Raw genomic sequence first — 57,671 nt, 5'->3', positions numbered from 1 at the left:
AAATGTCTACACCTTTCATTTCCATGTAATGAAGTAAATAATTCATTAACGGTCTATATCCCTTTGCATATCCGTAGTTCAATACGATGTCCCCTTCAATGGACATACGAGTAAGAAAAGCTCTTTTGAAATTTTCAACATCAAATAGCTTCTCATCCGGGGCTATACTATTAAAAACAATCATTCCCTTTTCCCAACGAACACCATGTTTCATTAAATCTAATTCGTCCGCTAATGCGGTCACTGTATTAAGTTTATTTTTCCAATCTATTTCAACAGACGAAGTGTTAGATATATCCACCTTCGCAACAAAGTTCCCTTTTCCTTTAACTGCATAAATGAGTCCTTCTTGCTCTAAATCTGCATAAGCAGCGAGTACAGTGTTTCTACTCACACTTAGTAATTCACTTAGTTCCCTTGTTGATGGGATTTTTTGATCCCCGAGCAAATGCCCTTTCATAATCATTTTCTTCAAATAATCTTTCAATTGAATATAAACGGGACGTTCTTTAACAACTTTAAAATCCTTAAACAATTTCTTACCCCCTGCAATCATTTTTGCATATTTATTTCATTCTCAAAAGGTCCACGGCATATGTATTTTTTATAAAGGGCGGTACGGTCTTACAAATCTTTTCGATATAAGTTTATTACATCTTTTAAAGCTGCAGCTGCAGCGCCTCTTGGATTAGAAGCCCCACCAATTGTAGTAACTTGTCCCATCGTATCTGTAAAGAACGTAATTCCTTTTTCGGTTCCATTTACTTTTGCTAACGGATGATCTTTTTCTATTTGGCACGGTTCAACATTTAAATTCACATTGCCCCCCTCATCCTTATATGTTGATGCTATTAATTTAATAATTTTATGTTGTTCCTTAGCATTTCGAATTTGCTGTTTTGTAACGTGCTCGATTCCTTTTATATGTATATCAGTAAGTGTTTTCTCTGTTTCCATTAAGCTGTTTGTCAAAAGTAACAATTTACACGCACTATCTGAACCACTTATATCTAATATAGGGTTTGTCTCAGCAATTCCTTTATTTTGTGCTTCTTTCAGTGCTTCTTCAAATGTCATATCTTCCTCATACATTTTCGTAAGAATATAATTAGTTGTTCCATTTAATATTCCTTCTATTTTTTCAATACTGCAACCAGCTAAACTAAATTGTCCAATATCTAGTGTCGGTAGTGCAGCGGCTGTTGCACCGCTATATCGAATTCGTATATTTGCGCCTTTTGCTGCTTCATTTATTTCTCTCCAGTTTGTAACGAGCGCACCTTTAGAAATTGCTACTATATCCATCTGTTTTTCAATCGCTTGTTTCATATATTGTTTCCCTGGATTTCCATCTTTAAGATTTGTAACTGTTGATTCTACCAATACAGTACCACTTATGCTAGTTGTTGCACGTTCCTTCGGATGATACTCTAAATATTTTTCAATTGCAGCGGTACCGCCACCATACATTAATAAATGATGAAGTGATAAGCCGTCTTCATTATGTATTGCAATATTTCTCCCTAATACGCCGCTTACAACTAATTGAATCCCATATGTTTCATATATATATGAATATTTTTCATTTAATAATTTTATAAACTCTCTACCTACTGTTCCGTATCCTGATAATACAACTTGAATTTTCATAATATCCCCCCATATTTTTCTACCAAATCCCTCTTTCAATATAATATAAAGCGCTCTCGAATTCCATCGAGAGCGCTTTATTATTACCTATTTCGGTAAACGTGATAGCTTTTCAGCAATTGTTCTATAAAACTCTTGAATGCTAGAAAAACCTAACGAGTCTGAAACACTTAACCCTATCATGTCGAGATGGTCCCAATTCGCTTTCGTTTCGATATGATTCCATTTTCCAATCTGTAATGACTCATTATTATTTACAGTAACATTAGAAGATGGTGCAATCATAGAATTTGTATTTACTACACCATCATTTTGCCACCAAGAAGTATCAACTAGTGGACGGTTTTCTTCATATCTCGCATAAGAACCTAAGAAAAATGCATTTCCCATTAACACTTTATTCATCGTTATATGAGGCAAATGTAAACCTGTTATAGGTGCTGCTTGTGATGCATGTCCACTATAGGATAAATAATACACATCTGGTTGCGTCTTTACCCAATTATTTAACTCCTTTGCACCATCTGTACTTAAATCCCATTGACTTATATCTTTTGTATTTTTCCAAAGTGAACTATTTAGAATACGATTACTATATTGGAAAAAGGACTCTCCAGCATTCTTCTTTATACCCCATTGATCCAATTTAAAATCATATAATGATAAATTATTGTTTCCCCCAAAGCTTGCAGCTGTAATGAGTAAATCTTTAACGAACGGCAGTAGAAGACTACCATCCGCAAGTGTTGTACCGTTGTGAGGGGTTGCTAATGTTGTAACACTATGAACATATGATTTTCCGCCTTCAAATAGTGGTGATATTTTGGTGTCTGGGTGATTTTTCACATAATTCTTTTCTTCAAAACTACCTTCTTTTAATAGCTGTACTAATGTTCTAATCGTTTGTCCACCCATGCTATGTCCAACTAAATGAACTTTATTTGTTTCACTCCAATTCGGCGCAAAACCACTATAAGTTCTGCCAAAACGATTATGTCCATGTTTCTCAGCATGTACTGCACCATAGTCTACTGTCCCACCGCTAATTTGTGCATACAATTCACATGCACGATCCCAGTTACTAGAAACAGGTCCAACAGCTGCGGTATGTACCGTATAACCATTTCGTTTCAAATCTTCCTGTATATCATGAACACCACCCCAATATTTTACGCCAAGCATTTCTTCTCTACCCCATCCAGCAAATCCATTCACCAATATGATAGGATAATTATTTTGTTGCCTCTCTTCAGCGTATGATATTTTCGCTGCGAATGAACATACGGTCACTAATGCAAAAAAACATATTTTTAAAAATAACTTCCCCATACTTTCTCCCCCCTAATAAAACGTTTACATTTTTCTTTTTAACTAATTAACAGAATAATTTAACAACTTAAACATAATGTAAAGTATTTTATATACTTTGTATATATAGAAAACATATACAAATGTTGATAAATATTAATTCAAGTAAATATTTACTTTTTACAATACAACTTGTAAATCTATTTATTTAGATTTATAATTAGATATAGTTTCCTCATGTTAAAAAGATTTAAAAACCATAAGAAAACTAATCTCATTGCTTGAAAAGGAGGAAAAATCATGCAAATCGGATCAAATATTCATACATTGTCTCAACCTACTAAAATAACTCCATCTAATCTTGAGCATAATACTATCTCTTCTACTAAACTTGAAAGTAAGAAAATAAATGATCCTATCAAGTTTGATATTCGTTTATCTGAAAAAGAAATGAAACAGCCTGAGCATAAATTTAATGAATTAGATTTATGGAAGATGCTAAAAGATAAAGGTGTTCCTTTATGGATTATACTTGAAATGCTACAAAAGGCTCGTAAAGAAAAAGAAGCACAAAATAATTCAGTTCAAAATTCAAATGCGATTGAAGAAACGAGTGAGACTCGATTAAATGAAGTAATGTAAAGCATAATAATTGATTTGTCTATAAACTAAAAAGAGTTCGAAGCTGATGAAATTTTTATCAACTCCGAACTCTTTTTTAAGGTTTTTCGCCAATCGTTACAAATTGAAAAGATACTTCTCCTTCCAAACCTTTAATTAGCTTTTTTACTTTGACATTTTCATTAACCATTGTATTATCTGTCGACATTTTAGGCCTTTCATCACCTAGAGATTTCTTTAATTGAAGAAGGTGCATTTTCGTTTCATTTGCTTTTATTTCCTTATATACGCTATTTTTTGCTACAATCACATACGATTGCGTTGGATATTTACGAGTGTTTCCTATCCAAGTGTCACTATCGTATGTAACAGGAATCTCATTTCCTTCTATTTTAATACTTTTCATATTCTTTTCGTCTTCATTTGTAAACAATAGTGATCCTTCTTTTGGGAATTTTGGTAACGTATCTAAAATATAATTGGAGCCATTACCTCGTTTATGAAAAATTTTTTCTTTAATCAGTGCTAGTGCTGTAGATTCATTTAAAATTAATACATGTCCATTTCCAACTTCACCTTTTTTCACAGAAAACACTTCATTTTCTTTCGTAATTTCCTTATAACGATTAATAATTGGTGAAATATTATTTTCATCTCCAATAATTAATACACCGTTTGCAGGAAATGAGTTATCCTTTTTAGAGCATGAACTAAAGCTTATTAAAAGTATTATAGTTAACATAAAAATAGTTAAAGTTCTTTTCATCACGGTTCCTTTCATAATTCATATCATTTTTTACATGCTTTTCTGTAATTTTATTAGTTGATATCCTTTATTGCTCCATAGTCTTATAAAGCTTTTGTAGGTAACGCCAACGAGTAATAAAGAAATATAAAACTTGTATACATATAAATGAAATTAAAATAAAAATCGAGCTATTTAAAATAGAAAAACTAACTAATTGTTGCAGTGCCGTATACGCTACTACAGTATGAATCACCGCAACAGCAATCGGTAAGAAGAACATTAATAATAACTGTCTCGTTACAACTTTTTTTAACTCTTGTTTACTTAATCCCATTTTCGAAATCATTTTATATTGTTGTTGATCACGGTCCAAATCAGTGTATAATCGGAAATAAATAAAACTAGCAGCAAATGTAAAGAAAACGATTCCGACTAAAACACTTGCCATAAGTAATAAACCATTCTTTTGCTTTGCCTCCAACAAGTTTAATGTTAAAGCTTCAAAGTAGAAATCACTGTCCCTAAGATCTTTATCGAATATACTTTTTAATTGATTTGAAATCTCTTTCGTTCTTATCCAATCATCTACAACAAATCCGTAAGTACGATGTTGAATATCTTCATCCTCTGGATTACTCGTCAGAGGAATTTCATCATACACATGATCTTGAACAGCAATATAAATACTACTAGAATCATGTGGTAAAACTAAATTCTCTACAGTTTTCTTAACACGAAATGTCTTTGTCCAATCTCCTTGAATGACTTCAATATTTTTTTTGTAGTCACCATTTTTAAATTCTTGCTTTTGTGACACCCTCCCAGGGATTAGTAAAATTTCATCTTCTTTTTCAATCGTTTCATGTTGGTACCCGAGTGCTCTCGTAAGTTCGTTATATTCACTTAATTTCAATACATTTACGTTACTTTCTGTAAATTTACTTGAAGATGAAGCCATTCGATACGGAATATTTGCATCCAAGAGATGTTTTTTTATAATAGAGAGATGTTTATCTACCAATTTGTTGTTTTCAGAGCTTTCATACAGAAATGTATATGGGTTTGTCATCCACACTAAATTTCTATTACCAATAGCAGCTGTTGTACCAATAGCTGTAAATGCAACTGCTGAAATAATAGATACAATAAAAAACATCGTTGCATTATCTTTCATACGGTAAATTAATTCAGAAAACGTTAATATATTTGTTCTTTTTAAAAAGAAAGATTCTCTCCTTTTAGCAAGATGTAATATATAAACGCTACACTGTGTATATAAAAAGTACGTTCCTATAATTACTAGTAAGACACCCATTCCAAGTGTAGTAAAACTGGAACTTGAAATAAAGCGAAATACTGAGAAATATCCATATCCTATACTAATTAAAGAAAGCAGTGATAATAAAATTGAAGATTTCGGTTCAGGTTTTGGTTTTTCCTCTGCTCGAATAAGTTCGACAAGTTCCGTTATTTTTACCATTTTAAATGTAAATAGTGAAACAATGAAAAATAAGAAAAGAAAAGTGATAACTGTTAATAATACAGCCTTCACTGGTGTATAAAAAGGCAAACCATTATTAATCATTAATACACTTGCGCTTATCAATAAAACTAGTTTAGAAAATATGAGTCCAATGAAAATCCCTATACAAATTGAACCAAGTCCAATCAACATATTTTCAATTAATAATAATTTCTTAAACTGTCTCATTGACATACCTTGCATCATTAATATGCCAAATTCTTTCTTACGAGTTTTTAAAAATGAACTAACTGAATATAAAATAAAGAAAAATGAAAATACAAAAATCAAACCTTGCGAAATTGTAAATCCCATCGTACCATATGCACTCATTGTTGCACTTGTTGATTTTAATTCCCCTTGTAAATCAGGATGAAATAATAAAAGAGCATACGTAAAGAAAACCATAATAGAAAATGTACTACTTAAAAAATGGGCAGCATATGTACGCTTATTACGAAAAATATTATTAAATGCGAACTGACGAAAAGTCATGCCTTTTCCCTCCTAACAAAGAAAGAACATCCATAATCTTTTGATAAAAGGCTTGTCTGCTTTCACCACAATAAATTTCGTTATATAGTTGACCATCTTTAATAAATACTACTCTACTGCAAAAACTCGCAGCATACGGATCATGTGTAACTAACATCATCGTTGCTTTTTCTTCTTTATTAAGAGTATCAAGCATCTCCATTACATCATTTGAAGATTTAGAGTCCAAGTTCCCTGTTGGTTCATCTGCAAGTAATAATTGCGGCTTATGAACGATCGCACGAGCGATTGCTGTTCTTTGAGCTTGTCCCCCTGATATTTCAAATGTTCTTTTATTCAAGATATCTGTAATATTTAACTTCTCTGCAATCTCTTCCAATCGCTTGTTCATTTCTTGCACGGAAACACCATCTAAAGTCATCGGCAATACGATGTTTTCTTTTACAGTAAGTGTGCTAAGAAGATTAAATGATTGAAAAACAAACCCTAATTGTTTTCTGCGGAATAACGCTAAATCTTCTGATGATAATTGGAAAGGATTTGTACCATTTATTAAAATTTCTCCCGATGATGGAGAATCAATAGTAGATACCATATTTAATAACGTTGTTTTTCCACTACCAGATGGCCCCATAATCCCTACAAATTCACCTTCTTGAATTGATAAATCAATATCAACTAATGCTTTATAAGGTACTTTCCCTTTATATACTTTACTAATACTTTTTGCATGTAAAATTTCCATGTATATTCTCCCTTCATTTGCACGTCTCATAACAGAGTGTAAATGAATTGTCTTACAGCTCATATTGATTCGTCTTTCATTTATCTTACACGCTTGTAAGATTTCTAAAAAAACTGATAATAAAACTATTTTCAAACTGAAATTAACGCATAACTATCTTATAATAATTGTATAGTAGCAGGAAATACAAAGTATATGAAACCTTTATTATATAAATGAGAAAAGACCGATTGCTTTATCGGTCTTTTACTACCCAACGTTATATTTTTATCCACTCAGATCTTCTCAATATATAATGATTATATATTTGATTTTCTATCCTCTGTTGGCTCTTATAAATAAACCCACATTTTTCAATAACTTTATTTGATGCTACATTGTTAATTAAAGCAATTGCGTTAAGGTGATCTACATTCGTTTTTCCAAACAAATAGTTAATCATTCCTTTAGTTGCTTTCGTTGCATAACCATTATTATGATATTCACTTGAAACTGCATACATAATTTCTCTATTTGGTAAAGGAAGTTCATCTTTAATACCCGTACAGCACCATCCAATAAATTCATTTGTGGTTTTCTTAAATATTCCTAGTCTTAATATGTGATCATCTATGTTAGTCGTAGTTCTCACTGCATGAAGAAACGCTCTATTTTCTGGTATTTCATAATTTACAACCCCATTAACCCTTTGTTCTTTTGTTGATTTCCAGTCTGGTAAAAACTTTTCTATTTCTGGTTGATTGGATATGTTATAAATACTCTCTGCATCTTTGACCGTAAACTCTTGTAGGTATATATCTCCACAATCTATTTTAAATAACTTAGTGAATCTCTCTTCATCCATGTTAATCCCCCTTACTTACATTAAAGCTCCTTAATCTGCTTCGTAAGTTCCATAAACCGTTCATCCAGTGCTTTATATTCTTTGTCGTTAGAAGTTAAAAAGCTTAATTTCCCTAATACTTCTTGTCTCTCTGTTTCTAACGTTAAACGTAGCTCTTCAATATCATCTCTTGTTTTCGTAGGTTCTTCTAGCTGCTTTTGTATCGTATTGTTTGAAAACACGAGTTTTATGTTAGTTGTTTTCTCCAGAAAATATCGATCGTGAGATACAATTACTAATGTTCCGTTATACTCAGCTAATGTATTTTCAAGTTGTTCACGTGAAGGTAGATCCAAGTGATTCGTCGGTTCGTCTAAAATGAGTACATCTTTTTCATCTAAAATATAAGCCATTAGCTTACATTTTACTCTTTCTCCCATACTCATATGCTCAATCGGCTCTTTCCATTGAGAAGCTTGGAACCCTAAATGTTTCATTAAATTTTGGACTTTTCCTCTTTCTTCAAACGTCTCTTTAAAAAATAAATTTTCTGGTGTTTTATCAAGCGGTAAATCAAAAACTTCTTGTGTTAAATAGCCGATGTTCGCAGATGGTGAAATCCATATTTCTCCTTCAGCATTTTCCGTTCCCATAATCATCTTCAGTAATGTTGTTTTTCCACTACCGTTTGGTCCAACAATCGCAACTTTCTCACCGTGCTGAATTGTAAAATTAACGTTTTCAAATAATACTTTCCCATGAAAGTCTTTTTTTAATTGCTTCACTTCTAAAAAACGTTTTCCTACTTTTTTGTTCGCTTGAATAGAAAACTCAACTGAATACTCTTCTTTCACACGTTCTACTTTCGCTTTCTCCAGCTCTTTTTCAAGTCGTTTTCGTTTTGACTTCACTTGTGCATCCATTCGCTTCGCTTTTACACGATAGAATTCTTTCACACCTTCTTGTTTTGTAGACTGCGCGTGTGCCTTTTGTGACCATGAACTCAATTCTTTTATATGTGTTTCTACTTGTTCTATCTTTTTTTGCTGCTTTTCATATTCACGCTGCTGCGACTTTCTTTTTTGCTCACGTGCTTTCATGTAGCTCGTATAATTACCACTATGCTCAATTAATTTTTTGTCCTCAATTGACCATATTTTTGTTGCGACAACATCTAAAAAATATCGATCATGCGATACAACGATAACTGTACCTTTCATGTTTTTTATTTGTTTAATGAGAAATCCCGTACTGATCTCATCTAAATGATTTGTCGGTTCGTCTAATATTAAGACATTAGGATTTTCAGCAAATCCTTTTGCTAATCGAATTTTCAGCTTTTCACCACCACTTAAAGTATGAAAATCGTTCGTTGGCACGCCCCATTTTGCAAGAAGTTCTGCTTCTTTTGCAATTACATCATTACTAATAAAAGATTCTATTTCTTGCTCAACATATGCTGTTGTCATATTCATTTGCATCCATTCAACAGTACCTTTTGAAGGTTCAATCTTCCCATTTATTAATTGAAGTAACGTTGATTTACCAGCACCATTTTTACCGATTAATCCGATAACATCCCCTTGTTTTACTGTCACATTCATTTTCTCTAACAACATATTTTCCTTTATTTCAACATAAACATCATTTAATTTTAATAGTTCTTTCATAAATATCGATCCCTTTCATTAAGGGAGAATAAAAAATCCTCCCAAATAAATTTGGCAGGATTAGTCATTACATTATTTATACCCAAATAAGCTATTACGCAAATCAAATAGCAAAACCGTTGTATGGAAATTGGGCAGACTAATCCTATTTTTTAGAAATTGAAATTTATTGAATTTCAACATTTAAAAATAAGATTAGTTAATCATCGTCCACCCATCATTCCTTTCCATCGTTAGTAACCATATTGTACCATGATAGTACTGTATGAGTAAATGCAATTATTTGTGCTACTAAAAAGATTGATTTATTTTAGGTTTATTTATCATTCCTTAACTTCATGTTGAATAAGCAAAAATTACATTGATTGTAATACGTCCTTTAGATTTCCCCAATAGTAAACTTCTAAGCACTCTCTCTTATATAAAGTGAAACTTTAATCAGTGGGGGTTTTCTTCATCCCCACTGATTATTAGTTGAACCAATCGGACTTTTATGGGCAGCCCGCCCCCCACCTAATTTCTTTGCTTTCGCTGAATTTTGAGGTGGGAGCCTTACTGCCCATTAAAGCGGGATAAATTTTGTATAAAAACAAAATGTTATTCATTATCCAATAATCACTTATTGTTTTTCGATAAATTTTTATTGATTACTCCCTTGTAATAAGCTATTATATCTTTACAGAAAATATTAATGTAAGGATTGAATTTATGGACAGGACATTAAAAATCACAAAGTTAAATATGTTTTTAAGGATTTTTCTCGTCCCGATTATAGTAGGGATAATTGTTGGTATACTAACTAAATTGGGGCAAGGAATACTTCCTGGACATTGGAATTCATTAGCTAATCTAGGAAGCGTTTGGTTAGTTCCATCCTTTTTTGTGGCTAGCTTTAGTTATTCTAAGCGTACAGCTATACTTTCTGGTATCCTTGCACTACTCGGTATGGTATTAGGCTACTATGGTTATGCAATAGTTATTAAAAATGTAGCTCACTCTATTTATTTTATATCCGTATGGATTGTATGTGCATGTATAGGAGGAACTATCTTTGGAGTTGCAGGTTTTCTATGGAAAGATACTACGGATCCACTTCATAAGTTCGGAAGCGCGCTTATTAGTGGCGTTTTTGTAACGGACGGACTTCACATTCTTTTAAATTTTGAAGACTATATTCACATGTTACCTGTTGGATATACCGAAGTCATAGTCGGGATTATCTTGATTCTTGTATTAGAACGCTCTAATGCTAATCGAATTTCTTCTTTCTTAATGATGGTTCCTATCACTATTTTAGGATTAATTGGATATAAATTATTAAGTTTGTTTACTTAATTAAAATTCATGAAGCTAGCTCTTTCAAAGGGCGAGCTTTTTTCTTACAAAAAACTATTTAAATATTAATAAATTATTAAAAACCTCTCATTTAACAGCCTTATTTATTATTGTGTCATTACACATACTTACACGACCTTTTATTAGAATCATACCAGTCTTTTATATCATTTTATTTAATCCATATAAAGTAAGGCTAAAAAACTTATTTCAAAAGTTCTTTAGCCTGAGTCATTTTTACACATTTAAAATTTAATACGTACAACGGTACCTTTACCAACTTCTGAATGGATTTCTACACTATGTCCTAATTGCTTCGTAATTTCATATACGAGATATAGCCCCATTCCAGTTGATTCTTTATAATTTCTACCATTTTCTCCTGTAAAGAACGGTTTAAACACTCTTGGTAAATCTTGCTTCGATATTCCTACACCATTATCAGCAATTTCAAGTATAACATTATTACCTTCCTTACAAGCTTTCACTTTAATCTTCTCTCTACTACCAGATGAATATTTAATCGCATTCGATAGTATTTGTCCAATTAAAAATTGTAACCATTTCGCATCACTTTCTACTGTAATATCCTTATCAATTTCAATATATGGATATACAAAATTCCGGATAAAGAATCGTTTATGCTCATGTACCGAATCATTCACTATTTTATGTAGTTGTACTCTTTCTACATAAAAATCTTGTGTAAATGCTTCTAAACGTGCGACATACAGAGCCATTTCTAATCCCTTTTTTAATCGATCAGTTTCCTCATTTATACTTTCAAAACGTGAATCTACTTCATCCTGTGTAATTAATTCTATTACAGATAAAGGTGTTTTCATTTGATGAATCCACTGATTCATAAAGGTTAAATGGTCATTATTTTTTCTCTCTTGCATTTGCAGCTGATTTTGATAATGTCGATATTGCACCTCAAGTAGTTCTTGAAGAGCAGCCGATACAGCTGCAAAATCAGATTTTTGAACAGATTCATCCAAAGATTGCATCGGGTTTGCTAGGCGCTCATAAAAAGAACGATGTGTAAAATAACGAAACACTAAATAACTTCCCATAAAGAAAACACCTAGAAACATTGCATATAACGCCGTTGTAATATGATTATGCCCATCAAACCAATATACGAGAAATATAGCTAGTAGTTGAATTATGGTAAAACAAATAAGTGGTATATGATCACGTATAAACAACCTTATCATTTTTCTATACCATTATCCCAAGTAATATGAAATCTATATCCAACACTACGAATCGTTTCAATCGCACCTTCTATATGCAACGTTTGTAACTTTTTACGCACACGTGTTGTATTTACACTTAATGTATTATCATCAACATAAGATTCACTATCCCATAATTTATTAAGTAACACTTCTCTACTCACAACACGCGGATAATTTTTCATTAATGTCTCTAATAAAATGGCTTCGTTTCTCGTTATATCAATCTCGTCATTTCTAAGTTTCAATACAAGTCTTTCGGGATATAAACAAAGACCTTGTTGTTCAATCATTCGTTCTTCTAATTTCGGTGCATAATCTCCATATGCACGTCTTAAATGACTACGAATTTTCGCCACTACAACTTCATAATGAAAAGGTTTCGGAATAAAATCATCGCCACCGTTTTCTAACGCCATAACTTGATCCATCGTACCTTCACGGGCCGAAATGAATAGTATCGGACATGTTGAAACTCCGCGAATTTGACGACACCAAAAGTACCCATCAAAACTCGGTAAATTAATATCTAATAAAACTAACTCTGGTTGTTCTTCTAAAAAAATGTTTAATACATTTTGAAAATCCGATACAATAACTCCTTGATAACCATATTTCGCAACATGTGTTGATAATAGTTCTGCAATTTTCATATCGTCTTCTACAATCATAATTTTGGCCATTATTGAACTCCTTTTTAATCCACAATCTCAAATATACTTATATAAAATAAATACTACCTCTTTTCACAAAATCCGTAAATTAAAAAAAGGATGCTTTTATACAAAAGTATCCTTCTTCTATTATTCTTACTTAATATGAAAGTTACTGCAATTAAAACCTAGCTTCTCCACATAATCCATACTTAGTTCCATTCGTGCCGTTTTAAGTGGATCCACAACTTTACAAACTTTCAAATTACTGGCAGCTGATGTGTGCCACATGAAATGCTCTCTTCTTTCGGTGCAGTACCAATTACACAAATTATTTGATTAATCAGAATTTGTAGTTCGTTTGAAAACAAAACATGTTCATTATGTATTAAGACGATTTTTATTGTATTTTCATGTAGATCTTCACCCATTACGCCAAGGTTCACCCCTGTAGTTAAAACACCTTGCTCTACAATTTTTATCTTTTCAATCGTTACAGCTAATATGTCACCAGGTTCTGCACCACTGATATATACAGGTCCAGTCGTCAGATTAATTCGGTTTCAATCAAATTCTTGAAACGCAACATCTTCAGAGTCAATTTGATTCTCAAAGCAATCATATGTTCCAAATATAAGACGACTCCCAATTTCTACTTCCATATGTTGCTTTGAAATAAACTTTGATTAAACATACCTCACAGACTCGTAATTTATGGTAAACAAGAAGAATTCATTTTGAAAAAAGATTGATCAAAATGAATTCTTATCTAACAAATTTAAGTTTCTATACTATAAAAAGTTTGGTCATTTTCTATCTTTATTCTTCAACAAACGCGCCCTTTTCTTAAACAACATGCATCGTATTATAATTCAGACATAAAGACAAAACCCTAAATTACGAAGTGTCTTATAACTCTTTGGTGTGCTCATACACTACCGATTGATACGTTTCCGGATTAATTCTCAAGAATGTCGTGTAACCTCTCAGCAAACTCTTTATGATGCACTGTGTTATAGCCCACATGGTTTCCTGGAAACTCTGCGAATTCTGTTCCGAGGTGTTCTGCCAAGTTGAATGCGCAATGGTAAGGAAAAAATTCTCGTGAAATACTTCCACCGGCTGGACGTACCTGTATCGATGCAGGTTTTAATGAGTGCTTTAATGCATCGATGTTTAAAGTATAGCTGAGAATTCCCGGGATTTCATACTCAGTGAAATAAATCGAATTGCCGAGTAGTCGCTTTGTTAGCATATCCTTCGATAGTCCGGAATTGCTATCATCGATATTTGACAATAACTTCATGACCTCACTTTTATGATTCCCTTTAAGGTCTTCCATGAAATTTATAGCCTGCTTCAACTCATTTTCAGGTAAAAGTTGTAATAAAACCGGTTCGTGTGGGATTAGTAACTGTACCTGCCCAGGATGGCGTATACACAAATCAAGTCCGATGACAGCACCAGAACTACTTCCGAATATATAAGCCGGTTCATTGGTCAAATTGGCTAGCAGCCGGTGAGCGTCTTCACTATGTGTTTGCACATGGTAATCCTCAGTTTTATTGACGAGATTGCTACGGGAATGACCACGACGATCGTAAGTAACAACGGTATACCATTTAGCAAGATGGTCGGCAATATTATGGAACTTGTCGGCATCACCACCCCCACCATGAATCAAAAGAAGAATTGGACCCGAGCCACGCACCTCATAATAGATGCTTGCTCCAATTACTTGCAATGTTCCGTTTTTTACTATACTCATTTGTACATCCTTCCTTTCTTTTGTCATCTCCCTTAACATTACATGATTGGTGAATGATATAAAATGCAGGAAATAACTAAGAAACAAATTCACCATAAGAAAAAGCAATGTGTGGCTTTAAAATAAAGTTTGATTAAAAATATTGTGTTAAACCGTATTCTATGTTGAATAAAAAGAAACCATTTTGAAAAAAGTTTAATCCAAATGGTTTCTTATCCAGCAGGTTTATGTTTCTGTTTTATAAAAAAGTTTGATCATATATTTACAATTCTTTGATTAAAGAGATACAGCATCGCAACTTTATTTCAAAACTACACCATACATGGTTTATTCTCTGATGACATCGCGTAAATAATATGGTCTTTATGAATTCGATACATAATACCTCTCCCTTTTATATTTATCTACTATTACTAATTAGCTTTTTTTATACAAGCTCCTCTTAAAATTAAATGTTATTTTTATGTAAAAAAGCACGCAGATTGTTTTATAACATACACTCTTTACTATAACAGAAAGGTGGTATCACTATGCCCCTTATTCCATACAACGAAAGTGATGTTGATTTACTAGCTCGATTAATTCGTGCTGAAGCTGAAGGCGAAGGTCGCCAAGGTGAGGAGTTAGTTGGATGCGTTGTAGTAAACCGTGTATTTTGTGATTGCTTAGATTTTAAACAACTCCGTACCGTACGAGACGCTGTATATCAAAGCCCCGGCGGATTTGAAGCAGTACAATATGGATATTTTTATCAACGCGCTCGTGAATCAGAAAAAGAAATCGCACGAAAAGTTTTACAAGGTCAATGGCGCTGGCCTGCACGATGGGCTCTTTGGTATTTCCGTCCAGTTGGAGCTTGTCCGTCTGAATGGTATAATCAGCCATTTGTAGGACAGTTTAAAAGCCATTGTTTTTATGAACCAAGTGGTGATGAATGTCCGAAAATGTATTCACGATAGAAAAATTTGCAACGCAAGTACTTAGAAATTTTGGTACTTGCGTTGCTATTAACTGTGTTTTAGAAATCTAATAGTGTGATGAAATTTTCTATGCCTACTACATGTATTAATAATGGTATACGAGGACCATTTGATTGATTCATAATGAGCTTATATATAATAGTGAATAATTGTTTTTGATTTTCTTTCATTATTTTTTTATTTTCATGATGACAAATTGCATATAATTGCTCCATTAAGTTAGAGTAATCTTTATTAGAACGAAGTATTTTACAAACTTCTACTAGCCATTCTTTCTGCCTTTCATCTAATGTGTAGTAAAACTCTGCATTTTTCTCCTCATTTACCGCGATTAATTTTTCAGATTGAAAGTTTCTTATCCAATACTCTGCGCGATTACTTATCGCTCTCATTTCATCTAATGCATAGCTCCTATCTATTTTCTTTAATATCTCCTGTAAAATAGTTGAATCAAAATTTAATAATGGTAACGTTCCTGCTACTTGATTAAATTTCGGATATTCTTTAATCTCACTATCAACTCTAGAGATTTTAATTGCATCAAATAAATCTTCATTTTTGAGCGTTTTATTTTCATAACTATCTTTCAATCGCTCATACTCTGTATAATTACGAATCACATCTTCATCCAACCCAATATGAAAAGCAGCGCCTGGTTTGTATTTTGCAAACATAAAGAGAATTACTTCTGGTATATACACTTTCAATAAATTGCTTGGTGTAATACTATTCCCTGAAGAACTAGACATTTTTTCATGATTCCCTTTAATACCAATAAAATCGTAAGCAACGTAATGAGGCGCTTCTCGATTGAATATTTTCCTTGCAATTTCTTTTGATACATTATAACTACCCGTTTCTGATGAATGATCTCTACCGCCCGGTTCAAAAATAACATCCTCTATCATCCATCTCATCGGCCAATCGATTTTCCAGTTTAGTTTCATTTTATTTGTATTTAATACGGATAACTCTTTTTCATTTCCGCATTCACATTCATACCGGACTGTTTTTAATACTTCATCAAAATGTGTAATAGTTGTTGTATCTTTTCCGCATCTCTCACAATATAATGTAGCTGGATAAAAGCTCTCTCGTTCTTCTTCACTACACTCTCTAGTTTTAAAACCCATTAAAATATCATATATTTCTTTTCGTTTATACAAGGCCTCTAATATATTTTCGTTATACCTTCCGCTTCTATATTCATCATGTTGATAAATAAATTCTACTTCAATTCCAAATGCTTGAAGCGATTTTTCAAACTCTTTTTCAAAATGCTCCGCATACGAGTTATGACATCCATACGGATCTGGAATATCACAGTATGGCATACCAATATACTTTGCAAAAGATGGATCAATATTTTTTGGAACTTTTCTAAACCTATCATAATCATCCCACGAAAATATAAAACGAGTCTTTTTCCCTAAATCTTGAAGTGCTCTTACTACGAAATAAGTCGTTACGATTTCACGAAAGTTCCCAATATGAACAGAACCTGACGGACTAATTCCAGATGCACAAACAAACATTTCTTTATTTGGATGTTTCCTAATTAATTCATGTGCTACTTCATACGCCCAATGCATATATTACTCACCTCAATTATTTTTTGTTTCTCATTTCCAGTTTTATGCAACAAAAAAACTCCCACCCCCAAGATTATTCATCTTGAGGACGAGAGTTGTTAGCTTCGCGGTACCACCTCAGTTTGTTAATATGTCACCATATTAACCTCTTCAGGTACGGCAAAATATGCTTATACCCTATCTCTATAACGGGAGAACCCGTCGCACCATCCCTAAATAAATTAGTTCCTTGCGCAGCTCCAAGTCTTTTTTCATTAAGATGTATACCGCTCTTTCTCAGCTACCAGAGCTCTCTGTACGTATTCTTTCTTAACTACTCTTCTCTTCTATGCCTTAAATATTAGTTTTTTAATATGATAATTTATAACACTTTTATTGTCAAACTTTTCCGAATCGAAATCGTAAAATTATCTAAAAAAATTCTTTATCGCTTCTAATTGAATTTTGTGGCTACACTCATCACAACAATATGCCCCTTTTGGTTTCTCTTTAAATCGCTTATATTTTTCACTGCCTTCGTAAACACGAAATATATTCTTACAAGAAAAGCAAACAATCTCATAAAACATCATATGCATTTTCCTCTCCTTGTTTATACAATTTTTTAATCACTTGAGAAGGTCATTTTTCTACAGTATAAATTTTAATATCCTTTGACTAAAAGGTTTACCTCTATTCTTATCGAATTATATTAATATCTTATAACGCGAGGTGAACATCTTGTTCAGTAATATAGAATTAGTTTTAGATGCTAAAGCAAGTTTAGCTGAAGGACCATGTTGGAATGGAAAAAAGCAACTTTTATATTGGGTTGATATTATGGAGAGAAAATTATGCATATATAATCCTACCGCTAATACGAACCGAGTAATTGTTCTCAATCAACAAATTGGCTGTGTTGTTCCATATTTAGAGGATGTACTACTCTTAGCTATGGAAAACGGCTTTTATTCTATTAATGTAAATACAGAAAAACTGACACATATTTTTGACCCTGAACCACATTTAATAGAAAATCGTTTCAATGATGGAAAATGTGATCCAGCTGGTCGTTTCTGGGCAGGTTCTACAGATACATACGGTATGAATGCTGCAGGTTCCTTGTATTGTTTACATCATAATTTAAGTGTAGAGAAAAAAGTTTCACATGTAAATACATCAAATGGAATTGCTTGGTCACCTGATCATACATACTTTTACTTTATAGATACACCTACTAAAAAAGTGGTTCGCTATCAATATAATATACGTACTGGAGACATTCATAATCCAAGTGATGTAATCAATTTCTCTGAAAATGATGGTCTACCTGATGGTATGACAATTGACGAAGAAGGTTGTTTATGGATTGCACATTGGGGAGGTTCAAAAATAACTAGATGGAATCCCTCTACTGGAGAACAAATATTAAGCATTCCAATTCCCGCGTTATATGTAACATCATGTACATTTGGTGGGCCTAATTTAACAGATTTATATGTTACAACAGCCAGAACAAGAATGAGTGATAACGAATTAAAAGAGTATCCACATGCTGGTGGTATTTTTCGAATTCAAACAAATGTTAAAGGCTGTCCCACCTATTCATTTTGCAATAAAAATATTGGAGCTGAAACAATGTGAACCGTATCGATTACATTAGACAAGAAGAAAAGAAATATCACGACCTTTGCTATGAACAATATAAACTGTTTGAAGCTGGCTCTTGGCTTTTCAAACCAGTTAAAACGGTTATGGACTTGATGAACCACTTTGACGGACAAAACAACTTGCAAGTACTTGACCTTGGCTCTGGCGTTGGGAGAAATAGCATTCCAATTGCAAAAAAAATAAAAAATACTAGCGGCACCGTTACATGTGTTGATTTACTTAATTCCGCTTTAACAAAGCTACAAATTTATAGCAAAGAACATGATGTATTCGAGGTTATAAAAACAGAAGAAGCAGCAATTGAAAACTATCATATTGACTCTAACGCTTATGATTATATCGTTGCAGTATCAAGTTTAGAACATGTCAGATCAGAAGAAGATTTTAAAAATGTACTCCACTCTATGAAAAGAGGTACAAAAAACGACGGTATTAATTGTTTAATTATTAACTCTAACATACAAGAAATTGATTCAATAACGAATGAAGAATTAGAAGCTTTAATTGAAATTAATCTTTCAACCGAAGAAATGATAAGTACTTTAAAAAGCATTTATAAAGAATGGAAAGAACTAAAAGTTGAAATAAAAGAATTAGCTTATGATATTGTTCGAAATGAAAGACACATTCAATTAAAAACAAATGCTATATCGTTTGTAGTTCAGAAATAATCGTATAATAAAGATATGATTATTTCTCTCAGATTTATTTTTATTGCACGAAATTTGCAACTATAAATATTTATGAAACAAAAAATAAAAGAGCACTTGTTTCCGCAAGTGCTCTTTTGGGGATTTTGAGATACCCTATTAACGAAAGTTAAGGTTACTTAAAGTTAAAAGGTATTTATATTATATGCTTGTCCTTTTTATTTGTGCATAATCAATATATAAACATCTTTAATCATTCTTAATAACTTTTAGTTATCGTTCTTTCTTACATTTTATCATTAAGAAATTGATTGAAGGTTTATTTGCCATGTTCTTATTTGGTTCATCAATTTCCGAAACTTGTACTAATCTATATTGATTAAAATCTTTTTTTATAGATTCAGAATCATAAAAGAACATTTTTACACCTTCCATTATCTCATAATAATCTTTATCCAATTGTTTTCCTTTTCCGTACATGGGAGCTTTTTTAGAAACAGTTGTAAAAACCATATATCCGCCTGGTTTTAGCTGATTATAACAATCTTCAATAAATTTCTCTCTTTCCTGTTCATTCAACAAATGAAGAAGTGCATGACTAAATATCCCATCATACAGTTTATTATCAAAAGGCATTTCGTTTACTGAACCGTGATACATACTAACATCTTCTAGTCCGTTTTCTCTTGCTAAATCGATCGCTGTTTTCGAAATTTCAATACCTGTTACATTTATACCATTATCGATAAAAACCTTTGCATTTCTTCCATATCCAATACCCGGAACTAATATATTCTTAACGTTCTTTTCAAGAAAAAAATCTTTTGTCAAAATTGCAGATTCTGTAGGTTCAAATCCCCACATCGTTTGTTTTTCGATAAAACTTGATTCCCAAAATTCCATTATGTATCTATCTCCTTATTTTCAATCCATTTTTAGTATCACATGAAAAACTTATAAATTTTAACGCTGCGTCTACCTATGCCAAATTAGTTTTTTACCACATTCACTATAAGTCCATTGAATATAGCACAATTATAAGCCTATATCTATTATAATGATTGGTTTAAAATCCACCCTATTTTATTAATCCTTACGTTTGTAGAAAAATAAAAAAGCCAATACTTCCGTTATAGTGAAGTGACCCCTAAAAGTTAGACACGGTTATTTCATTAGGCAGCTTGATAAAAATGAGTCCGGTATTGCACCGGGCTCATTTTTAATTTTGCCTTTATCCGTTTTGTATTGTAATAATCTATATATTTTTCTAATTCTATTTTGAAGTGCTCTACACTTTCAAACTCTTTTATGTAGAGAAACTCAGACTTCATGATTCCAAAGAAATTCTCCATTACTGCGTTGTCATAACAGTTGCCTTTACGAGACATACTTTGTACGATACCTCTTTTTTGTAATGCGTGACGGTACTGTTTCATTTGATAATGCCACCCTTGATCTGAATGCATCATTAGTTGGTGATTTTCAGGTAAACCTTCTAATGCTGTCTCTAACATTTCTGAAACAAGTGAATACGTCGGTCTAGAGCCAATTGTATAGGTAATGATTTCACCATTATACAAGTCTAATACAGGTGATAAATAAAGTTTCTCACCGAATAATTTAAATTCTGTAATATCGGTTACCCATTTTTCATTTGGCGTATCTGCCGTAAATTTACGCTCTAAAATATGAGGTGCAATTTTACCAACTGTTCCTTTATAAGATTTATATTTTTTCATACGTACAAGACATTTTAAACCTAACTCTTTCATAATTCGTTGCACTTTTTTATGATTCACTATTTGATTACGATTGGCTAACTCATTACGAATACGACGATATCCATAACGACCTTCGTGTTCATCATAAATCGCTTTAATTTCTACTTTTAAATCGGCATCTGGATCGATTCTATCCATTTGTTTTACATAAAAATAATAGGTGCTTCGAGGGATATCCGCTAACTTTACTAATTCTTTCACTTGAAACTCATGCCTTAATTCATAGACTACTTGTGCCTTGTCTTGTTTGGTGATTTTCCCTTGTTTTGAACTAAGGCATTCAACTTTTTTAAATACGCATTTTCCATACGTAAGCGTTCTAATTCAGCTTGTAACGCTTCAACTGAACCTTCTGCCGGAATCTTTTTAGTATCATGTTTTGTGTTTTTATTTTTCATGGATGGACGCCCCTTTTTCTTTGGTTCAAGGGCATCTAAGCCACCTACTTCAAATTGCTTCTTCCATTGATAAACCGTTGTAAAAGAAGGAACCATGAATATAGCCGCTGTATCCATTAACGATATACCCGATTGAGCCATAAAATTTAGTACGTCTAGTTTAAACTCTGCGGTGTAATTTGTATAGACCTCGTGTAAACCTTCTTCTCCATGGAGTTCGTATAAGCGTAACCAGTATTGAAATTGTGCCTTTGTAATATGCATCTGTTTTGCATATTCTGCTTGAGAAATTATTTTCGGATAAATCCTTGAACGAGCGTTAACTTTAAATCCTTCGTAAATTTTGTCATACAAAAAACTGCACCTCCAATTGTTAGACTGTGTCTAACAATTGGGGTGCAGTTCATAGTATTGGCTTTTTCTCACGAGAAATTATCTTTTTATATTGTACCGATCTAATACTTTTTCTAACATTTCTAAAGTTATTGGTTGTGCTTCTTTTATTAATTGATAACCAATACGACCATTCGGTTCCGCTGTAACTTGCTGTAAACTCTTTACGTCATGAATCCCTTTTTCTCTTAATTGCATATAAAGTTGTTGTTCCGACATTTTTGCCTGCATCAAATTCTCTTTTACAATCTCTCCGTTTTCAACAATTATAATGCTACTTCCATTTAAAAATTGTTCCACCTTCCTTAATTTCAATTCAAAGAAATGAATGATAAGTAATATGCTTGCAAATATGATAGCCGCGAATATAGATGGGACTACTTTTCTACTTAATACAGGTTCTACAATAATACGGCCAATTGATACAACTATAATGATTTCAGCTCTTGTCATTTGGCTGACAGATGTACTACCTGTCATTTTCAAAACAATTATTCCAGTAAAAGTTAATATAATACTTTCCCAAATTATATTCATAATAACCCAATCCTTTAATGGTGTATTTTACTATCATTCCCATTAAAGGTGTGTTTTACTTACCTATTAAGTTGTTAAATCCTTCAGACCATGATGGAAATAAAGGTATCCAACCATACTCTTTACGTGCTTTATTATTGGAAGCTCCTCTTTCCCAACTATTTTTCCCATCTTGAACTTTAGGCTTAGGTGCCCCTATCGCTGCTGCATATATTGGTAACCATTCTTTACTAGTTGCTGGATAATTATCTACAATATTTACGATTCCTGAAGGCCAATTAAGGGATAGCATAGTAGCTCTTGCAGCATCTTCGACATGTATAAACGAGATTATCCCGTCTGATGCAATAATCTCATTATTACGAACTTGATTTGCTATTAATCCGTTTTCCGCATACCATGTTCCTGGTCCGTATAATGTGCCATAACGAAGTATTACCGATTCAGGTAATTCAGTAACAGCTTCTTCTAATTTCAATATGCCATTAACAGTGACTTGTCGAGGCATGGAAGCAGTAATATGTAGTGAATCTTTTTCAGTCGCAAATGTATCCCCTGGTTCATACGCCCATGAAATACTTTGAGCGATTATTTTCTGTACCCCTACATTTTTAGCTGCATCGACAAGGTTACGAGTGCCTTTTGTTCTAATTTTTGCATTATCCTCAAAATCCCATGAAGATAATGACGTTAATTGATGAATAACTACATCGGGATTTGTTTCTTCTAATACAGAAAATACAGCCTTTCTATTAAATACATCAGCTATTACTGGTATGGCACCAACCTTTTTCATTGCTTCTACTTGCGAAGTATTACGGATCATCGCAAAAACTGTATGCCCATTTTTTATTAACATTGGCAATAAAGAACGTCCTATTACACCCGTTGCACCTGCTACAAATATTTTCATATATGTTCCTCCTCATTTAGTAATCATAAATGTGACGAAACATTTGTAAGGTATGTGACAAATATTTTCTCATTTTTTTCGTTATTCATATGAAACATATACTTTTAATGGTTTAATTATCCCTAAACTCAATTCATCAAAGCATTGTATGAGTGAAGTATAATGTATTTCATGTTGAAAGATCTCTTCTATAAATGGTGTTTTTCCTATTTCTTCAAAAAACCAATCTGCATGCTTTTGATAATCGTATCCATCACTTGATCCAATGATTTGCAATTCTTTCTGATAAAAGTTAGCAGTTAATGTTAGTTCTTCTATATTGCCATCAGACAGTATACATATTTCACCATTAGTTTTAAGAGCTTTTTGCAAAGTATGGAACCCACTATTTGTAGCAGAACATTCGAAACCATAATCATATGTTTCTATTATTTTCTCTTCTGAATCATATATGTTTTTCGTACCAAACTTCTTTGCAAAATCTCTTCTATTTTTATTAGGCTCAACAACATCCACGTGCTCAATGCCTACATAGTATTTTAAGAAATAACAAGCGAGTAAACCAATAACTCCCATTCCAATTATAAGTACTTTTTCATCCTGTCGCGGGTTTAGTTTCAATACTCCTTTAGCGGCATCACATGAAAGAATAGATAATAAAGCAATTTTAGGTTGTATAGAACTAGGCACTCGAATTACTTTATGCGCCTTAACTATCCCTATCGTTTCATGTCCATAAAAAGAAACTACTTTATCACCTACGTTTACATGTGTTACTTGATTACCAACTTCAATCACTTCACCATAACTTTCATATCCAGTTTTTCTTGGATAAAAAGGATGCGGATCTGTAACATCGGATCCATTATACTGTGGTAACTCGGCCCCAATGCTTATCGATCCTGCGATTGTTTTAACGATAATTTCATCGTCCTGTATGTCCTTAATTTCATTTGTTTCCCACTCAAGTTGTTTAGGCCCTTTTACAATTAACTTATATTGTTCCATTTATATCCTCTCTTTTTATAAAGATGTTATAAGTAATATTGTTATCCATCTAAATTTCGACTAAATTTATTTACCTAATAGATGATAAATTACCCTTGCCCACGTTTATACCTTTAATGCTCCTGTACCTTTCTGTTCAGCGTCTAATACTTCAAGATTACTATTCTGATAACATTTTAAGAAAAGTCGTTGCCGCCCAAATGAAATACGCAAGTTGCGTCACGATATACATCGTAATTTCAAAACCTGTAAGCTTTCTTTCCCTTTTTATTTTCTTTAAATATCTATAAAAACAAAATGAACATAAGATCAGTAAAACAATAGACATTTGATATAGATTATCCACTAAAAGAACTGCCATTTATTTCATCACCTTTCCAATAGAAAGCGGGCTATAGTTCAAGCATACCATAAAAAAGGAATTAATTACCATGTAGTCCAGAGCAAATATTACCAAATTAAAACCAGTCACCTTTTTGAATTTATTCAATACAATGTTATGTAATCGACTACACACGATATAATAGGAGATTACTTTCTTTCACTGCAAATGCTTAGGAGGAAGTTGTACATGCAGTTGATTCATAACATAAGAAAGGCATTTAATAACCTATGTAACTACGATACGTTCAATTTAATACACACTATTCAATCATTAAATATTTCACTTCATAAAATAGCTCCTTTTATTACTTCACCAGTTAATCTTGAATACGGAAGGAACGTTATCTATCAGTCTGAATTCGTAGAGATTTTAGTATTAAATTTCCCCAGCAAAGCAAAGACCTTTGTGCACGATCATGGAATATCTGTAGGATGTATACTAATAGTCAATGGTACGTTACAAAATATAACGTACGAAAATAATAGCGAGCGGATTGAAGAGTTTACAGAGGGAAATATTTTCACAGTAAAAAAAGATACTGTGCATAAAATGTATAATGCTACAGATTCAGCAGTAATAACTTTCCACGTATATTCCCCACCATTAAAAGATGTCCAAATATATGAATAGTCTTTAGAAGGAGGAAATATGCAAAATTTGAAAGATTACTATATAAAGAGCTTACAAGATGGTCGTAACGTTTGGCTCTATGGACAAAAAGTAGATGTAACTACAGACAAACATTTTGCAGGAACATTAAGTACCATTTCTAATTTATTTACATTGTTTGATGATCCAATACGAAGAGATTCTGTTGGATATGTTAGTCCAAAAACGAAAGAATTTGTCCATACAGCCTTTTTAGTTCCGAATTCCTATAACGAATTATTAATGAGGAGAACCGCTTTTGAAACGTGGAGTTATGCTACAGACGGTGTAATGAGTAGACTATCTGATTACGCAAGATCGAGACTTACTGGCTGGTACGTATCAAAATATTTTTATAAAAAATTCGATGCACAGTTTCCAGATAAAATTACATCTTATTATGAAGAAGCAAGAGATAATCACTTATTCTTAAGCGTAGTTCAACGTGATCCACAAATAAATCGATCTACAGAATCAATGTTGAATACAAACGACTTAGGATTACTAAGAGTTACGAAAAAAACTTCTGATGGAATTTATTTAAGTGGTGCTAAAATGATTGGTACTGCTTCTCCTTATTCAAATGATTTATTAATCTATCCATTAGCAAAACTGACTGATACTCAAAAAGATTTAGCTCACTTTCTCATCGTGGCAGCCAATTCCCCTGGATTACATATGGTTTGTAGAGAACCATTTGCGAATACACATTCAATTACAGTTGATTCCCCTCTTAGCTCACAGTACGATGAAATGGATGCACTATTAATCTTTGATAATGTATTTGTACCATGGGAACGAGTCTTACTATATAACAACCCTGAAGCGTTATGGGCAATAAAGTCAGATGTAGCTTCTAGTAGTTTAGCTTATCACCAAGCAATTGTACGATTAGTAGTAAAGCTAGAATTTATAACTGCAATTGCTTGTGAAATTGCTGAAGCGATCGGTGCTACTACTTATTTGCATGTTCAAGAGAAGCTTGGGGAATTAATTATGCAAATCGAAACAATTCGCGCACTTTTAATTGCTGCAGAAGTTGAAGGTACTACAAATGAAACGAAAACTTATTTGCCGAATTTTAAATATATTGAAACTGCAAGGAATCTTGGTTCCAAATATTATCCCCGTGCAATAGAAATTTTACAATTAATTGGAGCAGGTGGGTTCATTCAACTTCCTTCGAGCTCGAATGACTTCCAAAGTCCGATAGCTAATTTATTGAAAAAGCACTTTAAAGGAACGAATATAGATGCCGAACAACGCACAAAATTATTTAAGTTAGCCTGGGATATCATTGGAAGTCCATTAGGATCTAGACACGAATTGTATGAAAGATTTTATGCCGGAGATCCAATACGAAATACAGCTACGCAATATGTAAATTATGATAAAAATCATTTTAAAAAGATGCTAAGTAAATATTTACATTAATGAAAAAGAGCACTCTTTTCTAAGAGCGCTCTTAAAAAACATATAGTTATTCAGTTACATATATAGTTGCTCCGTCCACAACTGCTACTTTTCTCTGTAATGGTTTCATTTTATTCACCTTTAGTTTTCTTCTTACACATGATTCTTATCATATTTTCTCGTATAGACTTCCCCATTCTGAGTAACTAATTTTAATGCAATTTCACCACAAACTCCATGTGGTATTTCAAATTCACCTTGTGCATTTGAAATACTACGCATCTTACTTTCAATTGAATCTTCATAAATTTTCACATTAGTTATAGGTTCGTTATTTTAATCTACGATAATACCTCTTGAATACTTTGCAACTGCTATGCATTAATCCTCTTTTTTATAATATGTAATCACAACAATTGCACCTGCCACTATAGCGCTACATACAAACAAGAGAATGATTTTGCGCCTCACAACGAACCTCCTAATTCAAATTATTCTTTTCTAAACTGAAAATTAAACTGTCTTAATTGCTTGATTTCCTCAATTACTTTACGAATACCTTCTTCAATCTTATCTTCTTTTACATTCGAAACATTTAACTTTAACAGTTTTTCTTTAGGAAAATTCCTCATATAATTCTTATCAATAGTATCGACACTTATTTGCCTGTCACCTAATTTTTGTATAAGTGTTTCTGTAACTGTGTTTTTCTGCATTTCTAAACAAGTGTGTATTCCAAATGTGTTTTGTCTATTATATGTAAATAATGATGGATCTTCATTTTGCACTTTTTCTAATGTTTCTGCTAGTTTTATTGATCTATTATAGTAGGAAGAATTAATTTTACTTTTATGACGTTCAAACATACCGCTCTTTATATAAATTTCTAAAGCCGCTTGAGAAATCATCGGACTATCAATATCTAGTATCTTTTTGTATGTATAGAACGCATTTGCAATGGATGGTGGAATGACCGCAACTCCAACCCGTAAACCTGGAAAAATAATCTTCGAATAACTTTTCAAATATATGACATGACTACAATTATCCAAGCTATATAATGGATCTGCTTTTGAATCAGTTTCTAAATCTGCTAAATAATCATCTTCCACTATAAATACATTGTATCTCTTAGCCAATAGTGTGATTTTTTCTTTCTCATCTTTAGAATAAGACGTTCCAAGCGGATGATGATATCTCGGTATCGTATAGAAGAATTTTATTTTTCCGGTTTGAAATATTTGCTCCAATTCATTCAAATCGATACCTTCATTCGTACGTTTAATACCGATTACAGGAACTTTATTTATTTCTAGATAATCAATATATAGATGATATGTTGGTTGTTCAATTAATACAGTTTCATTTCCATTCGGAAATGGTATAGAAGTTAATATAGCAAGTGCCTGCTGAACACCTGATGTTATAAAAATATTTTCTTCTTTTGTAAAGACTTGATAATTTGCTAGTTGTTTTTGAATAACTGGTATTAAAGATGGTAAGCCTTTCGGCGTTCCATATACAAACAAATCATTTTTATACGTATCAATAGCCTTATTAATACAATGTTGAAAATCTAAATACGGAAAAACATCTGGATCTGGTGCTGAGGAGGCAAAATCAATTATCTCGTTATTTTCTATAGTACTCTCTGATTTTTTAACAACGTAGTATCCACTTTGAGGGACAGAATATATAATGTGACGCTTTTCTAATTCATGAAGCGCACGTATAACTGTTGCCTTATTACATTCATATTGCGTAACGAGTGACCGTATAGACGGTAATTTCTTTCCTTCTCTTATTTCTCCATTTTGAATCATATTTTCTATGTCGTTTAAAATATGTAAATACTTATACATCTTACACCTCCTTCAGTAATTCTATATTTAATTATATCGATTTTTCATTCATATAGCATTCATTCCTCAATTAGTTAATTTTCCGATCATCTATATCGTAAATCCCAATAGCATATGAATCATTTTCAATCCATTTCTTTACTGCTTCTGTTTTAAGTACAACTTCAACTTCTTTTTCTATTTTCTGTCCAAGTTCTCTCGCCCCTACTTCATCATCGCTAATCTTAGTTTTTATATCAATGGTAACAGGTTGATTCTTTTTATAATTTATTTGCTGAATACCAAACCCTTCATATCCATTTTTTCTGAATACGTCATCAAATATATGTCCAAAAACTTGATTCCATCTACTCTCTGCCTTTACAACTTCTCTATTTCTTTGAGTTATATTGATTTTATAAGACGTTACACCTTGTATCACCAATCTTTTATTAATATCATTTTTTATTTCGTTACTATCTTCGCTATCAGCAATCTCTAAATCTAATATTCTTTCTTTTTCATCTCTTATAGCAGCACTAAAAAAAGATTCCTCCTTTACCGCTGCTGTGGCAATATCCATCACTATAGAATCTTCACTTTTAGCATCTTCAATGTCATTCTCACAGGCACATAATAAAGCAAGTGGAAATAAAAATACAAGTAACTTCTTTCCCTTTCTCATGCAGCACCCCTCCATATATTTTCATTTACGATAAACTTTTTACTTTGACATATAAATACCTTCTTTAATTATTAAATTTAACATTATTTCACATTTACCCCACTTAACAAGGGAATTACAATTAATAAATAGAATATCTCTATGAATAAATAAAAAGTGAGGGATATATAATGCAACGTGTAAATACGATTGATATTAGTAATGTACTACAATTGGAAAAAACTCTTTCGACTTTATTAAATAAAATGATTTCTTCAAAACTAGACCTTGAAAATTGGTTAAAAGAGCAGTCAAAAGTAATTTGGGACATCGAAGAACAATTAAGATCACATTACATCGCCTTTCAATGTAATACGGATGATGAAGAAATAAAGGATACTTTTGAACATGATCAACAATTTGTAAAGCCACTTTTAAAGCGATACCAAAATTTATTGGATAATAAATATTTAGAGTCACCTTTTCGAATGGAATTAGATTCTAATGTATATGGTTTATTAGATACAAAAATAAAAAATGCTCAAAAGTTATTTTGTGAGGAAAATATCGAATTAGAAATAAAGGAAGACAAATTAGTCACAGAGTACTTTGAAATCACTGGAGGATTAAGTGGAATTTGGGACGGAGAAGAAAAAACGATAACAGAATTACAATCCTATTTACAAGATTCGAATCGTGACACCCGTAAAAAGGCAAAAACCATTATTTCTGAACAATTTTTATCTGTTGAAAAAGAACTCCAAAACATATTAAATCAATTAATTGAAATTCGCCATCAAAAAGCAAAAAATATTCAACTAGAGAATTATCGTGATTATATGTTCAAAAAATACGAGCGTTTTGATTATTCAGCGATAGATTGCTATGAACTAGCTGAATCCATACGTAAGTATGTTGTGCCTCTTAAAGATAAAATATTGCTAGAGAAAAAAGATAAACTGCAATTGGATACACTTCGCCCGTGGGATGTATCAGCTGTAACTCCAGATCAAAAAGTACTTAAACCTATTGCAAATGAAAATGATTTAATTGAAAAGAGCACTCATATCTTTAATAAACTAGATGTTGAATTTTCAGCACTTTTAAACCGAATGTATAAACACAATTGTCTTGATTTAACAAGCCGCAAAGGAAAAGCAGCTGGTGGCTTTTGTGAGTACTTACCCGCTTCACAATTATCTTATATTTTTATGAACTTAAATTATACACAAGATGATATTGTCACTTTTATACATGAAATGGGTCATAGCATTCATAACGAACTCATAAAACCATTAAAATTACGACAGTATATAGAAATTCCAGCTGAAACAGCTGAGCTAGCCAGTATGACAATGGAGTTATTCTCGCTTAATTATTGGGATACCTTCTATACAGACAAAAAAGATTTAAAACAAGCAAAAATTAACTTCTTTAAAGATGTTATTTCATATTTACCTATTATGCTTATTGTCGATCAATTTCAACACTGGCTGTATGAAAATCCAAGTCATACTTCTGAAGAAAGAAATGAAAAATACTTACAACTTCAAAAACATTATCAGTCTAGCGTCATACATATTGATGGCTACGAAAACTGGATAGCAACGAGTTGGCTACCTGTACTCCATATTTTTGAAGTACCATTTTATTATATTGAATATGCGATCGCCCAACTTGGTGCATTACAAATGTATAAACAATATAAAGAGGATCCTAAGCAAGCGCTAGAAAATTATAAAAAGGCATTATCACTAGGAAGCTCGCAATCTATAAAAGAAGTGTATGATGCAGCCGGTATTCGTTTTGATTTTTCTGGTGAAACAATTAAAGAACTAATGCTATTTGTAGAAAAAGAATTAGAATTACTTGAGCAATTCTAAGAAGAAAGCTGCACCTATATTTTTGGTGTAGCTTTCTTCTTTATTTTATTAATCAACTCTATGTACTGAGTATCTCCATATCCGATTATTGGAAAAAGATAAAACAACTTTATTAATAATTCACGAGTTGATAAATCTTTATTTTTAGAGATGAATTTCATTACTGCATTATCTTCTGTTAACATTTCTAAAAATAAGTCTATAGCCTGACACATTACAGGTGGTACCTTATGAGAGGTCTTTTTATGGTTTACTAATACTTCATTGTATATAGAAGAATAATTCCCCAATTCAAGTTCAATTTGATTTACTTTAAATTCATCCTCTCTAAAGCTATTTAAGTATACCTTCCCTTCATAAGCCGACTGTTCAAGGTGAGAAAGTATGGTAAGTAGGTTCATTTGGCAAAACATATCTTCACCAAACCATAGAACAATACATTTATACTTTTTCGTAAAAAGGTTTTCTAACGGATCTATAACCTTTTTTATATAACTTTCTACTGAACTGTTATGTCCTTTCGCTCTTGTTTTAATAAACTCTTCATTAAAAACTTGAGTAGTAGCAGGCTTCACACACATTGCCTCATTAAATGGTGCATAATCAGAATCACCCATTAGCTTTTCGTTTTTAAATTCTTCATACATAACTTGACCATTTAATATGTTAAGTACCTCTTTATCAAATAGCTCACTCTTCCTATCTCGTAACTGTTCAACCTCTATTTTTCTAGAAATATTCATTTTAAACACCCCTTCTTTATTTAAATTTAGTTTAACAAATGATTGAATAGGCATTTTGTTAAGTTGGTATTCTCTTGGATTCATTCCAAAAACATTTTTACATATTCGATTTAGCCGTTCCTATTTATAGTGCGATAGAATATTCATTTGCTGGAAATGGGAATATCGTTGACTATGAGTATTCTATTACAAAAGCACTATTTGAAGGCTACCAAGAGGAAAATGAGCTACCAAAAGAGATGAAAGACAAGTTTCCGTTATTTATTAAATTAAAGGAGATTTTTGAATATAGCTTAATGCATATGTATTGGGATAAAGAAGAATTAACGGAGGAACAAGTACGGATTATGAACCTTTATAGGATGAAGATCGAAAATAAGAATACCTATATCAATATTTAAGAATGCTGTTGTTTAACTGCAAGGAAACTTTGGTTAAACAACAGCATTTATTAATTAGCTGACAACCTTTTTTATGACTTATAAATACTGATTCAATAATCTTCTCAAATACACTTCATTTTGCGGTGATACTTTTTCAGAAAATCTAGCTGCAATAATAATAGGAGCCCATTGAAAAACTTCATCTCTTGATATGCCGGTACGACTGCAATATATATGTAAATACATCTCAGCTAATTCTACCGAAGATTGTGAGTACAACAAGTATGTTCGAAATACATCTGCGCGAATATCACCTGAACTAGCATCTACCCAATCTATAACTTTCACTTTCTCTTCCTTACTCAAAATCAAATTAAATGGATGAAAATCTCCATGACATAGCCTAAAATCAAATGTAATAAAATCTAATTTTTGTAATATATCCTTCTTTTTGCGTTCATCCAATTTATGCACAGATTTAATTTGACGCTCTAACCTTCCCCTCATTAACTCCATTTCATCTGTATTCACATGTATAGCATGAATCTTTTTTTGCTCATTAACACAAAGGCTGATATAACGCTCTGCCTCATTTAAATTATTAAGCAAAAGATCACCAATGTTGTCCCCTTTTACATGTTCCATAATAATTGCCTGTCTATTTTGTATCTTTTTCACTTCAAATACGTTTGGAACTGGCAACCCACATGAATACGCATATTTTTGTTTTTTTGCTTCATTCATAGACTCTGTATCTGGGAGGTAATCTTTCAATAATTTTACAACCTTATCATCAGTTAAATAAATTTCTGCTGTATTCCCTTTTGCAATTGGATTACCTAAAACCACTTTATTTCCCCCCTTAACATAAATTAGAATAACACCTTATACTTCTCTTTAAATTCACTATACTCCTAGCTAAAACCTTCTTCACGAATATACAAAAAACTTACCGCTTTCCATCCTTAAATAGAAAGCGGTAAGTTTAATTGTTTAGGAATATCCGAATGAAACTCTGATGTATGCACAATTGAAAATGTATATCCTTGCTCAATAAATGATACTTCATTACGTTTACATTCAAATGATACACTATTTTTCTTAAAGTTATTTTGGATTCGCTGTAAAAATGCGACGTCTGGTGTTCCGAAAGAAACGTATACTTTCGGTGATAGAGCTTTCATCGCGATTGGAATCCAAGGTCGCTGCCACCAAGTCGCGACGATATATGCAGTGCCACCTATAACAAAGTTAAAAATATCCCCATCTTCCATCGTTTTCATATTTAGATTTGATTTTAACCATTCCGTAAAAACAGGTACACTTTTAACAGGAAGACCAATTTCCCTTACGTATAAAATGTTTAAAGGTGAGTGTGGTACTAATACATCCTCTTTAACATAACTATGTGCGATAATTTCGAGTAGATTTCCATCTCCGTCTTTAAAGTATAAATTGAATAGACCATTCTCTTCACCAATTACATTTCCATTTTGCCATTTTACAATGAGTAATCCAGAGTCCTTTAACCATTTTGCTGTTTCATGGAATTTTGAATATGGGATTTCAAAAGCAAAATGTGCAGGTGCGATTGGTTCATACACTTCTTGAAAACTAATTGTTGTATAAGGTGTTACTTCAAATTGAATGAAGGATGCTGTTTCTTTTTTTATTGGAAAAGATAATATGTCCTTATAAACTTGTTTTACCCCTTCTATGGAAACCGTTTGTAGTTTTATATCTGATATATGTGTAATCACTTTACATTCCCCCTCATTTCTTATTATCTATTCGTATTGTATTACACTTATAAACAGATAAAATCAAACGGAAGGATGGATTTTTCATATAGAAACTACAACTTTAGTATGAATATGTTATCTCCAATTATTTTTTATTTCCGCTATAACAATTTCTAGTTTATCCCAGTGCAACATGTGTGTAGTATCAGGAATTACTTTTACTATACTGTCCGTTTTCTCTTTAAAAACATTTGCTGTCTTATCTCTATAATCCGCCCAAACTTGTGGGACTGTAGCTCGAAGTAATACAATATTAGCCGGTAGCTTCTCATATATATCTATTGTTTCATCTTTATGCATACCTCTTATTATATTACTAGCTGTATTTCCCCTGGCATGCCACCATACTTTATTATCCATTTCGATCCCTAGATCCTTTACAGCAACTTCTAACAATGAAGACCACCTAGTATAAGCTGCTTTTTCACTTTTGAAAAATTCGTCCCAATTATTAAAAACGTATTCATCAAAGTCCTTTTCATAATAAGCAATTTCTTCTTCCAACGTTTCTTCTTTAAGCCTTTTTGTTTGATATCCACCATCAATAAGAATACTTCCTTGTACTTTTTCTGGATGATTTAACAAATAAAATAACGCTACAAAACTTCCCCATGAATGTGATAGAAAATAGAAGTATTCGATTCTCAATTCATTTATTATTTCATTTAACCAATTTGCTAAATTGTGCATCTCATAATCTTCTGTTCTTTCAAATGGGGGTGTTTTACCATGTCCAGGTGCATCAACGGAGATAAATCTATACTCTTCTTTTAATTCCTCAGCAATTTCTATAAAACTTAAACTCGTACTACCTAATCCATGTAAACAAAAGATAACGGGCTTCTCATTATTCCCCCATTCAGTAATATGTACATTTATTTTTTCATTGCTAATATAGTAACGTTTCAAGACATTTATCCTCCATATTTTGATTTTTTAATTTACACTTTATTTATTTCTATTATTTTCAAGTATTTCCTGTATTCTTTTCCACACAAAAAGCTGCTTTTCTTTAAATGAAAAGCAGCTTTTACACTAAAATATATTATAATTTAACAGCAATAATCATAAATCTTTTTGAATTAGTACGAATTCCTTTTTCAGAACTATACGTATCAATGAACTTTTGTAAAATAGTAAAATCCTCTTCCTGTTCTCCGAATCTAGGAATAGTAGGGGTATGTTTTAATAAGAAAATGAGATCTTCAGACCTACTGTAATAATCAGTAACATCATATTCACGTACTTGCACGAGATCAAATCCTGCACTAATAAGTTCATTCATATACTTTTCTTTTAAAGTACCATCCCGTTCACCTAAGCATTGTCCTCTACCAAATGCTTCTTTCAGGTTTAATTTATCATTCTCACTTACTTGTTATGTTAAGAAAAAGGCACCCTTTTTCATTACTTTCGCTAACTCAGATGCCAGAAACGGGGCATGACAACTTGAAGCAATATCAAAATGTGCATGTGGAAATGTTAAAGCTTCAGAACCCATTTGAAGAAACTCAACATTTTGTACACCTGATTTTTTCAAGTTAGAATGTGCCGTTGCAATCATGCCGTTAGAATTATCAATTCCAATCAACAATTTAGCTGATGATGCTATGTTAAGTACATTTTCTCCTCCGCCTGTACCAACATCAAGTAGAGTGTCTGATGGTTTACATCTTTCTTTCACTTCTCCATAAAAGTCCCATATATCTCCTACAGTTTCACATTTTATTTTACTAAAATCCCATCCATTTAATCTTCCTACTTTATCATAGAAGCTTTTATACTCTAATTCGTTCATCTTATTAATTCCCCTTTGTAAAAATAAATTAAATATGTATTATAACCTGCAACACTGTTTAATTATATATTATAAAATAAAAATTATTAAAACAACATTTCACTTCGTACTACATTAAGTTTACATAACAATTTTATAGTTTATCTTTAACTATATGTTCTAAATGTCCTCTTCCCCAACTACACATACTATCCAAAACAGTACTGACTGTTTTTCCATGTTCAGTTAAGCTATATTCTACTTTAGGTGGTATTTCTTGATAAATTTCGCGTTTTATTAGTTGATCTTGCTCTAATTCACGTAATTGCTTTGCTAACGTCCCTTGAGATATATCTGGTATTAATTTCTTTAATTCACCAAAACGTTTCGTTCCATCTGTTAGCAAAATAAATAAAATGAGTGGCTTCCATTTCCCACCGATTATTTGTAATGTTGCTATTACTCCTTTTAACTTCGGTTCTTGTAAATCCATTTTTCTCACCTCTCCTCAGATATCATAAAGTGAAACTTTAATCAGTGGGGGTTTTGTTCATCCCACACTGATTATTAGTTGAACCAATCGGTCTTTTACGGGATAAACCATATTTAGAAATTTTCCCTATTACTTATCCGCATGTATAGCAATTAGTACGAAATTTGCGACTATGTACATATAAAGTGCGTACTTTTCACTTGCTCCCTTTTAGCGAATAATAAAAGCATAGCACAGTTAGTTATATTCTAAATTTTTTATTAAAGGAGTGGCTAAAATATGTCTATTACTACATTAAAAGATAGTCGTATCGTTATCATTGGCGGGAGCTCTGGTATTGGACACGCAACAGCAACACAAGCAATTAAACAAGGCGCACATGTTATTATTGCCGGACGCTCGGAAGAAAAATTAAAAGTTGCTCGAGAAGTAATAAATAACAATCATCTTCAAACTTATATATTGGATAATCAAAATAAAGAGCAATTACAAAATTTTTTCAAGACAGTTGGGAACTTTGATCATTTATTCACACCGGGAGCCTCTTACACACTTGGACCAATTACCTCTACAGAGGAAATTGCTGAAAGTAGCTTCATCGGAAAGTTTTGGCCTCAATATTATGCCGTAAAATATGCAATTCCTTTTCTTTCAAACTCTGGATCGATTGTGTTAATGTCTGGTGCATTTAGTCAAAGACCACTTAAAGGCGCACCTGCTTATGGAGCTTGCAATGGTGCTATTGAAAGTTTAGGGAAAGCTTTAGCTGTTGAATTAGCTCCTATTAGAGTTAATGTTGTTTCTCCTGGAACAATACAAAGAGAAAATGAACAAAATGAAAATAGACTAGTTGCTTACGAAGCTTATAAATCTCTTTCACTTGTACAACGAGCTGGATATAATGATGAAATTGCACATACTGTCCTATATTTAATGCAAAATAGTTTTACTACGGGTAATGTATTATTTCCTGATGGAGGGTACACATATCATTAATTATTAAAAATTTAATGCCTCCTTGTATTAACTAGTATTAAGGAGGCTATTATTAACTAAAAAAGGGATATATTAATGTAGGATCTTCTTTCAAAAGTTCTGCTAACAACAATAATTGCGGAAAAGGTCATAAGATTAACTCTTTATCCAGCACCCCCTTTTGTTCTCGAATCATTCCGCCTCCTCGCATAAAAACCGCCCTAATTTCTATTCCCTACAATTTTATATAAAATCAATATTATAAAGTAGGATTCAACAACTTCTTACAGAATTCTATATTTAATACATATTGGACGGATTATTTTCAAATTCCTCTATAAAAAAGGGAGGTCATACAATTGTGAAATTTGTACAAGAACGAAGATTAACTGTCAAGACAACTTTTTCAAAAGAATACAAGATTTTTATTTTTGGTTTACTCATTTCACGAATCGGGGATTCACTATATACTTTTGCAATGCCTTGGATTGCCTATCAATTAACTGGTTCAGCTGTAATTATGAGTTCTTTATTTGCTGTAAACGTATTGCCAATCGTTTTATTTGGCCCTTTAGTTGGTGTACTATAGGAGCGCTTGGGTTAACATTTGCTTTGTGGAGTACATATTGGCTTGCTCCCGGAATTGCTTTCGGTATCGCGATGACATGTAATATCACATGGAATACGATTGTTACATCAATTCGGCAGGAAACTGTTCCATCCAATTTGCAAGGACGTGTTTTAGGTTTTTCGCTTGTACTTACACGATTATCTATGCCATTGGGAGCATTAGTAGGTGGAATTATTTCAGCCTACAATCCTGTATTTATATTTGCTTTAGCTGCTTTTACTAAAATAATTGAAGTCTTTATTGCCTTATGTAGTCCGATACGAAAACTGTAAAGAGGAAAAATTATATATTTTGAGATATTAATAAGTAATAAAAAAAGGCATAAAACATGCCTTTTTTTATTACTTATTTGTTTATTGGATAACAAACTTCTGTAACCCACTTATTAGGATCGGATTCCATCGCTGGGCTCACATGATAAATATTAAACATCGGGCCTGCTAATTTGTAACCTTCTGTCTCAATCCATTTTGCCGCAGCCTCATTTACAGCTGTCATCTGTTCATAACTTCCATTAACTGTTATAGAAGCTACATTAGTCGATTCCATATTTTTAAATGTAACGTCTTTTGTATTTTCGTGCTTACCTAGAATACTTAGCTGTATTTCTATATCTACATCATTTTCTTTGTATTCACGATCATGGAAAAACGCAATACTATAACTCGGTTGGGCAATACTAATATTTTTCATTTGAATTTCTTGCATTAATACACTCCATAAATCACCTTCGCAATTATACGATGGAATAATCTTTCTAACACTAGCTACAGTTCTTTCTGGAATTTCTTTTATTGAAACATGATAATTCATCTCAACAACATCCTCTCTCATCGTTTTCATTGAATCTTCGAGGAGACGTAATTGTTTTTGGAGGTTATTCATGTCTTCTTTAATTTGAGCACTACGATTTAAAAATTGCTCTTTTATGGTATCTATATTATCGCATTCTATTATTTCTTTGATGGTAGCAATATTAAACCCCATAGCTTTTAACGTTTGAATTTGATTTACTTTTTTAATTGGTCTGCTGAATAAAATCGATATCCACTCTGCTCATCGACTTTTACTGGTTGTAGTAATTCCACTTTATCGTAGTGTCTCAACATTCGTATACTAATGGAAGATAGTTTTGAAAAATCCCCTATTTTAAACATGATTTCCTCCTATAAGTTACATCTACTTTGAAGCTCAACTTTATCTTAAACAATGACATTGTGTGAGGGTCAACTGTTTATAACGTTTGAATTATATTTCTTTAATTATTTACCCTTATACACTCTTCTGTCTTATGCCTATAAAGATTGATAATAATCCGTTCACAGCTAATAAAATTACTATAATACTTGTAAGTAAACCTACATCTGCCGCAAATATTTTTAAAGTACGCCATGGTGAGCTTGTACAATAAGTAAGAAGTGGGATGAAAATAATAGATAATAGTAGGAATAGAGCCCCTACGAATAACCAAGTTAATTTTTTTACAGTTTCCTTATGTTTATATTTTTTAATTAACATAGTTGATGAAATGAAAAGCGCGAGTATAACTGTAGACATAACAATTTGTGTAAATGGTATGCTTTTATGGGGATCAACCGGTTCTTCTTCATTCAAAATATTAATAATCCCCTTTTTTAATACTGAAAGTGCTGGTTCTTCTAATACATGATTTTTATTTGTTAAAATCACACCACCCCAGCCACTTTTATTTAAAGTAAATATTTCTGTACGAGCATCGGGCGTTGATCCTGAATGCCAAATCATCGTTTCGCTTTCATTTATACTTGTTGTTCTTAATCCAAAACCATAGCTTTTTTCTGAATTTATGTTATAAAGTGGTGTAAGATAAAGGTCGATGTTTTCTTTCTTTAAAAATTGAGTATCTTCTTGTCGATTCAAAAACATAATAAATTGAATCATATCTTCCAAATTTGCGGTAATATAACCATACGGTGCCCCGGCATTATCATAGGATACTACACTTTTTCTTGGTATGCCAAACCATGACTGATAACCTGTTAAATAGCCTTTTTCATATGCAGTTTCTTTACTTGCTGCCGCACCATTCATATTCAATAGCTGAAAAACATGTTTTTCCATATATGAGGAATATGTATCATTTGTAATTTCCTCAATAAGTGCACCTAAAACAATATAATTCGCATTACTATATTGATATTTTTCTCCTGGTAGAGCAGTTAATTTTACATTTGAAAGTCTCATTACATTTTCTTTTAATGCTGTAGAACTTTTGGATTGCTTATCTGATATTAATAAGCCTTCATATGTGTTTATTCCGCTTGTATGAGTTAAAAGGTGTTGGATTGTTATAGATGAGGATATTTGAGAATCTTTTAGTTTAAACCAAGGAAGATGTTGTTGAACTGAATCCTCTAATTTTATCTTTTTGTCTTCTATTAATTTCACTATAGCTAAAGCTGTTAAAGATTTGCTTATTGAGCCGATTGCAAATGGTGTTTTACTAGTTATTTTTTTTTCAGATTCCCCAGTAATCCCCCACGTTTTAGTGAAGAATACATCTTTATTATGTACAATTGCAACAGCAGCCCCTGGAATATTCTGTTCCTTTATAAATTTTTCAATATACTTATCTAAAGTAGCTTTAATATCTTGCTGAGCATATGCTTTTGGATAAATGATACATAATACTATTACATTACAAAGAATATAGATTTGAAATAGTTTATAGATAGTTTTCTTCATTATACTTTAGATAGCTTTCTTTTTTTATAACTTACTAAGCTAATAAACACTACTACAGAGAGCATAAAGCTAATCATTATTAATAAAACGTTCCACCATTGATTCTCTGATATGCGATATAAAATATTATAATTAAATGTATTTTTGCTATTAGTTGAATTAAATGATTCAGTTAAAAATATTGAAAATGTAGTTTGCGAGATGAGGTAAGTAATAATTGCGATGAATATGCCACGTAAGATAAATGTTTTGAATTTTCCTTTTTCATTTTGAAGTTGTTTCATTTTAACTTGTAAATCAATTTCATTTATTTCTATAAAATCTTTAACAAATAATTGAGGGGTACCTAAACCATCTATACTGTCTTCACCATGTTCATGACACTCTTGAATATGTTCTAATATTTGTCTCTTAATATTTTCCCTTTCTTCTAAACTAATATCGTATTGCTTTAATTCCTTAAGTACGTCTCTTAAAAATTGCTTTTCTTTACCTATCAATTTATTCCTCATTTCAGAAGGTCTCCTTTCAAACCGCTTTTTAATAATGTTTGAATGTCCAATTGCAATTCTAACCACTCATTAATTTTCTTCTCAAGACGTATTTTCCCATTTTCATTAATTTTATAATAAATCCTCACTTTACCACTGTCTGTTACCTCTTGATAAGTGTTAACCCACTCTTGATTTTTCAACTTAGTTAAAATAGGATAAATACTTCCTACTCCTTTCAATTTTAAATTGTTTATTTCAAGTTCTTTCATGATCTCATAACCATAACTTTTCTTTTTCGACAAAATAGATAATACACACATTTCTAAATGACCTTTAATTAAACTTGTTCTATCCATAGGATAAATTTAACAGAAATATATACTTCATTCAAGTATATATTTCTGTTAAATTAAAAAAATCAGACAATGCAAAATAGATTAATAAACAAAAACATATCACTTACGAACCATTTTAAACCTTAATTCTCGCTTTTATAATATAATAATTACATAATATATTAATCGTTTATCACTATTTGTTTTGTATCTCTCCTTCCATATTACTTCTTTTCTTATTGAAAAATATTGTATGGAGACATAAAAATACTAAAAGATCCAATTTCTTAATTTTGATATTAAGAAATTGGATCTTCTTTCATTACCTTGTATTAATCATACTGCGCTAATATATACATTATAAAGAATATATGTGTTATTAATTTATGTTAATAACACATATATTAATAAAATTTACTGATTACTCTCAAGACATTCATAAACCGCCATCATATCTCGTTTATCCAACTCACGAATACGATTAAAAATTGGTATTTGCTCAACAGCTTCTGTTAATAAGCTTTCATTCACAACATCACTTACTTTTCCAGTTAACCACGTTTGTACATCCACGCCCTCGACAACTTCTTTTAACCCTTCGTCATTAATACCACTTGCATTACAAGTTACACATGGAATTGTTAGTTTAAAGACACCATCATGTAGATTATCTTCGGTTATCACTTTCTTACCTTTACAAAATGGACATGGATTACTTTTTTTAATTTTATTAATTTGGGTAACTAATTTTTTGTATCCAAACGCTTCGTATACATACGTAAGTTTTTTATATTTACCATTTGTGAAATACTTATCTATAATGGTTTCTCTCGTTTCATAAACATTAGGGAAATCACAAACAGTTACCTGATTATTAACACTAATGGATTCGATATTTCCTTTTATTTCGCTCCAGAATGGTAAGACATTTTGTAACACCATTTCATAGTTTGAAAAGCTTGCTTGTTCTAATTCAAACATTTTCAATGCAACTTGTGCTTTTCTTGGCAATAAAGAAACATCTTCCGTCAATACCATATCGCCACCAACAAGAGACTTCAATTTAACAAGTGCCGGTAAATCACCAACTATTTTCAATACTTTATTAATAGGCTGATTGATTATTTCACGAATATCTACGTTACCAAATTTAAGTGGTTTATGATGATTTAAAACCGTCCCCTCACAAATTGGACATTTCATCATTTTTTTTGAACTCTTAATTTCTTCTTTAATAGGTGCTTTTGAAATAACAATATATCCACCAATAATTGTATTAAACCCTACCCATGTTCTGCGTGTCTTTCCTTTTTTATCATAAAATGATTTTTCAAAATACCCGTACCAAAACGTATGCTTTTCTTCTTCTGACATATCATTATAGCTCTTTGACAAATCGTGACCAAGCTCATTTTTTATTTCTTCGAATAGAAATTCTATTTTTTCATGCTGATAAAATTTTAATACTTTCATGATTTCTGGATCGAATAGCCCATCCCAAAATGGAACACTTTTATCTTGAATGGCAATATCTTTATCAAAAACTTCAATTTGAAGACGTCCAGAACAAGATGGACAATGATTGTCCTGTGAATAGAAATCAAAACTTCTCGTATCTTTATTAATTGGATGAGCAGCTACAATATGATTAATTAATCCACCAATCTCATATAAGAAACTATATTGACTATATAAATGTCTTTCAAGATCAATAGCAATAACAGGTGCGATTGTATTAGATTCATATTCACCATAAATTAACCTAGCCATTGATGATAAACTTTTTAAAATACCGCCCTTATAAATATTTTCGGCATTTTTAAAATAGTTAATATGATTTTCTTCTAAATAGTGAACCCCTTTTTTCTGCTTAAGCATTGAAGAGATGTGTATTTTCTCTGTACTATTCACATTACTTTTTTGACGATAGTAATCCTCATGATTGACAACATCCAAATGCTCTATAGATTCATTCTGCCTTTTTCCAAAATCAACTATATAATCAGAGCTTTCTAACATGTAACGATTATGCTCAATCATAATGATCGAAACTGATTCATCTTGTAGAATACCTCTAATACTATCGATAAATTGATTTAAAATATTTTGTGATAAACCTTTTGAAGGCTCATCAAAAATAAATAATGTATGTGGATTTCTAGTGTTTGCAAATAATTCCGAAACTAAATGAACACATTGAAACTCACCTGTCGATAATGTTTGTGTTTTTCTCTCTAATGTTAAATAGCCAAGCCCTAATTTAATTAGTAGGCTCAAACGTTTATAAGCGATATCTTCATTTGGAAGTTCATCAATAATATCCTCAATCGAGCGCTCAAAAATATCATCAATGTCCTCACTATACTTTGTCAGTTTCTTTTTAATATCTAGGAAAGTTGCTACAGTTGATCGACTTGTAATTGATTGATTTCGGTCTTGTCCTACCATAACTAATTTATCTTTTGGATATCGTTTCAAAAAATCTGTAGCTAGACATTCGTTGACAAGTGTAGATTTCCCACATCCTGATTCTCCTGTAACTGTTACAAGCCTGTTTTTAGGAATTTGAAACTCAGCCATTTGGATATTACGGCAATATAAATCATAGAATGTATAATATTCTGTTGGTATTTCTTTATTTCGATCCCACAGTATTGACTTTGGTCTTGGTGATTCTTCCACAATTTTCCCGCCATATTTTCCGCTACCAGGTCCAAAGAACAATTGCTCATCAGTTGTATCTAGTACTGTATCTGAATGATCAATAAGCCAAATTTGATTTTTACACCCTAATCGTTTAATCTCTTCTAAAATTTGTAATAAAGTTTCATGATCAAGTCCAACTGAAATCTCATCAATAATAATTACAGCATTTTCACTTACTGCCATGAATTCGGCCAAATAAAGTCGTGTTAACTCTCCACCTGATAACGTACCCATAATTCGATTTAATGTTAAATAACCAATGTTCATATTAATAATATTTTGCAGTATATGCTGTTTTTCTTCACTAATATTTAACTCTTTTGCTAGTGAAAGAATAGATTCAATACTTAAATCATTAATATTTGAGATTGAATGTGGCTTGTCCAACAAATCAATTTCATGTTGTTCAATTTCTTCACTATAACGTTTTCCCTTACATTTTTTACACTCAACATTTTTTGTAGTACCACGACCTTTACAACCAGTACACCAGCCTAATTGATTATTAAATGAAAAGACCTCTGGAGAAAGATTAAATACCTCAGCAAGTTTTTCCCGAACCTCTGTAAAAACACCAGTATGAGTACCAATCGTTGAACGCGGATTAGACGAAATCGATGATTTTCCTAGAAAAAGTACTAATGGCATTTCTTCCATCTTAATAGCACTAAAATTTGTTTCCATAATGTTAGGAAATAAATATTGATATTCAGCCTTTGGTAATAAAGAAACTAATCGTTTTTTTGACTCTTCACCAATTGTTTGGCAAAAAGTTGTTTTACCCGATCCAGATAACCCAGCAATTCCAAACGATTTATTAAACGGTATAGTTGCATCTAATTTATTTATGTTATTAGCAATTAATTGATTTACTTTCATATTAACCTCTATTCTTATTTATTCACAAAAGCATTTTTAAAATATAATAATTACATAATGAATATTACCTATTATGCAATTATCCTCTCACTTCATGAATCTTATCCTTGTATATTTCAAACCACTGTTGCCATTCATCTTTAGAAAATTCTTTCTCTTCTCCTTCTAAAACAGAAGAAAAAAGATTTAAACAAATATGCCAACCAGCTATATCTCTCGGTGTATGATCTGTTAATTCATTAATGTACTCTTTAAGGAATAAAAGAGTACTATTTTCCTCTTTATGTATTTCAAATCGGACACGGTCTTTATCCCAAGTAAATTCAAGTACTGAGTTTAGTTGACACTCTAAAATATCAATGTTTATGAATGAACCGTCCATCATGTCGAACTTTATTATTCCACCAGTTTTAAGGCTTTCAATCTGTAAATTGGACATCCATTTTTTCAGCTTACTGTTTTCTGTTAATACAGACCAAACTTCCTCTACCGTATATGGAAATTCGCGTTCAAATTTTACTATATATCCACCAGTTAGTTTCCCAATTTCAGCTATCATTTTGATTGCCTCCTTATATAGAATATATGTTCTCATTTTATTTTACACGAATATAAATATAAAATAAATATTTATGTCAACGAAGTGTTAATTTAAAGTGAATGACGCTGAGAAAAACTTAAATATTTTCTAAATCGAGTTATATAGTATTGAAAATTAAATATAGATTTACGTACAAATAAAAAAGCCGCATTTGCGACTTATGAAATCATAGGATTAACTCCTTTTTTGGTTGAATGATTAGCGCTTAATCGCATCGACAATTAGCGATGGAAAACCAAGTTTATCGCCTTTATTTCTAGAATCATACCTTTTCGAACGGAAAATAACACCGTCGTTTGCATCCCATTCGTTGTAATAAAACTGACCATTTTCATCACAATATTCAAGTAAAACTACTTCGAATCCAGCAGTTTCAAACATTTTCGTTAATGTTTTATAATTATGAACGATTTTATGACTTGCTGCTGGATGATCTTTCGGACCGGGTCCCCCTATTTGAACTATATTTTGATATACCTCATCCTGAAAGAATGCATCAGGGACTCCGCACCGAATGTAAGTTAAGTTCATCTTCTTGCGTTTGAATCCAGCCTGGATTATTATTAAACACTCCAGCTCCGACAACTACTTTAATTTCGTCTTGTTTTATTGCCACCATGTTCACCTCTTAAACATTTTAATTCATTAATATATTCTATGTTTACTATTATCCTTCCTCCTTCAACAAATGTAGTAACATGAGTCCAGTACAATACCGAACTCATGCCCTAAAAACTCTCTAACGCAACAATCTGTCTAACTCTATAAAATTAGTTCATAATATACGATTTTTCTTACAGAAATATAGCACACCAAACATTAGCATAATACCAATTACGTAAAAAATTGTTGTTCCGCTCCCACCAGTATTAGGAATTACCCAATTATGCTTCGCATTTTTCACTGTTATTTTTTGTGTCTTTACTGCTTCTGTAATTTCTATTTCTATTGGATCTCTAAGTAACATGTATCCGTTCGGTGCTTTTATTTCTTTAATCGTATACTTTCCAATTGCTAATTGGTTGGAAATTACCTTTCCTTTTTCATCCGTTATTAATCTACTAACTTCTTTCCCTTCTTTATCTAACACTTGAAATACAGCGCCTTTTAGCTTTAATTCACTATCCTTATCATCAACTTTTTCAATTTCAAATTGCCCAGTCGGATCGGGCAATTTCTTATTTTCTATTTTAATTTCTACTACTGTATCTTTTTCTATTTTTACAGCTATTTTATCTTTTAATAATTCATAACCTTTAGGTGCCTCTATTTCCACTAGGGTATAGTTTCCTATTGGTAAGTCCTTTGATATCATTTCTCCTTTTTCATCTGTTATTAACTCTCCAACTACTTTTCCTTTTGCATCTTCTATATGAAACTTTGCCCCTGCTAGTTTTTTATTTTTATCACTTATGTCTACTTTCACAAGCTTCATTTTCCCCATTGGATCTGGCAATTTCTTATTTCCTATTTTAATTTCTGCTACTGCATCTTTTTCTATTTTTACAGTTATTTTATCCTTTAATAATTCATAACCTTTAGGCGCTTCTACTTCCACTAAGGTATAGTTTCCTTTTGGTAAGTCTTTTGATATCGCTTCTCCTTCTTCATTTGTTACTAGTTCTCCAACTACTTTTTTATTTGAATCTTCTATATGAAACTTTGCTCCGACCAATTTTTTATTATCATTATTACTATCAACTTTTTTTATTTTTACTTTTCCAGTACTAGGCTTGTTCCAATGTTGCCAGTTAAATTTGAAATTGTGAAATTCAAATCCACCAGTTTGTTGTACCGCGCCGACAAATGCTTGTCCATTAATCGAGCCGCCTTTTGTTTCTAATACAGCATTTGGGGCAAACACACTCCCAACGACACCATATCCCTCTGTTGTAATTTTTTTCGCATTTGGAAAAACCCAAATCACTTTCCCGTATAGCTCAGTAAACGGGGAATTAGGAGAATATGGTTGTGATGTAGGAACTATATCTGTAGCCCTTCCAATATTGTTCGTGTCATATAGAATAGAGCCATTTTTAAATGTAACCTCTGTTGCATCCGAATACATAACAATAAAATCTTTGTCCTTAGCACTCGGTAAAAATACATCTCTTATATCTAAATTAATTTTCCCTGTCAATTCTGATGAAACATAAATATTAGGATTGTTTATATCTTTTCCGATTCCATGACTCATATTTGGAATTGGGGTATTCGTTTTATATTGACCTGCATTTTTACTGACTTGGTTCACTATATTGCGAAATTCATTAAATTTCGCGTCAATTTCTAGTTGTTCTTTATAAACGATACGATCATAAGAAGATTGTATGATGCGATCTGGATCACTCTCTTTTGTCATTACAACCATTCCGTTTTGAATGATAAAAGATTCTTCTCTTGATTTCTTAAATTTTCCAGACAATAACAAGGACGGATATCCCTCATCAACCCATTTTTCACCTACTATATTAGATGTTCCCGCTGCAGCACCTACAATCGTATACCCCGATGCATCCATATCACCTTGAACTGCGATTGCTCCTTCAATGTCACCACCTATTGCTTTATGGTTGCCAAAGACAACAGCATTATAACGCGATATATCACCTAGACTTTCTAGGTTTGTCGTGGATCCATATGCTTCTTTGGGTACATATACGACAAAACTTACACTTAACATTAACAAAACAATAAAATGAATACTTACCAGCTTTAATCGTAGCCTCAATTCCTTTGTTCCCACCTTTACCGTATTTTTTCTATAGTCGAATAAAATGAAATTTTTATTAATGATGATTTACTTCAATCCCCTATATACCTTCTTTACTTATCTCTGAATTTCCGGTCCCACTTCCCATTAATGCAGGATAAATAAATACATTCTATCGAGTAAACCTTTTCTTATAAATTACGACTAGAAACACACATAACAATAGGAGTGGAACTATTACAGTCCACTTATTAAACATAAATATCTCTGTACTCACTTTTTGTTTTTCTTTCTCGTTTAACTCCACACGCTCACCTCGAACTAGCAATCTATTGGTGTTTACTCCATAAGGCGTACACGTAATTAAAGTTGTATAATCTTTATTTTCTACAATTTGTAGATCTTCCATTTCGTGTGGTAACACTACTTTAATTTGATCTACTTTATAAGCAAGAACTTTGTCTAAAGAATAAATATAAAAAAGATCTCCTTCACTCAACTTATCTAAATCTGTAAATAATTTTGCTGATGGTAAACCACGATGCCCTGTTAAAATAGTGTGCGTATTTTCTCCACCTACCGGGAGCGAAGAAAAATCTAAATGACCTATCCCGCGACTCAATACTTCCTCAGATGTCCCTTGATAGATTGGCAGTTTTATATTAATTTTCGATATTTCAATATACCCCATTACATCTCCTAAATTTAACGCATCAGCATACGCTTGATGATTACTTTTTTTTTCAGAAAATGGATCTGTAAATGTTTTCGCAGAAGTTTGAACTTGTTTATTATATTCGGCTGCTTCTTTTTCCCTACGTTCGACTTCTTTCTTTTGTAATGCTTTAATCTTCTTATCGTAAGAGCTAATCTCAGAATAATGTGCACGGGTCGCCAACCAATTACTAATAGTAGGATATAAAAAAATACCTAATCCAAATAAGAAAATACCTCCCAAAACAAGATTTCGTTTCATATTTCCACCTCTGTATACGCTTAAATATCGAAAAGAGGAAAGCATTTTGCTTCTCCCCTTTTCATATGGTTACATGTTCCTAAAATCTTAATTTCTAGCAAACTTTTTTCTAAAGAAAACAAATGCCGCTGTAAGCATTAAAGTAAGGCCTATTACAGTAAAAAGAGTCGTTCCTATACCACCCGTTACCGGAAGAATCCATCCACTTTTATTATTTTCAATCGTCAATTTAACCGTTTGATTATTTTCACTAATCTTTACATCAATGGGGTCTTTTAATAATTGATAAGATGCTTTTGTACCATCTTCTTTTGTATATGTTGGTGCTTTCGTTTCAAAAATTTGATAGTCTCCATATGGAATGTTAGACCATTTAATAACACCATTTTCATCTGATACACCTGTTACTGCTTTTCCTGCTACGACAACTATTTTTCCATTATTATCTTTAAGTACAAACTCTGCACCTTTTAATTTATTTTTATTAGCACCATCAATTTTTGTTAACTCAATTATTCCAGTTGTCGGAATAACAACTACGGGTTTAGATTCCTTTTCTCCCATTACATCATTTTTATTTGTAAAATGTATTTTTGCTGTATTTAAAATTTCCGAACCAGATGGTACTCCTTCTTTTACTTGGGATTTAATTTGCAAATGAAATTCTTTTTTACCATCTAATTTTGTGAAATCTTTTACTGTAGCTGTTACTTTTTGCCCTTCTATAGCTACCTCAACAACGTTTGCATTTACTTCTGCTCCATCAATTTTCACGATTGGCTTTCCTTGAATCACTAAACGATTGTCCAAAGTATCTGTTACCACATATTTTTTGTATTCCTTAATGTCTTCTGGAATTAATGTTTTAATATCATAATTATAATTAGTTAACGGATTGATTGGTAACGCTTCCAATTTTCCATTAATCTTTTTATCAATTGTTGGTTCTTCATAGTTTTTCACTTCTAATTTAACTACTGTACCAGAAGTAATAGTTCCATCTTCATTAATTGTTCCGGAGTTCTTAACAAAAAACTCACGTTTAGTTGGATCTATTACATAGCCTTTCAGAGCTTTTGTTTCTTGGAAATAGTATTCTCCATACTCCAATCCTTGCACTCGAATATGACCATTAGCATCTGTTGCTAACTCTTTTTTCACTTCTGTACCGTCTTTTTTAAATAAAGAGAATACTGCACCTGCTAATGCTTTTTCATTTACACCAGTTTTTATTAAATCCACTGCACCACGTTTAATCTCATTTTTGGGATACATGTGAACATCATAGTTTAGCACCTTACCCTCTTTATTCGTTAATGGGATATCCACTGTATACGTATTGGGGTTTAGATTAACATGTGGAGGTCCTGCCACTTCTTTCACCTCATAACGTCCTAGCGGAAGATCTTTTAATACAGCTTGTCCGTTATCGTCTGTTACTACTTGATTTGGAGTGGCTCCCATTACAGGTTGTACGTCTTCTTTTACGATTTTCCCATCGTTTGAAATTTTTTCAAAAGAAGCAACCCTTTTCACTTCAAACGTTACACCTTTTAATGGTTTCACATCTTTTGGCACCTCTTGATTTGCAGAACCGTCACCTTCTAGTCCCTGCGCTCCATCTTTTTCTTGTTCATACTTATGAATCGTTAAAGTACCTTTAGATGGTGAATCTGCCTTTACTAATACACTAGACCATGTAGAAAATGTTAAGAATAACACTAAAAACACACTAAATATTTTTTTCATTTCTCTTATCCCCTTTACTACTTCTATCATTTTAAAAATTTCTTTATTACTATTACCTTCTTACAAGCAATAGTGTGCCAAGTATTAGATTTAAACAAATAACATAAAACATAGCCGTCCAACAATCCATTGTTTACAATCACTTATTCACTTTTCTTATCTTCTATTATTACGTCGTCTCTCCACATGATATATGTAATTCCCCCCTAAATTACACTTATATCTCTACTTCAAAAATCATTACATTTGTTACATAATAGCTTGCACTGCTAATTTCGACTAATCACTTACTGTCAATCCATTCATTTCTCCCTTCCTATCCCTCTTTAAAATCCAATCTTAATCATTTTTTGATACATATAAGTAATAACCAACAAATAAGTGTGACGATTGATATTTTACGCTACTGTTCAAAACTATTACCTGTATATTCAAATAATATGTGCTATCCATGTTAAATTATGGTATTATTCTTAGAAGTTTATAACTTTTATTTATATTTTTTTATTAATAAAAGTTTTCCGTTTCTACTTATGAAAAAAGGAATATATGTTTATTTAACTATGACGCATAACTGTAAGGAGGAAGAATATGACTAAAAAGCTCAGTCTAGTTGAGATAGAGTACATTTGCAATATGTTTTTCCAATCTTTTGAAATTCCAGTTTGTTTTTTAGATTGTAACAAAAATATTCTTTTAGAATTCTCATCAAAAAATGATTCACACTCGTTGTATACATCAAAAATAGAACAGTTACATGTGCTTTTTCAGAGAAATGATACATATAATTCCCCCATCTTCAGAACTCACGAACATCTAGGGCACTTTATTTTAATTCACATAAAGAGCGATTATATGGTGAACGGTACTGTTATTATTGGGCCCTTGGCACATGTAAATTTTTCTACAAGTAAAGCGGATAGTAACCTTAATTTTATTCCAAATTATAAAAGAACAAGAGACCATTATTTTTCATTGTCAGTCAAAGATCAAAATTTTTTTGTAAATATAGCAATATTGTTCTATAACATTCTCTATAAAAAAAATTCAGATGTAAGTACCTTTTCAAATAACAGTGACTCACTTCATATAAGTCATAGCAGAATCTTAAACGAAGATGTATATATTTCAATGCAAAAAGACGAATCCATTTATCATAATTTATATATAGAGCAGCAACTACTTGGGTCTATAGAAAACGGGGATAAAGAAACCGTACTCAAATATTATTACGAATTCCAACAAGAGACTCTTTCATCTTTATCTTCATTCCATCAATTAAGACGTCATAAAAACATTTGTATTTCATCCATCACGCTCGCAACTAGATATGCGATAAAAGGGGGACTTCCATCTGGGATTGCTTACAAAATTTATGATTTACATATTCAAAGAACAGAAGATTTAAAAGACAAAGAATCTGTTTGGAATTTATTAAAAAATGCTTTTTGCACCTTTGCAGACCGTGTAAAGGCACAAAAAACACAGCAACATTCACAGACTATTGCTATTTGCAAAAACTATATTTTTAAAAATATTTACAATCCAATATCTGTTAAACAACTTGCTAAATTTGCAAATGTGAATTCAGATTATTTATCTATATTATTTAAAAAAGAGGTTGGTATTTCATTAATTGAGTACATTCAACGTGAACGAGTCGAAGAAGCAAAGAAATTATTAACTTTCACCACCTATCCCTTATCAGACATATGCGCTTCGCTTAATTTTAGCGATCAAAGTTATTTTACTAAAATTTTCAAAAAATTCACCAATGAAACACCTGGTAAATATCGAAAATCTCATGTTGTCATTTAGAGTGAAACTTCCATTAAAACAAAATGTTTTCAGTAACTCATCAATGGCAGATTAGAAGCACCCCCAGATTCATGAACTATAGGATTTATGCTTTTTCCAAACCAAAAAACACGTTACTATTCTTTTATTTTAATGAGAATAATAACGTGTTTTTTATATAATGTAGTTTTGTAGACATAACATGATCCAACTACAAATTTTTATAGAAGCCAAATGCACCGCTTAACTACTAAAATCTTATTAAGTAAAAAATCCATATTTTGTTTTACTTACTTTCTACTTTATTTCTTCTGGATAATGAACTCTTTTCTTCAAACGAATGATCCCTACTATTATTTTTGTATCTTTCTAAATTTGTGAACAAAAGTGAGTACTGTGCCTGTAATAATCATCAATATGCCGATTGCTGCACTGTTAGTTGTACTTACACCCGTCTTTGGAAGCTCCTTATATGTATATTCTTTTTTATCGCTATTACTGTTGTTAGAGATATTACTCTTATTTGCCTTATTAGCAAGGCCATTAGCTTTGCTAGTTTCTTTATCTTTCACTAATACTTTTTGTATTGTATTTACGTCATTACCCATGGAATCTTTGACACTATATATTATTTCATAAGTACCAGCTTTAGTTGTATCTATAGTTCCTTCATACGCTATTTTAGAAGTAAGGTCACCGTCCTCTTTATCAGTAGCTGATACCCCTACCAACGGATCAAATTGATCACCCTCAGTAATTGAAGTTGTAGCAGGTACTTTTAGTATTGGTTTATCATTTTTAACTTCTTCTCTAACTTTAACTGTTACAGTTTGTTTCGCCGTTACTTCATGACCTTTAGAATCTGTAACCGTGTACGTTAATACGTAAGTACCGACTTTAGATGTATCTACTCCACCATCAACTTTTACTTTAGAAGTAAGATCGCCGTCTTCTTTATCAATAGCTTTTACTTTTATCATTGGATCGAATGAATCTCCTACATGCATTGTCGCTCCAACAGGCACTGTTAATTTAGGTTCTAAATCTAATATTTCTCCATTTCCCTCTACAATTACAGTCTGTGTAGCCGTTGTAGTTCTCCCTTGGGAATCAACGACCAAGTATTCCACAATGTATGTACCTGGTTTTGAAGTATCTACATCGCCTTTATGCTTTACTTTATTTGTTAAATCACCATCTTCTTTATCAACAGCTTTTACATTTCTCATTGGATCAAACGTATCACCTACACGTAGTGTAATCGTAAACGGTACAGTTAACTCTGGAGCTTGGTTTTCTGCTGTTTTTTCGTTTTCTTTCACCGTTCCTGTAATTTTTGCCGCATCAAAAGCATTTTGGACTGCTTGAACTTCAATTGAGTTCGTTCCATATTTATTAGCTGCGACTTTAAGGCATGCCAATTTCAATTCAGAGAAATTAGAAGTCATGTTTAATTCATCAGTATTTGCATAATAGAAAATATCAAACATTTTATCTTCACCAATACCATTTACATTTACACCGTTATGAGTACCACCTTGTGCAATTAAATACGCAACTTTATTAATAATACTTGAATTAAAATGTACGCCTCCATAATCCTCTCCATTTAAATCATTATATTTACTATAATCATCGGGATACGGTAGTCCTTCTGAAAAATTAATTGCAGTTGGATTTTTCATATTACGAAAAGTCGATCCAGTTTGTTCTCCTATTGTCCAGTTAAATTCCCCATTATTTATGTATTTCTCTATAGCCGTTCCCATAATATCCGATAATGCCTCGTTAATTGCCCCAGATTCTCCTGAAAATTCAAGGTTAGATTCACTTGATGTAACTGCATGTGTAAATTCATGACCGGCTATATCGAACGCTCTTACCATAGGATCTCCATATAAAAGCATACTAATGTTATTAATATTAGTACTAAATGCATTCTCCCAATTTTCAGGATCATTTGTTCCTCCAGAATCCCATGCATGTACCACTGAAACTACTTTTTTTCCTTTATTATCAAAACTATTACGCTTATATTTTTCTTTATAAAAATCATATACCTTTGTTGCTAAGAAATGGGCGCTTACCGCCTTTGGATCATTAAATGTTGTTGAAGCGCTAGTTGCTAGTATGCCAGGATAATAACTTTCTTCATTTGTAATATCTCTATAATTTACATCATATGTCTCAATTCCTTGCCCTCTTGTGTAATCAGCAAGCGCATAATTCCCACTGGTCTGTTTAGAAATACCAAATGTACGAGTTACGCCTAAATCATCTTTTCCTGTTCCAGTTAATGATGTGAAATTGCTAGTTTTATTTTCCTTAACGGATTCAACATACTCTTCACTTATTTTCAAACTTGATTCTTGTACCATATCTTTTAACATATCGCCATTATGGGCATTCACTAAATAAGTTCCAGATACATAATTTGGTGTTGTAGCAGCAAATGTAACTTGATATGCATTGCTAGCCTGCCCATGATTTTCATCAACAAAAATAACCGCCTTAACTTCTGGTTCAGAAATAAATTTAATGTCGTTTCCGTACTTTTTATAAATATATTGTTTCGCTTCTTCTTTTGATAAATTAATAGGTTTCTTTAAATCTTCTTGTGTTAAATTTTGTGCGCTAGCTCCTGAAATGCTTTTAATAATACCTTTTTTATCTACGTGAGCAGTCAACTGGTGGCCATACACTTCTTTTCCTTCATATATTTGTTGCATGCGCACAAGTGTAGTTCCATCATAAGAACCACGTTTTTGAAGAACCTTGTAATCTACTCCTGTTTCTGCACTAACTTGTTTTGGAGACAAAGCATGCTCCGTATTTTCCTTAAGTGCATCTTTCACTACATTCTCTGGCGCCTTTTTTGATGGTTGTGTAAGATCACCTGTACGGAACGAATCCTCTTGAATTTCAACTTGCATTTGACCAGGTTCCTCTGCATGACCTACTCCATATGGTGTTACACTTGTTAAAACGAATCCTGTTGTTAATGCAACTATAGCTATTTCTTTTTTATTTCCCATGATATTTACCTCGTATAAATTTCTATTATTTATATAAAACTGCTAAAATGTATACAATCTATTCCTAACATAAAAAGATGACTTTTGTAATCTACAAAAGCCACCTCTTCAATATGTAATATCCTTAAAATGTTTTTAATACATAATTTCTATACAAAAAAGAAAAAAGCATTCATTAACGAGCATTTTGCAATACTTTTATTAGGTCATTTATATTTTCAACTTTCTGCTGAAACTGATCAAGTCTGCTATGTAGCAATGAAGGATTTTTATCTTCAGTTGAAATAACTTGTTTTAATTCGTTTTCTAATTTATCATACATATCAAAAAAATTATCAAATTCTACACTTACAAGCTCTTCATTTTCGCGATAGAATCTTTTTGCTTCTATATAAGTCATATATGATTTATTTAAAAATCCTAATGAAATTAAATATTTAGAAGTGTTTTCTTGATAAATAGCAATATCACATGCTATTTTAATATCAGAATAAGTCTTTTGAACGAGACAATGCAATTCAAAAATCTTAAACTTTAATCCATTATTCATTTCATCCCCTCCCATCGTATCTATTCTACATAAAATTAGAATATTATACAAAGAAAATTATTAGCAAGAAATTGACAATTAAAAAAATAACTTAAGGATAAACAAAATCCCTCTCATTATAAATTATAATTGCGGAGCATTTACCAACATAACAGCAAAATAAAAAACGAAAAGAATAAATCTTTCCGCTCTTAGAGTAATAAATACATTTCATATTGCGCTAAAGAATTCTTTTCAAATCCACATTTCTTAAAAAAACCCTCTAATAAATTATTGTTAGGAAACCCAATTGATAAACTTGATAAATGTAATTCTTCTCTTGCTACTTGTAATAATTTCATCCCAACACCAATATTTCTATAACCTTTGTCTACGAAAATAAAACTAATTTTACCTTGTTCATTTACGCATAGAGAGCCTTTTAAGTCATTATCGACATATACACCATAAAATACATTATTTGTTTTTTTAATATAATCAATATCATTTTGCCAATTTATATGGAAGTTTAACCATTTCTGAATTTCATCTTTAAAAGTTGGAAATTCTAATTGTTTTACTTCAATATCTTTACAATCTTTATTCATTATTTTAGTCAAATCATTTAAATTATAATAAGAAAGATCGTACACTTTTTCATAGCCCAACTTATTATAAAAATGAATCGCTCGGTCGTTTCCTACAATGACTTCGAGAAAAAGTTGCTTACATCCATGTTGAATCGCCTCTTCTTTATGCAGTTCAAATAATTTTTGACTCACACCAATACCGCGGTAATTAGGATGAACCGCTAATGTTCCGCAGCGCATAGTCTTTATACTTTCATAATCCTTTATACCACCTAGTATTACGCCAACAGATTTGCCTTCTTCTAAAGCAAGAAAAGAATGTTCTAGCAAATTACCTTCTGGTCCCAAAAAACGTTGTATAAAATCCCCTTTTGAAACTTCCATTTTAATAATGTAATCTGAAAATCCAACTTTAAAAGCTTCA

General features: G+C 31.9%; 47 protein-coding genes, 7 pseudogenes and 1 other annotated feature (2 of these 55 cut by a window edge). Of the genes and pseudogenes, 12 read left to right on the top strand and 42 right to left on the bottom strand.

The genetic code is table 11. The features are described 5' to 3' along the window. From pdxR to ACTFN4_RS23415, 3 genes are all read right to left on the bottom strand, one after another. Nucleotides 1-535, bottom strand: the start of a protein-coding gene (gene pdxR / locus ACTFN4_RS23425; protein WP_000471644.1) for a MocR-like pyridoxine biosynthesis transcription factor PdxR. Its footprint begins 914 nt before the window's first position; only the first 535 of its 1,449 coding nucleotides appear in the window; it begins with the start codon at nucleotides 533-535; the stop codon falls past the left edge of the window. Nucleotides 536-624: 89 nt separating this feature from the next. Next, nucleotides 625-1,650 (bottom strand): homoserine dehydrogenase, encoded by a 1,026-nt coding sequence (locus ACTFN4_RS23420; RefSeq protein ID WP_000701757.1) that lies wholly within the window; start codon nucleotides 1,648-1,650, stop codon nucleotides 625-627. Nucleotides 1,651-1,737: 87 nt separating this feature from the next. Then, on the bottom strand, nucleotides 1,738-2,979 hold the full coding sequence (locus ACTFN4_RS23415; RefSeq protein WP_000517070.1) for an esterase/lipase family protein: 1,242 nt from the start codon (nucleotides 2,977-2,979) through the stop codon (nucleotides 1,738-1,740). 279 nt (nucleotides 2,980-3,258) lie between these two features. On the opposite strand from ACTFN4_RS23415, the gene ACTFN4_RS23410 reads away from it, so the two are divergent. Further along, a complete protein-coding gene (locus ACTFN4_RS23410) occupies nucleotides 3,259-3,600 on the top strand; it encodes a DUF3914 domain-containing protein (protein WP_017673477.1) in 342 nt (113 codons plus the stop codon). Nucleotides 3,601-3,676: 76 nt separating this feature from the next. Here ACTFN4_RS23410 and ACTFN4_RS23405 read toward each other — a convergent pair whose 3' ends face one another. The 5 genes from ACTFN4_RS23405 to abc-f form a co-directional block, all read right to left on the bottom strand. Further along, nucleotides 3,677-4,345 carry a lipoprotein BA_5634 family protein gene (locus tag ACTFN4_RS23405; RefSeq protein WP_000831682.1) on the bottom strand — a complete coding sequence of 223 codons (669 nt, stop codon included), beginning with the start codon at nucleotides 4,343-4,345 and terminating at the stop codon, nucleotides 3,677-3,679. Between the two features lie 67 nt (nucleotides 4,346-4,412). Beyond that, nucleotides 4,413-6,344 carry an ABC transporter permease gene (locus ACTFN4_RS23400; protein WP_048558494.1) on the bottom strand — a complete coding sequence of 644 codons (1,932 nt, stop codon included), beginning with the start codon at nucleotides 6,342-6,344 and terminating at the stop codon, nucleotides 4,413-4,415. Further along, nucleotides 6,319-7,089, bottom strand: coding sequence for an ABC transporter ATP-binding protein (locus ACTFN4_RS23395; protein WP_000404284.1), 771 nt, complete (start codon nucleotides 7,087-7,089; stop codon nucleotides 6,319-6,321). The genes ACTFN4_RS23400 and ACTFN4_RS23395 overlap by 26 nt, the downstream gene beginning before the upstream one ends. A 259-nt stretch (nucleotides 7,090-7,348) precedes the next feature. Beyond that, nucleotides 7,349-7,933 carry a GNAT family N-acetyltransferase gene (locus ACTFN4_RS23390; RefSeq protein WP_439962862.1) on the bottom strand — a complete coding sequence of 195 codons (585 nt, stop codon included), beginning with the start codon at nucleotides 7,931-7,933 and terminating at the stop codon, nucleotides 7,349-7,351. Nucleotides 7,934-7,953: 20 nt separating this feature from the next. Beyond that, nucleotides 7,954-9,582 (bottom strand): ribosomal protection-like ABC-F family protein, encoded by a 1,629-nt coding sequence (gene abc-f / locus ACTFN4_RS23385; protein ID WP_098272527.1) that lies wholly within the window; start codon nucleotides 9,580-9,582, stop codon nucleotides 7,954-7,956. Between the two features lie 708 nt (nucleotides 9,583-10,290). On the opposite strand from abc-f, the gene ACTFN4_RS23380 reads away from it, so the two are divergent. After that, a complete protein-coding gene (locus ACTFN4_RS23380) occupies nucleotides 10,291-10,917 on the top strand; it encodes a DUF6518 family protein (protein ID WP_439962860.1) in 627 nt (208 codons plus the stop codon). Between the two features lie 245 nt (nucleotides 10,918-11,162). On the opposite strand, the gene ACTFN4_RS23375 is transcribed toward ACTFN4_RS23380, so the two are convergent. The 4 genes and pseudogenes from ACTFN4_RS23375 to ACTFN4_RS23360 all read right to left on the bottom strand — a co-directional run bounded on the left by ACTFN4_RS23375 (nucleotide 11,163) and on the right by ACTFN4_RS23360 (nucleotide 14,579). Next, complete coding sequence (locus ACTFN4_RS23375; protein ID WP_002178119.1) at nucleotides 11,163-12,137, bottom strand: sensor histidine kinase; 975 nt, start codon at nucleotides 12,135-12,137, stop codon at nucleotides 11,163-11,165. Then, nucleotides 12,134-12,841 carry a response regulator transcription factor gene (locus tag ACTFN4_RS23370; RefSeq protein ID WP_098771308.1) on the bottom strand — a complete coding sequence of 236 codons (708 nt, stop codon included), beginning with the start codon at nucleotides 12,839-12,841 and terminating at the stop codon, nucleotides 12,134-12,136. Before ACTFN4_RS23370 ends, ACTFN4_RS23375 begins: the two co-directional genes overlap by 4 nt. 126 nt (nucleotides 12,842-12,967) lie before the next feature. Further along, nucleotides 12,968-13,473 (bottom strand): annotated as a pseudogene (locus ACTFN4_RS23365) (acetamidase/formamidase family protein). Between the two features lie 296 nt (nucleotides 13,474-13,769). After that, complete coding sequence (locus ACTFN4_RS23360) at nucleotides 13,770-14,579, bottom strand: alpha/beta fold hydrolase (protein ID WP_000029415.1); 810 nt, start codon at nucleotides 14,577-14,579, stop codon at nucleotides 13,770-13,772. A 530-nt stretch (nucleotides 14,580-15,109) separates the two neighbouring features. Between ACTFN4_RS23360 and ACTFN4_RS23355 the strand changes: the two genes are divergently transcribed. Beyond that, nucleotides 15,110-15,538: a cell wall hydrolase gene (locus tag ACTFN4_RS23355; protein ID WP_153593220.1), complete on the top strand. Its 429-nt coding sequence runs from the start codon at nucleotides 15,110-15,112 to the stop codon at nucleotides 15,536-15,538. Between the two features lie 59 nt (nucleotides 15,539-15,597). Here the strand turns inward: ACTFN4_RS23355 and lysS are convergent, their stop codons facing one another. Both lysS and ACTFN4_RS23345 read right to left on the bottom strand, forming a co-directional pair. Beyond that, nucleotides 15,598-17,151 carry a lysine--tRNA ligase gene (gene lysS, locus ACTFN4_RS23350; protein ID WP_173600693.1) on the bottom strand — a complete coding sequence of 518 codons (1,554 nt, stop codon included), beginning with the start codon at nucleotides 17,149-17,151 and terminating at the stop codon, nucleotides 15,598-15,600. 81 nt (nucleotides 17,152-17,232) lie between these two features. After that, nucleotides 17,233-17,489: a binding site (T-box leader), on the bottom strand. A gap of 69 nt (nucleotides 17,490-17,558) precedes the next feature. Next, complete coding sequence (locus ACTFN4_RS23345; RefSeq protein ID WP_000551042.1) at nucleotides 17,559-17,729, bottom strand: DUF2197 domain-containing protein; 171 nt, start codon at nucleotides 17,727-17,729, stop codon at nucleotides 17,559-17,561. Between the two features lie 142 nt (nucleotides 17,730-17,871). On the opposite strand from ACTFN4_RS23345, the gene ACTFN4_RS23340 reads away from it, so the two are divergent. Beyond that, a complete protein-coding gene (locus tag ACTFN4_RS23340) occupies nucleotides 17,872-18,774 on the top strand; it encodes an SMP-30/gluconolactonase/LRE family protein (protein ID WP_000492433.1) in 903 nt (300 codons plus the stop codon). Further along, entirely contained in the window at nucleotides 18,771-19,472 is a 702-nt protein-coding gene (locus ACTFN4_RS23335; RefSeq protein ID WP_001079453.1) for a class I SAM-dependent methyltransferase, read from the top strand. Before ACTFN4_RS23340 ends, ACTFN4_RS23335 begins: the two co-directional genes overlap by 4 nt. A gap of 252 nt (nucleotides 19,473-19,724) precedes the next feature. Here ACTFN4_RS23335 and ACTFN4_RS23330 read toward each other — a convergent pair whose 3' ends face one another. The 6 genes and pseudogenes from ACTFN4_RS23330 to ACTFN4_RS23305 all read right to left on the bottom strand — a co-directional run bounded on the left by ACTFN4_RS23330 (nucleotide 19,725) and on the right by ACTFN4_RS23305 (nucleotide 24,842). Continuing rightward, nucleotides 19,725-20,354: a class I SAM-dependent methyltransferase gene (locus ACTFN4_RS23330; protein WP_000397612.1), complete on the bottom strand. Its 630-nt coding sequence runs from the start codon at nucleotides 20,352-20,354 to the stop codon at nucleotides 19,725-19,727. Nucleotides 20,355-20,623: 269 nt separating this feature from the next. Further along, nucleotides 20,624-21,980, bottom strand: a pseudogene (locus ACTFN4_RS23325) (IS3-like element ISBce18 family transposase). Nucleotides 21,981-22,062: 82 nt separating this feature from the next. Then, a complete protein-coding gene (locus ACTFN4_RS23320) occupies nucleotides 22,063-22,560 on the bottom strand; it encodes a DUF421 domain-containing protein (RefSeq protein ID WP_001021701.1) in 498 nt (165 codons plus the stop codon). A gap of 55 nt (nucleotides 22,561-22,615) precedes the next feature. Further along, nucleotides 22,616-23,473, bottom strand: a complete 858-nt coding sequence (locus tag ACTFN4_RS23315; protein WP_000689433.1) for an NAD-dependent epimerase/dehydratase family protein — start codon at nucleotides 23,471-23,473, stop codon at nucleotides 22,616-22,618. Between the two features lie 81 nt (nucleotides 23,474-23,554). Then, on the bottom strand, nucleotides 23,555-24,481 hold the full coding sequence (locus tag ACTFN4_RS23310; protein ID WP_173601082.1) for a zinc-dependent alcohol dehydrogenase: 927 nt from the start codon (nucleotides 24,479-24,481) through the stop codon (nucleotides 23,555-23,557). A 160-nt stretch (nucleotides 24,482-24,641) separates the two neighbouring features. After that, nucleotides 24,642-24,842 (bottom strand): hypothetical protein, encoded by a 201-nt coding sequence (locus ACTFN4_RS23305; protein WP_000279689.1) that lies wholly within the window; start codon nucleotides 24,840-24,842, stop codon nucleotides 24,642-24,644. Between the two features lie 210 nt (nucleotides 24,843-25,052). Between ACTFN4_RS23305 and ACTFN4_RS23300 the strand changes: the two genes are divergently transcribed. Next, entirely contained in the window at nucleotides 25,053-25,496 is a 444-nt protein-coding gene (locus ACTFN4_RS23300) for a cysteine dioxygenase (RefSeq protein ID WP_001176009.1), read from the top strand. An 18-nt stretch (nucleotides 25,497-25,514) separates the two neighbouring features. Beyond that, nucleotides 25,515-26,948, top strand: coding sequence for a 4-hydroxyphenylacetate 3-hydroxylase family protein (locus ACTFN4_RS23295; protein ID WP_001180384.1), 1,434 nt, complete (start codon nucleotides 25,515-25,517; stop codon nucleotides 26,946-26,948). A 132-nt stretch (nucleotides 26,949-27,080) separates the two neighbouring features. On the opposite strand, the pseudogene ACTFN4_RS23290 reads toward ACTFN4_RS23295, so the two are convergent. From ACTFN4_RS23290 to ACTFN4_RS23280, 3 genes and pseudogenes are all read right to left on the bottom strand, one after another. Next, nucleotides 27,081-27,305 (bottom strand): annotated as a pseudogene (locus tag ACTFN4_RS23290) (hypothetical protein). Nucleotides 27,306-27,418: 113 nt separating this feature from the next. Further along, nucleotides 27,419-28,789 carry an aminotransferase-like domain-containing protein gene (locus tag ACTFN4_RS23285; protein ID WP_000280124.1) on the bottom strand — a complete coding sequence of 457 codons (1,371 nt, stop codon included), beginning with the start codon at nucleotides 28,787-28,789 and terminating at the stop codon, nucleotides 27,419-27,421. A gap of 70 nt (nucleotides 28,790-28,859) precedes the next feature. Continuing rightward, a complete protein-coding gene (locus tag ACTFN4_RS23280) occupies nucleotides 28,860-29,453 on the bottom strand; it encodes a DUF4030 domain-containing protein (RefSeq protein WP_001225383.1) in 594 nt (197 codons plus the stop codon). Nucleotides 29,454-29,623: 170 nt separating this feature from the next. Here ACTFN4_RS23280 and ACTFN4_RS23275 point away from each other — a divergent pair, with 170 nt between their 5' ends. Next, nucleotides 29,624-31,315 carry a M3 family oligoendopeptidase gene (locus ACTFN4_RS23275; RefSeq protein ID WP_439962859.1) on the top strand — a complete coding sequence of 564 codons (1,692 nt, stop codon included), beginning with the start codon at nucleotides 29,624-29,626 and terminating at the stop codon, nucleotides 31,313-31,315. A 14-nt stretch (nucleotides 31,316-31,329) separates the two neighbouring features. On the opposite strand, the gene ACTFN4_RS23270 is transcribed toward ACTFN4_RS23275, so the two are convergent. Further along, nucleotides 31,330-32,142, bottom strand: a complete 813-nt coding sequence (locus ACTFN4_RS23270) for an AraC family transcriptional regulator (RefSeq protein WP_439962858.1) — start codon at nucleotides 32,140-32,142, stop codon at nucleotides 31,330-31,332. On the opposite strand from ACTFN4_RS23270, the gene ACTFN4_RS23265 reads away from it, so the two are divergent. Further along, nucleotides 32,133-32,459: a hypothetical protein gene (locus tag ACTFN4_RS23265; protein WP_002006075.1), complete on the top strand. Its 327-nt coding sequence runs from the start codon at nucleotides 32,133-32,135 to the stop codon at nucleotides 32,457-32,459. The two genes, ACTFN4_RS23270 and ACTFN4_RS23265, sit on opposite strands and share 10 nt — an antisense overlap. A gap of 78 nt (nucleotides 32,460-32,537) precedes the next feature. Here the strand turns inward: ACTFN4_RS23265 and ACTFN4_RS23260 are convergent, their stop codons facing one another. The 5 genes and pseudogenes from ACTFN4_RS23260 to ACTFN4_RS23240 form a co-directional block, all read right to left on the bottom strand. Continuing rightward, complete coding sequence (locus ACTFN4_RS23260) at nucleotides 32,538-33,290, bottom strand: aminoglycoside phosphotransferase family protein (protein ID WP_016512795.1); 753 nt, start codon at nucleotides 33,288-33,290, stop codon at nucleotides 32,538-32,540. A gap of 116 nt (nucleotides 33,291-33,406) precedes the next feature. Continuing rightward, nucleotides 33,407-34,201, bottom strand: coding sequence for a VOC family protein (locus tag ACTFN4_RS23255; protein WP_000627924.1), 795 nt, complete (start codon nucleotides 34,199-34,201; stop codon nucleotides 33,407-33,409). A gap of 117 nt (nucleotides 34,202-34,318) precedes the next feature. Further along, nucleotides 34,319-35,152 (bottom strand): alpha/beta hydrolase, encoded by an 834-nt coding sequence (locus ACTFN4_RS23250; RefSeq protein ID WP_439962857.1) that lies wholly within the window; start codon nucleotides 35,150-35,152, stop codon nucleotides 34,319-34,321. 136 nt (nucleotides 35,153-35,288) lie between these two features. Further along, nucleotides 35,289-36,041, bottom strand: a pseudogene (locus tag ACTFN4_RS23245) (class I SAM-dependent methyltransferase). Nucleotides 36,042-36,174: 133 nt separating this feature from the next. After that, nucleotides 36,175-36,513 (bottom strand): winged helix-turn-helix transcriptional regulator, encoded by a 339-nt coding sequence (locus tag ACTFN4_RS23240; RefSeq protein ID WP_065228872.1) that lies wholly within the window; start codon nucleotides 36,511-36,513, stop codon nucleotides 36,175-36,177. 279 nt (nucleotides 36,514-36,792) lie between these two features. Between ACTFN4_RS23240 and ACTFN4_RS23235 the strand changes: the two genes are divergently transcribed. Further along, nucleotides 36,793-37,509 carry an SDR family oxidoreductase gene (locus ACTFN4_RS23235; protein WP_439962856.1) on the top strand — a complete coding sequence of 239 codons (717 nt, stop codon included), beginning with the start codon at nucleotides 36,793-36,795 and terminating at the stop codon, nucleotides 37,507-37,509. A gap of 340 nt (nucleotides 37,510-37,849) precedes the next feature. Then, nucleotides 37,850-38,391: pseudogene (locus tag ACTFN4_RS23230) on the top strand (hypothetical protein). 73 nt (nucleotides 38,392-38,464) lie between these two features. Here ACTFN4_RS23230 and ACTFN4_RS23225 read toward each other — a convergent pair. The 10 genes and pseudogenes from ACTFN4_RS23225 to ACTFN4_RS23180 all read right to left on the bottom strand — a co-directional run bounded on the left by ACTFN4_RS23225 (nucleotide 38,465) and on the right by ACTFN4_RS23180 (nucleotide 51,296). After that, nucleotides 38,465-39,276: pseudogene (locus ACTFN4_RS23225) on the bottom strand (MerR family transcriptional regulator). 115 nt (nucleotides 39,277-39,391) lie between these two features. Further along, a complete protein-coding gene (locus ACTFN4_RS23220; protein WP_439962855.1) occupies nucleotides 39,392-40,843 on the bottom strand; it encodes a serine hydrolase domain-containing protein in 1,452 nt (483 codons plus the stop codon). Beyond that, complete coding sequence (locus tag ACTFN4_RS23215) at nucleotides 40,843-41,355, bottom strand: hypothetical protein (RefSeq protein ID WP_439962854.1); 513 nt, start codon at nucleotides 41,353-41,355, stop codon at nucleotides 40,843-40,845. Before ACTFN4_RS23215 ends, ACTFN4_RS23220 begins: the two co-directional genes overlap by 1 nt. Continuing rightward, nucleotides 41,352-41,657 carry a PadR family transcriptional regulator gene (locus tag ACTFN4_RS23210; RefSeq protein WP_439962853.1) on the bottom strand — a complete coding sequence of 102 codons (306 nt, stop codon included), beginning with the start codon at nucleotides 41,655-41,657 and terminating at the stop codon, nucleotides 41,352-41,354. The genes ACTFN4_RS23215 and ACTFN4_RS23210 overlap by 4 nt, the downstream gene beginning before the upstream one ends. 429 nt (nucleotides 41,658-42,086) lie before the next feature. Next, nucleotides 42,087-45,257, bottom strand: coding sequence for an ATP-binding cassette domain-containing protein (locus ACTFN4_RS23205; RefSeq protein ID WP_439962852.1), 3,171 nt, complete (start codon nucleotides 45,255-45,257; stop codon nucleotides 42,087-42,089). 79 nt (nucleotides 45,258-45,336) lie between these two features. Beyond that, entirely contained in the window at nucleotides 45,337-45,816 is a 480-nt protein-coding gene (locus tag ACTFN4_RS23200; protein WP_439962851.1) for an SRPBCC family protein, read from the bottom strand. Nucleotides 45,817-46,056: 240 nt separating this feature from the next. Next, a pseudogene (locus ACTFN4_RS23195) lies at nucleotides 46,057-46,477 on the bottom strand (class I SAM-dependent methyltransferase). Between the two features lie 156 nt (nucleotides 46,478-46,633). Next, nucleotides 46,634-48,589, bottom strand: coding sequence for an MSCRAMM family protein (locus ACTFN4_RS23190; protein ID WP_439962850.1), 1,956 nt, complete (start codon nucleotides 48,587-48,589; stop codon nucleotides 46,634-46,636). A gap of 154 nt (nucleotides 48,590-48,743) precedes the next feature. After that, nucleotides 48,744-49,547: a class C sortase gene (locus tag ACTFN4_RS23185; protein WP_080470875.1), complete on the bottom strand. Its 804-nt coding sequence runs from the start codon at nucleotides 49,545-49,547 to the stop codon at nucleotides 48,744-48,746. Nucleotides 49,548-49,634: 87 nt separating this feature from the next. Further along, nucleotides 49,635-51,296: a SpaA isopeptide-forming pilin-related protein gene (locus tag ACTFN4_RS23180; protein ID WP_439962849.1), complete on the bottom strand. Its 1,662-nt coding sequence runs from the start codon at nucleotides 51,294-51,296 to the stop codon at nucleotides 49,635-49,637. Between the two features lie 591 nt (nucleotides 51,297-51,887). Between ACTFN4_RS23180 and ACTFN4_RS23175 the strand changes: the two genes are divergently transcribed. Beyond that, on the top strand, nucleotides 51,888-53,114 hold the full coding sequence (locus ACTFN4_RS23175) for a helix-turn-helix domain-containing protein (RefSeq protein ID WP_439962848.1): 1,227 nt from the start codon (nucleotides 51,888-51,890) through the stop codon (nucleotides 53,112-53,114). 332 nt (nucleotides 53,115-53,446) lie between these two features. Here the strand turns inward: ACTFN4_RS23175 and ACTFN4_RS23170 are convergent, their stop codons facing one another. The 3 genes from ACTFN4_RS23170 to ACTFN4_RS23160 all read right to left on the bottom strand — a co-directional run. Then, nucleotides 53,447-56,128: a M4 family metallopeptidase gene (locus tag ACTFN4_RS23170; RefSeq protein ID WP_439962847.1), complete on the bottom strand. Its 2,682-nt coding sequence runs from the start codon at nucleotides 56,126-56,128 to the stop codon at nucleotides 53,447-53,449. 175 nt (nucleotides 56,129-56,303) lie between these two features. Further along, complete coding sequence (locus tag ACTFN4_RS23165; protein WP_001059022.1) at nucleotides 56,304-56,678, bottom strand: hypothetical protein; 375 nt, start codon at nucleotides 56,676-56,678, stop codon at nucleotides 56,304-56,306. A 191-nt stretch (nucleotides 56,679-56,869) separates the two neighbouring features. Beyond that, a protein-coding gene (locus tag ACTFN4_RS23160; protein WP_439962846.1) for a GNAT family N-acetyltransferase crosses the window boundary here: on the bottom strand, nucleotides 56,870-57,671 show its 3' portion. 47 nt of this gene lie beyond the right edge of the window; only the last 802 of its 849 coding nucleotides appear in the window; its start codon lies beyond the right edge, outside the window; it ends in the stop codon at nucleotides 56,870-56,872.

This window comes from Bacillus cereus group sp. MYBK95-2 (genome assembly GCF_051915225.1).
GTDB classification, from domain to species: domain Bacteria; phylum Bacillota; class Bacilli; order Bacillales; family Bacillaceae_G; genus Bacillus_A; species Bacillus_A cereus.
The sequence above is the reverse complement of the archived record's forward strand: the minus strand, read 5'-3'. Positions and strand labels throughout refer to the sequence as shown.

What these genes read in the sequence shown, in the direction of transcription:
- abc-f (WP_098272527.1), bottom strand. Translation starts at nt 9,582, where the DNA reads ATGAAAGAACTATTAAAATTAAATGATGTTTATGTTGAAATAAAGGAA.
- ACTFN4_RS23360 (WP_000029415.1), bottom strand. Translation starts at nt 14,579, where the DNA reads ATGAGTATAGTAAAAAACGGAACATTGCAAGTAATTGGAGCAAGCATC.
- ACTFN4_RS23320 (WP_001021701.1), bottom strand. Translation starts at nt 22,560, where the DNA reads ATGAATATAATTTGGGAAAGTATTATATTAACTTTTACTGGAATAATT.
- ACTFN4_RS23205 (WP_439962852.1), bottom strand. Translation starts at nt 45,257, where the DNA reads ATGAAAGTAAATCAATTAATTGCTAATAACATAAATAAATTAGATGCA.
- ACTFN4_RS23310 (WP_173601082.1), bottom strand. Translation starts at nt 24,481, where the DNA reads ATGGAACAATATAAGTTAATTGTAAAAGGGCCTAAACAACTTGAGTGG.
- lysS (WP_173600693.1), bottom strand. Translation starts at nt 17,151, where the DNA reads ATGCATTGGGCGTATGAAGTAGCACATGAATTAATTAGGAAACATCCA.
- ACTFN4_RS23275 (WP_439962859.1), top strand. Translation starts at nt 29,624, where the DNA reads ATGCAACGTGTAAATACGATTGATATTAGTAATGTACTACAATTGGAA.
- ACTFN4_RS23235 (WP_439962856.1), top strand. Translation starts at nt 36,793, where the DNA reads ATGTCTATTACTACATTAAAAGATAGTCGTATCGTTATCATTGGCGGG.
- ACTFN4_RS23295 (WP_001180384.1), top strand. Translation starts at nt 25,515, where the DNA reads ATGCAAAATTTGAAAGATTACTATATAAAGAGCTTACAAGATGGTCGT.
- ACTFN4_RS23305 (WP_000279689.1), bottom strand. Translation starts at nt 24,842, where the DNA reads ATGGCAGTTCTTTTAGTGGATAATCTATATCAAATGTCTATTGTTTTA.
- ACTFN4_RS23220 (WP_439962855.1), bottom strand. Translation starts at nt 40,843, where the DNA reads ATGAAGAAAACTATCTATAAACTATTTCAAATCTATATTCTTTGTAAT.
- ACTFN4_RS23410 (WP_017673477.1), top strand. Translation starts at nt 3,259, where the DNA reads ATGCAAATCGGATCAAATATTCATACATTGTCTCAACCTACTAAAATA.
- ACTFN4_RS23390 (WP_439962862.1), bottom strand. Translation starts at nt 7,933, where the DNA reads ATGGATGAAGAGAGATTCACTAAGTTATTTAAAATAGATTGTGGAGAT.
- ACTFN4_RS23240 (WP_065228872.1), bottom strand. Translation starts at nt 36,513, where the DNA reads ATGGATTTACAAGAACCGAAGTTAAAAGGAGTAATAGCAACATTACAA.
- ACTFN4_RS23330 (WP_000397612.1), bottom strand. Translation starts at nt 20,354, where the DNA reads ATGGAATTTTGGGAATCAAGTTTTATCGAAAAACAAACGATGTGGGGA.
- ACTFN4_RS23300 (WP_001176009.1), top strand. Translation starts at nt 25,053, where the DNA reads ATGCAGTTGATTCATAACATAAGAAAGGCATTTAATAACCTATGTAAC.
- ACTFN4_RS23405 (WP_000831682.1), bottom strand. Translation starts at nt 4,345, where the DNA reads ATGAAAAGAACTTTAACTATTTTTATGTTAACTATAATACTTTTAATA.
- ACTFN4_RS23285 (WP_000280124.1), bottom strand. Translation starts at nt 28,789, where the DNA reads ATGTATAAGTATTTACATATTTTAAACGACATAGAAAATATGATTCAA.
- ACTFN4_RS23215 (WP_439962854.1), bottom strand. Translation starts at nt 41,355, where the DNA reads ATGAGGAATAAATTGATAGGTAAAGAAAAGCAATTTTTAAGAGACGTA.
- ACTFN4_RS23415 (WP_000517070.1), bottom strand. Translation starts at nt 2,979, where the DNA reads ATGGGGAAGTTATTTTTAAAAATATGTTTTTTTGCATTAGTGACCGTA.
- ACTFN4_RS23185 (WP_080470875.1), bottom strand. Translation starts at nt 49,547, where the DNA reads ATGAAACGAAATCTTGTTTTGGGAGGTATTTTCTTATTTGGATTAGGT.
- ACTFN4_RS23270 (WP_439962858.1), bottom strand. Translation starts at nt 32,142, where the DNA reads ATGAATCCAAGAGAATACCAACTTAACAAAATGCCTATTCAATCATTT.
- ACTFN4_RS23280 (WP_001225383.1), bottom strand. Translation starts at nt 29,453, where the DNA reads ATGAGAAAGGGAAAGAAGTTACTTGTATTTTTATTTCCACTTGCTTTA.
- ACTFN4_RS23395 (WP_000404284.1), bottom strand. Translation starts at nt 7,089, where the DNA reads ATGGAAATTTTACATGCAAAAAGTATTAGTAAAGTATATAAAGGGAAA.
- ACTFN4_RS23370 (WP_098771308.1), bottom strand. Translation starts at nt 12,841, where the DNA reads ATGGCCAAAATTATGATTGTAGAAGACGATATGAAAATTGCAGAACTA.
- ACTFN4_RS23420 (WP_000701757.1), bottom strand. Translation starts at nt 1,650, where the DNA reads ATGAAAATTCAAGTTGTATTATCAGGATACGGAACAGTAGGTAGAGAG.
- ACTFN4_RS23165 (WP_001059022.1), bottom strand. Translation starts at nt 56,678, where the DNA reads ATGAATAATGGATTAAAGTTTAAGATTTTTGAATTGCATTGTCTCGTT.
- ACTFN4_RS23400 (WP_048558494.1), bottom strand. Translation starts at nt 6,344, where the DNA reads ATGACTTTTCGTCAGTTCGCATTTAATAATATTTTTCGTAATAAGCGT.
- ACTFN4_RS23380 (WP_439962860.1), top strand. Translation starts at nt 10,291, where the DNA reads ATGGACAGGACATTAAAAATCACAAAGTTAAATATGTTTTTAAGGATT.
- ACTFN4_RS23180 (WP_439962849.1), bottom strand. Translation starts at nt 51,296, where the DNA reads ATGAAAAAAATATTTAGTGTGTTTTTAGTGTTATTCTTAACATTTTCT.
- ACTFN4_RS23355 (WP_153593220.1), top strand. Translation starts at nt 15,110, where the DNA reads ATGCCCCTTATTCCATACAACGAAAGTGATGTTGATTTACTAGCTCGA.
- ACTFN4_RS23345 (WP_000551042.1), bottom strand. Translation starts at nt 17,729, where the DNA reads ATGCATATGATGTTTTATGAGATTGTTTGCTTTTCTTGTAAGAATATA.
- ACTFN4_RS23375 (WP_002178119.1), bottom strand. Translation starts at nt 12,137, where the DNA reads ATGATAAGGTTGTTTATACGTGATCATATACCACTTATTTGTTTTACC.
- ACTFN4_RS23315 (WP_000689433.1), bottom strand. Translation starts at nt 23,473, where the DNA reads ATGAAAATATTTGTAGCAGGTGCAACGGGTGTAATAGGACGTTCTTTA.
- ACTFN4_RS23210 (WP_439962853.1), bottom strand. Translation starts at nt 41,657, where the DNA reads ATGTGTGTATTATCTATTTTGTCGAAAAAGAAAAGTTATGGTTATGAG.
- ACTFN4_RS23200 (WP_439962851.1), bottom strand. Translation starts at nt 45,816, where the DNA reads ATGATAGCTGAAATTGGGAAACTAACTGGTGGATATATAGTAAAATTT.
- ACTFN4_RS23170 (WP_439962847.1), bottom strand. Translation starts at nt 56,128, where the DNA reads ATGGGAAATAAAAAAGAAATAGCTATAGTTGCATTAACAACAGGATTC.
- ACTFN4_RS23175 (WP_439962848.1), top strand. Translation starts at nt 51,888, where the DNA reads ATGACTAAAAAGCTCAGTCTAGTTGAGATAGAGTACATTTGCAATATG.